The following is a 57,671-nucleotide window of genomic DNA, read 5'->3' as shown; positions in this document are numbered from 1 at the left end:
CCAGCCAGGGTAGCGGCAGCAGCAGTTCGAGCCTGACCAGTACTTCGAGCGGCATTCGCGATACCTACACCGCACAGGCCGGTGTGAGCTGGGAAGCGGATGTCTGGGGTAAATTGCGCCGAGGCCTCGAAGCCGACACGGCCAACGCCGAGGCCAGCTACGCCGATCTGGCGGCGATGCGCCTGAGCCAGCAGTCGGAACTGGTACAGAACTATCTGCAATTGCGGGTTATCGATGAGCAGAAGCGCCTGCTGGAAGCGACCGTCGAGGCCTACCGGCGCTCGCTGAAAATGACCGAGAACCAGTACCGTGCGGGTGTGTCCGGCAAAGATGCGGTGGCTCAGGCGCAGACCCAGCTCAAGAGTACCGAGGCGGACATGGTCGATCTGATCTGGCAACGCGCCCAGTTCGAAAACGCCATCGCCGTGCTGATCGGCCTGCCGCCGGCGCAATTCAAACTGGCTGAAACCCAGGATATTCCGGCGTTGCCCGAGGTGCCGCTGAGCCTGCCTTCGCAGTTGCTGGAGCGACGCCCGGACATTGCCTCCGCCGAGCGCTCGGTAATGGCCGCCAATGCCAACATCGGCGTGGCCAAGGCTGCTTACTACCCGGACCTGACCTTGAGTTTGAACGGCGGTTACAGCAGCAGTACCTCAAAGGACTTGTTCAGCGTGCCCAACCGTTTCTGGTCGGTGGGGCCGCAACTGGCCATGACCCTGTTCGACGGCGGCCAGCGTTCGGCGGAAGTGGATCGCAGCGAAGCGGCTTACGATGAAACCGTGGCCAAATACCGCCAGACCGTACTCGATGGTTTCCGCGAAGTAGAGGATTACCTGATTCAGCTCAAGGTTCTGGAGGACGAAGCCGTTGTGCGCCAGCAAGCCCTGGACGCGGCACGCGAATCCTTGCGCCTGACCCAGAATCAGTACAAGGCCGGCGTGATTGCCTACCTGGATGTGGTGGTGGTTCAGGCGGCGGCATTGAACAACGAGCGCAGTGCGCTGAATCTGTTGCAGAGCCGGTTGATTTCCAGCGTGCAGTTGATTGCGGCGCTGGGTGGTGGCTGGGACGGGCAGCTCGAACGACCCGACTGAACTGTAGGAGCGAGCTTGCTCGCGATGGTCGTTAACGATAACGCGGGCTAGCTGGATGCCCGCGGTGCCTGGGCCCTCATCGCGAGCAATCGAGCGTCGACCGGCTGCTCCTACAGGGATTATGCAGTGTTTGGAGTGGGCTTCAGCGGGTTGCAGAGTCCCTCAAACAAGCGTTTCATCGGTCTGATGGCTAAATGATTACTTTTTCAGTGCGTTCAACGGCGGAATCAGTACAATCGCCCGATTTGCCCCACCGAGAAGGGAAGCAGTACGGGGGGCGGTGGCGAGACGTCTTATGCTCATCGGTAGTTATTCCCCCTCGCTGGTTATCATCTCGCTCTGTGTCGCGATTCTCGCTTCATACACGGCGCTCGACCTGACCGGGCGTATCGCCACCGCCAAGGGGCGTGCCGTGCATTTATGGACGGCGGGCGGCGCTTTCGCCATGGGCGTCGGCGTGTGGTCGATGCATTTTATCGGCATGCTCGCGTTCAGACTGCCAATCGACCTGGGTTACGACGTCTCCCTTACGCTGCTGTCGCTGCTGATTGGTATCCTATCCTGCGGCTTCGCCCTGTGGCTGGTCAGTCAGCCGCAATTGCCAGCCTCGCAACTGGCGTTCGGCGCACTGGCCATGGGCGCGGGCATCAGCGCCATGCATTACACCGGCATGGCCGCCATGCGCATGCAGCCGGGGATCGATTACGATCCGACGCTCTTCAGCGCCTCATTGCTGATTGCGGTCGGCGCGTCCGGGGCGGCGTTATGGATCGCGTTTCATCTGCGCCAGCACACGCCCCATGTGCGCCTGATCCGTGGCGGCGCGGCGGTGATCATGGGGATTGCCATCGTCGGCATGCACTACACCGGCATGGCGGCGGCGCGCTTTCCCGATGGCAGTTTTTGCGGCGCGGCCAGCAACGGTCTGAACGGCAACGGCCTGGATAACCTGGTGCTGATCACCACGTTGGCGGTGCTGAGCATCGCCTTGCTGACTTCGATCCTTGATGCGCGCCTGGAAGCCCGCACCGCCAGCCTGGCCCTGTCACTGACCGAAGCCAACCGCGAATTGACCCAACTGGCCCTGCACGACACCCTGACCGGCCTGCCGAATCGCGTGTTGCTGGCTGACCGCATCGATCAGGCGATGTCCCGTGTGGACGCCGAGGGTGGCTGTTTTGCGTTGATGTTCATCGATCTGGATGGCTTCAAACCGGTCAACGACGCCTTCGGCCATCACATGGGCGACCAGCTGTTGCGGGAAGTCAGTCTGCGGTTGCGCGAGGATTTGCGCAGTCAGGACACCCTGGCGCGTATCGGCGGCGACGAGTTCGTGCTGCTGGTGCAATTGAGCGAACAGAATGACGCGATGAACCTGGCGGCGCATCAGGTCGGGTTGATCGCGCGTTCGTTCCGCGTCGCCGAACACGATCTGCAAATCTCCGCCAGCGTCGGCATTGCGCTCTATCCGGGTAACGGTCAGAGCGCCCATGAATTGCTGATGAATGCTGACGCCGCGATGTACCACGCCAAGGGCGCGGGCAAAAACGGCTACAGCTTCTTCGACGCCTCGATGAACGGCAACGCGCGCAAGCAGTTGCAACTGCTGCAAGACCTGCGCAACGCTGTCGAACAACAACAGTTCAGCCTCTATTACCAGCCCAAGTTCGACGCCAATAACGGTAAGCCCGTCGGTGCCGAAGCGTTGCTGCGCTGGGAGCACCCGACCCAGGGCATGTTGCTGCCGGACAAGTTCATTGAACTGGCGGAGAAGACCGGGCTGATCATCCCGATCGGCGACTGGGTACTCAACGAAGCGTGCCGGCAGATGCGCGAGTGGTACGTCCTCGGCTACACCGACTGGCGCATTGCGGTGAACCTCTCGGCCTTGCAGTTTTGCCACACGGGGTTGGTGCAGAGCGTGGCCAAAGCGCTGGCTACGCACCACTTGCCGGCCAACAGTTTGACCCTGGAAATCACTGAAACCACCGCGATGAGCGATGCCGATGCGAGCATGACGGTGCTGCAGGAGCTGTCGGAAATGGGTGTCGATCTGTCCATCGATGATTTCGGTACCGGTTATTCGAGCTTGATGTACCTCAAGCGCCTGCCGGCCAATGAGCTGAAGATCGACCGCGGATTCGTGCGTGACCTGGAGCGTGACAGTGACGATGCCGCCATCGTTTCCGCCATCGTCGCCCTCGGTCAGGCGCTGGGCCTGCGTATCGTCGCTGAAGGCGTGGAGACCGGCGTGCAGCAGGACTTCCTGACTCAACTCGGTTGCGATTCGTTGCAGGGCTATCTGCTCGGGCATCCGCTGCCGGCAGAACGGTTCATGAAGGAGATTCACCGTTCGGAGCAGTTGGCGCTGGCCTGATCGACCGCGTTATCGTTCATCGCGGGCAAACACCACCGAAGCCATGCAAAAACCGAAAAGGCCGGTTATTCTTCCCCCGACCGCATACGCTTGAAACGGGGAAAGCTTGCATGGAAAAAGTCATCGTCATCACCGGCGGCAGTCGCGGCATTGGCGCCGCCACAGCCCTGTTGGCCGCCGAGCAAGGCTATCGGATCTGCATCAACTATCAGTCTGACGAAGAGGCGGCGCAAGGTGTGCTGGAGCAAGTCCGTGCCTTGGGTGCGCAAGCCATTGCAGTGCGCGCCGATGTCAGCATAGAAGATGAAGTGATCGCGCTGTTCCATCGCGTGGACAACGAACTGGGGCGGGTCACGGCGCTGGTGAACAACGCCGGCACCGTGGGGCACAAGTCCCGGGTCGACGAAATGTCCGAATTCCGCATTCTGAAAATCCTCAAGACCAATGTGCTGGCGCCGGTGCTGTGCGCCAAGCACGCGATCCTGCGCATGTCGCCCAAGCACGGCGGGCAGGGCGGCAGCATCGTCAACGTTTCATCGGTCGCCGCACGGCTGGGCTCCCCCAACGAGTACGTCGACTATGCTGCCTCCAAAGGCGCGCTCGACACCTTTACCATCGGCCTGTCCAAGGAGGTGGCGGGTGAGGGGATTCGCGTCAACGCGGTGCGACCGGGTTACATCTACACCGATTTCCATGCGCTGAGCGGCGATCCGGATCGAGTCAGCAAACTCGAATCGGCGATCCCGATGGCCCGGGGCGGGCGGCCGGATGAAGTGGCCGAGGCGATTGTCTGGTTGTTGTCGGACAAGGCGTCTTATGCGACCGGGACTTTTGTTGATCTGGGTGGTGGGCGTTAATCCCTGAGATTAGTGTCGTTAGAGCTGGCCCCTTCGCGGGCTTGCCCGCGAAGAGGCCGGAACTGGCGATGCACAGCTGTCAGAACGACCGCACAATCCGCCCCAACGTCTCCATCGCCTTTTCCGCGTCTTCCGTCCACGGGCTGCCGTAATTCAACCGAATACAATTCCTGAACCGTTGGGCCGGCGAAAAAATCGGCCCCGGGGCGATGCTGATGCCTTGTGCCAGTGCCATCTGGAACAACTTCAACGAATCCATCTGTGCCGGCAGTTCCAGCCACAGGAAATAGCCGCCGGCCGGTTGGCTGACGCGGGTATCGGCCGGGAAATAGCGGGCAATGGCCGACAGCATGGCGCTTTGCTGTTCCTCCAGGGCGTAACGCAGTTTGCGCAGGTGCCGGTCATAGCCGCCGTGTTGCAGGTAATCGGCAATGGCGGCCTGGGCCGGCATCGAGGCGCACAGCGAAGTCATGAGTTTCAGGCGTTCGATTTTCTGCGCATAGCGCCCGGCGGCGACCCAGCCCACCCGGTATCCCGGGGCCAGGCTCTTGGCGAAGGAGCCGCAGTGCATGACCAGCCCTTCGGTGTCGAAGGCTTTAGCCGGTTTCGGCGCTTGTTGTCCGTAATACAACTCGGCGTAGACATCGTCTTCGATCAGCGGCACTTGATGGTTGCGCAACAGCTCAACCAGCTCCTGCTTCTTCGCCTCGGGCATGGTCGCGCCCATGGGGTTCTGGAAGCTGGTCATGCACCAGCAAGCCTTGATCGGGTGGCGTTCCAGGGTTTGCGCCAGGACGCCGAGGTCGATGCCGTCGCGCGGGTGCACCGGGATTTCCACGGCTTTGAGCTTCAGCCTCTCCAGGATCTGCAGGCAGGCATAGAAGGCCGGGGCCTCGATGGCCACCAGGTCGCCAGGTTGGGTCACGGCTTGCAGACACAGGTTCAGCGCTTCCAGGGCGCCGTTGGTGATCAGCAGTTCTTCCATCGGTAGCATCAGTCCGCCGACCATGTAGCGCAGGGCGATTTGCCGACGCAGTTGCGGGTTGCCCGGCGACATGTCGGTGACCACCATGCGCGGGTCCATCTCGCGGCTGGCGCTGGCCAGCGAGCGCGACAGCCGTTGCAGCGGAAACAGGGTCGGGCTGGGGAATGCCGAGCCGAAGGGCACGGTGTTCGGGTCCTTGATCGAGTCGAGGACCGAGAACACCAGTTCGCTGACGTCGACTTCGGTGGATTCGTTGACCTGGCTGCTGATGACCGGCTCGGAAAACGGCCGTGGCGCATGGGCGTTGACGAAGTAGCCGGAGCGCGGCCGGGCGCGGATCAGGCCACGACGTTCGAGCAGGTAATAGGCCTGGAACACTGTGGACGGGCTGACACCGTAGGTCTGGCTGGCGTAACGCACCGACGGCACGCGTTGGCCAGGGCCGAGGACGCCGGAGCGGATCAGTTCAGCGATGTCGTCGGCGAATTTTTCGTAGCGTTTCATCTTTGGTCCGGATTGGTTTCATTCTGAAAGACCGTGTCGCCTTCATTCGCGAGCAGGCTCGCTCCCACACCCCTGTGAGAGCGAGCCTGCTCGCGAATGGCGCACCGCAGTCTAAAGCCTTAACGGTTCAGCGGCGCAACAAACCGGCTCTTGGCCACGCTGTAGATGCCGGGCTCATCGCTGTCGACGATCTTGAAGCTGATGCTCTGCGAGCTGCTGGCTGGCCGTTGCGTGGTCATCGCCACCGATACCGGCACATCGACGATCTCGCCGGGCGCCAGGCTCAATTCGGACTTGCCTTGCAACTGGAAGCCATCGCCGTCGACCAGGGTCAGGTGGTAATCCTGGCGCAACTGGGTCTTGTTGATGACCTTCAAGCTGTAGATGTTTTCGATCTGCCCCTGACTGTTCTCGCGGAACAGGCCCCGGTCCTTGCTCACGTCCAGCGACACCATCGGCCGTTCCATCAACGCGACCACCAGCGCGGCGATCATCACCAGCAGCACGGCGGTGTAGCCGATCAAGCGTGGCCGCAGCAGGTGAGTCTTGCCGCCCTGCAACTGATGCTCCGAGGTGTAGCTGATCAACCCGCGTTCGTAGCCCATCTTGTCCATGATCGAATCGCAGGCGTCGATGCACGCCGCGCAACCGATGCATTCCATCTGCAAGCCGTCGCGGATGTCGATGCCGGTGGGGCAGACCTGGACGCAGACCTGGCAATCGATGCAATCGCCCAGACCGACTTCCGCCGGTTTGATCTCGCGTTTGCGCGGGCCACGGTTTTCGCCGCGGGCGACGTCGTAGGAAATGGTCAGTGTGTCTTTGTCGAACATCACGCTCTGGAACCGCGCATAGGGGCACATGTGCATGCACACCGCTTCACGCAGCCAACCGGCATTGATGTAGGTGGCACCGGTGAAGAACAGCACCCAGAACAGGCTGACGCCACCCATCTGCAAGGTCAGCAGCTCTTCGGCCAGCGGGCGGATCGGGGTGAAGTAACCAACGAAGGTCAGGCCGGTCAGCAGGCTGATCGCCAGCCACAAAGTGTGCTTGGCCGAGCGGCGCATCAACTTGTTCAGGCCCCAGGGCGCGGCTTGCAACTTGATGCGCTGGTTGCGTTCGCCTTCGGTGATTTTCTCGCACCACATGAAGATCCAGGTCCAGGAGCTCTGTGGGCAGGTGTAGCCGCACCAGACCCGTCCGGCAAATACGGTGATCGCAAACAGACCGAATGCGGCGATGATCAGCAGCGCCGAAAGCAGGATGAAATCCTGCGGCCAGAACGTCGCGCCAAAGATGTGGAATTTGCTTTCGGAAAGGTCCCAGAGCACCGCCTGGCGGCCGCCCCAGTTCAACCACACCGTGCCGAAGAACAGCAGGAACAGGAAGCCCGCGCCGCTGATGCGCAGGTTACGGAACAGGCCGGTGAAGCTGCGGGTGTGGATCAGGTTGTCACTGGTCTTGACCTTCATCTTTGGGCGTGAAGGTTCATGAATCTTGACTGGCGTGGTGCTTTCTACGGTTCGGACGGGGATTAGCTCGCTCATGGTCTTTCGCTCATCAGCCTCCATCAGGCATGAGCACTATGAGCGGCGATCTGTTTGCATAACAGACTCAGGTATTGCAATAAAAACCGGATCAGATGGTTTCTGAAGGCTGGCATGCGACAAGTTGAAGCACCCGTCGTGGCGGGACGCAAACGCCTATATCAGGCGCTTGCGGGGGGTGTTGATGCGGATCAGTCAAATCACCGAATCACTGTCCGTAGCCTTTAAATGCCGGCGTCCGTCGACGGCGCCTGCTACGGTCAATGCGTCGGCTTCTGCTTCGGTGATGTAGATGCGCTGGCCGTTGAGGTCTACCGCTGACATGGCTTTGTCACTGTCAGTGATGATGGTCACATCGGGGCACAGGCGAATTTCCTCGCCATTTTCAGTAGTAAAGAAACAGGTCTGGTTCTGGATGCGTACGGACATGACGTGATCCTTTTTGCGACGGGTTACACGTTAGGGCATTGGCACCGACCATCGTTCTGTGCAACCGATTAATGGTCGGCGCGGTCCATCTTCCATAGCCCTTCACAAGGACAGCGCCATGAACGCTTGGTGGCATGAAGTCTGGGTGACCCTGCAAGCGGAATTCGCCGACATCGGCGATGCCTCGCAACTGACCCGCATCACCGTGCGCCTGCTGATGGCAGCGGTGCTGGGCGGGATTCTTGGTTTTGAACGCGAACACAAGGGCAAGGCCGCGGGCGTGCGTACCCACATGCTGGTTGCACTCGGCGCGGCGCTGTTCGTGCTGGTGCCGCAGATGTCCGGCTCCCAGGCGGATGCCATGAGCCGGGTGGTGCAGGGTGTGATCGCCGGGATCGGTTTTCTCGGTGCCGGGACCATACTGAAGAATCAGGACGGAGATGAAGGCCACGTCAAAGGCCTGACCACTGCCGCCGGACTATGGATGACCGCCGCCATCGGCGTCTCTGCCGGATTGGGCCGGGAGGCGACGGCGGTGTTCAGTACATTTTTGGCATTACTGATCCTCGGCGTAATGCCGATGATTGTGAACAGGTTCGAAAAGGACCGTGACTCCTCGTAGGCGTTCATTTCCTGTGGGAGCGAGCCTGCTCGCGAAGAGGCCGGGACATCCGCCGCATTTTCCATGGTAGGAATACCGTCTTCGCGAGCAGGCTCGCTCCCACAGGGGATGTGTGGAATTTCAGGAATTGACGATCACCGGCGGCATGGTCGTCGGCGGTTCTTCCCGGGGTGGCGGGATGCTGCCTGGCGGCTCCTGCTCGAGCACTGGCTGCGGGTCGGTCGGCGGGATCACCGGATCGTCGATGTTCGGGTCGGGTGTTTCGGCCGGGAATGGATTGGTCATCGTTCAAGCCTCCAGTGGCACATGGCGCGAGTCGTGCTTAAGTGGGTTGACCGCCGTGCGAGGGATTTGATTCCAGTCAATTGCCGATGAACTTTTGCAGGCGCCAGTTGCTCGGAACCTAAGTGAGTTCATTCGGCGAGGGATCTACCGATGTGGATAACGACCAGACACAAGAGCGTCCTTGGGGCGTAAAGGAGAGATGCTCGATGACTGCTGAAAAACCGACTGAGTTGAGCTACAACCCGCACATTCCGCTGTCTCAGGCGTTGCTGTTGCCGCGAATCGTGATCGAGAACACCATGCCGACCCTCGAGGGCGGGCAGTTCGCCGTCAAGGCCATTGTGGGCCAGGACGTGGTGGTGACCAGCAAGGTGTTTGCCGACGGTCACGACAAGCTCGCCGTGCGCGTGCGCTGGCGTGCCGATGGCGAGGAGGTCTGGCACAGCGAAGTCATGGCCGATCTGGGCAATAACGGCTGGCAAGGCGCGTTCCGCGTCGAGGAGCAGGGCCGTTATGTGTTCTGTATCGAAGCCTGGATCGATCAGTTCGCCAGCTTCCGCTATGAATTGGAAAAAAAGCACCTGGCCGCCGTGCCCGTCAGCCTGGAACTGCAGGAAGGTCGCCTTCAGGTTCAACAAGCCGCCGATCGGGCGGAAGGACCGCTGAGCGAACAACTGGCCGCGTTGCACCATGAACTGTCCGGGCTGCTGGAAACCGAGCAGGTCGCCCTGTTTCTGCACCAACGTAGCGCCGACCTGATGGCCCAGGCCGATCTGCGCGCTTACCTGAGCCTGAGTCCAGAATTCCCGGTGGATGTCGAGCGTACACTGGCGCAGTTTGCCAGTTGGTATGAGTTGTTTCCGCGTTCGATTACCGACGATCCGGCGCGGCACGGTACGTTCAACGATGTGCATTCGCGGTTGCCGATGATTCGGGACATGGGTTTTGACGTCCTGTACTTTCCGCCGATCCACCCGATTGGCCGCAGCTATCGCAAAGGCCCGAACAATTCCCTGGCCGCAGGTCCCGATGACCCCGGCAGCCCTTATGCCATCGGCAGCGAGGAGGGCGGGCACGAGGCGATTCATTCGGAACTGGGCACCCGCGAAGACTTCCGTCGGCTGGTGGCGGCGGCCGCCGAGCACGGTCTGGAAATCGCCCTCGATTTCGCCATCCAGTGCTCCCAGGACCATCCCTGGTTGCAGCAGCATCCTGGCTGGTTCAACTGGCGGCCTGACGGCACGATCAAATACGCGGAGAACCCGCCCAAGAAATACCAGGACATCGTCAACGTCGACTTCTATGCCGTCGAAGCGATTCCCAGTCTGTGGGTCGAACTGCGGGACATCGTCGTCGGTTGGGTTCTTGAAGGCGTGAAGCTGTTTCGCGTCGACAATCCGCACACCAAGCCGCTGCCGTTCTGGCAATGGCTGATTGCCGACGTGCGGGCGCTGTACCCCGACGTGATCTTCCTCGCGGAGGCCTTCACCACGCCGGCGATGATGGCGCGACTGGGCAAGGTTGGTTACTCCCAGAGCTACACCTACTTCACCTGGCGCAACACCAAACAGGAGTTGGCGACCTATTTCACCGAGCTCAACGAATCGCCGTGGCGCGAGTGTTACCGGCCGAACTTCTTCGTCAATACGCCGGACATCAACCCGGCCTTCCTGCATGAATCCGGACGCCCGGGGTTTCTGATCCGCGCTGCGCTGGCGACCATGGGCTCCGGCTTGTGGGGCATGTATTCCGGGTTTGAACTGTGCGAAGCGGCACCGATACCGGGCAAGGAGGAATACCTCAACTCGGAGAAGTACGAGATCCGCCCGCGGGACTTCACCGCGCCGGGCAATATCATCGCCGAGATCGCCCAGCTCAACCGCATCCGCCGACAAAACCCGGCGCTGCACACGCACCTGGGGCTGAAAATCTACAACGCCTGGAATGACAACATCCTGTACTTCGGCAAACGCACCGCCGACGGCAGCAACTTCATTCTGGTGGCGGTCAGCCTCGACCCGCATGACGTTCAGGAGGCGAATTTCGAATTGCCGCTGTGGGAAATGGGTCTGCCCGATGATGCCAGCACCCACGGTGAAGACTTGATGAATGGCCATCGCTGGACCTGGCACGGCAAGTACCAGTTCATGCGGATCGACCCGGAGTATCAGCCGTTCGGGATTTGGCGGATTACTGCCTGAACGCAGATCCCCTGTGGGAGCGGCATATTCGAATTCAACGGGAGTTTCACATGGCGAAGAAACCCAAGGCAGCCACGTTCATCAAGGACCCGCTCTGGTACAAGGACGCGGTGATATACCAAGTTCACGTCAAATCCTATTTCGACTCCAATAATGACGGTATCGGCGACTTTCCCGGCCTGATCGCCAAACTCGATTACATCGCCGATCTGGGCGTCAATACCATCTGGCTCTTGCCGTTCTACCCCTCGCCACGCCGCGACGACGGTTACGACATTGCCGAATATCGCGGCGTGCACAGCGACTACGGCACCATGGCCGATGCCAAGCGCTTTATCGCCGAAGCGCACAAGCGTGGTTTGCGGGTGATTACCGAGCTGGTCATCAACCACACCTCCGATCAGCACGCCTGGTTCCAGCGCGCGCGCAAGGCCAAGAAAGGGTCGGCGGCGCGGGATTTCTATGTGTGGTCCGATGATGACCAAAAATACGACGGCACCCGTATCATTTTCCTCGACACCGAGAAATCCAACTGGACCTGGGATCCGGTGGCCGGCCAGTACTTCTGGCACCGCTTTTATTCGCACCAGCCGGACCTGAATTTCGATAACCCGCAGGTCATGAAAGCCGTGCTGTCGGTGATGCGCTACTGGCTCGACATGGGCATCGACGGTTTGCGTCTGGACGCGATTCCGTACCTGATCGAACGCGACGGCACCAACAACGAGAACCTGCCGGAGACCCACGACGTCCTCAAGCAGATCCGCGCCGAGATCGACGCGAACTATCCTGACCGCATGCTGTTGGCCGAGGCCAATCAATGGCCGGAAGACACGCAGCTGTATTTCGGTGACGCCGACAAAAAAGGCCTCAACGGCGACGAATGCCACATGGCCTTCCACTTTCCGCTGATGCCGCGCATGTACATGGCACTGGCCCAGGAAGACCGCTTCCCGATCACCGACATCCTGCGCCAGACCCCGGAGATCCCGGCCAATTGCCAGTGGGCGATCTTCCTGCGCAACCACGATGAACTGACCCTGGAAATGGTCACCGACAAGGAGCGCGATTACCTGTGGAATTACTACGCGGCCGACCGTCGGGCGCGGATCAACCTCGGCATTCGCCGGCGCCTGGCACCGTTGATGGAACGCGACCGCCGCCGTGTTGAATTGCTCAACAGTTTGCTGCTGTCGATGCCCGGCACGCCGACCCTGTACTACGGCGATGAAATCGGCATGGGCGATAACATCTACCTCGGCGACCGTGATGGGGTACGTACGCCAATGCAATGGTCCATCGACCGCAACGGCGGTTTTTCCCGCGCCGATCCCGCCAGCCTGGTGCTGCCGCCGATCATGGACCCGCAATACGGTTACCTGTCGGTTAACGTCGAGACCCAGGCCGGCGACCCGCATTCATTGCTCAACTGGACCCGGCGCATGCTCGCGGTGCGCAAGCAATCCAAGGCCTTCGGTCGTGGCACCTTGAAGATGCTGTCGCCGACCAATCGCCGGGTATTGGCGTATACCCGCGAGTACACCGCTGCCGATGGCAAGCACGAAATCATTCTGTGCGTGGCCAACGTTTCGCGCAGCGCACAAGCCGTGGAGCTGGACCTGGCGGCGTACGTCGGCATGGTGCCGGTGGAGATGCTCGGCGGTAATGCCTTCCCGCCCATCGGCCAGTTGAATTTTCTCCTGACCCTGGCGCCTTACGGTTTCTATTGGTTTGGCCTCGCCGCCGAGAACCAGATGCCGAGCTGGCACGTGGAGCCGGCGCAAAGCCTGCCGGACTTCACCACGCTGGTGCTGAAAAAACGCATGGAGGAATTGCTCGAGGCACCGTCGCGCCACACCCTGGAGCAGGGCATCCTGCCGAACTGGTTGCAAAACCGTCGCTGGTTCGCCGGCAAGGACGCCGCCATCGAACAGGTCAACCTGGCCTACGGTGTGCGTTTCGGTGATGCGCAACACCCGGTGTTGTTGAGTGAGATCGAAGTGACCAGCGCCGGCCAGACCAGCCGCTATCAACTGCCGTTCGGTTTCATTGCCGAAGATCAGGTCGGTACCGCGTTGCCGCAGCAGCTTGCTCTTTCAAGGGTGCGCCGCGGCCCTCAGGTTGGTTTGATCACCGATGCGTTCAGCCTGGAAAACTTTATCCGCGCGGTGTTGCAGGGCATGCACAACAACACCGTGTTGCCTTCCGATGGCGGCGAGATCCGTTTCGAACCCACCGCCGAGCTGGCCAAGCTGGGCCTGACGGCGGAGTCGGAGGTGCGTTATCTGTCGGCCGAGCAATCCAACAGCTCGGTGGTGGTCGGCAACAGCCTGGTGCTGAAACTGATCCGCAAGGTCGCGTCGGGCGTGCACCCGGAACTGGAAATGAGTGCGTACCTGACGAGCGCCGGTTTCCGCCATATTTCTCCGCTGCTGGGCTCAGTGGTACGTCGCGACGGGGGTGGCGAAGACAACCTGCTGATGATCGCCCAGGGCTACCTGAGCAATCAGGGCGACGCCTGGGAGTGGACGCAGAACAACCTCGAACGGGCATTGCGCGACGAGTTGGCAGATGCCATGTCCGAGCAGGAACAGCACTACAACGCGCTGGGCGAGTTGAGGGATTTCGCCGGCATGCTCGGCCAGCGCCTGGGGGAAATGCATCAAGTGCTGGCGGCGCCGAGCGACAATCCGGACTTCGACCCGAAAATCACCACGCAAAAGGACGCGCTGGCGACCGCCAAGGATGTGGCAGCGCAGATCGAGTACGCGTTGAAGTTGCTTAAACAGCATCAAAACGAACTGAATTCGGCGGACAAAACCCTGGTCAGCAAAATACTGGACAACAAAAAAGCCATCCTCAGTCATGTGCAGGCCTTGGCGAAACAGACGGCGGGAGGCTTGCGCATTCGTGTGCACGGCGATTTGCATTTGGGCCAGGTGCTGGTGATCAAGGGCGATGCCTACCTGATCGACTTCGAAGGGGAACCGGCGCGCCCCTTACACGAACGACGGGGCAAACACAGCCCGTACAAAGATGTCAGCGGTGTGCTGCGTTCCTTCGACTATGCGGCGGCGATGGCGATCAATGTGCACAACGTCGACAACACCGAAGGCGCACAAGCCGCTCGCCTGCGCGTTGCCGATCGATATTTAAATGAAGCAAAACATGCATTTGTGGTCGCTTATCGGCAATCGGCAGCTACGCTTGGCCATGCATGGCAAGATCCTGAGGGCGAGGACGCCGCGCTGGCGTTGTTCGGCCTGGAGAAGGCAGCGTATGAAGTAGCCTATGAGGCAGAGAATCGCCCCACCTGGCTCACCGTGCCGTTGCACGGTCTGTACGGGTTATTGAGTGGGCTCAAACCCTTTTCCGATCTTGGTGGAGAGTAGTCATGAGTTTCTCGAACAAGGAACAGGGTCATCATCACAAAGAAGCGCTGTTGCCCAGAGCAAGGGATATCGATGCCCTGGTGCGCGCCGAGCATCACGACCCCTTTGCAATACTCGGCCCCCATGGCGATGGCGCCGGCGGGCAATACATTCGGGCTTACCTGCCGGACGCCTTGAGCGTACAGGTGGTGGCGAGGGACTCCGGGGAAGAACTCGGCAACCTTGAAGTCACCCAGACACCGGGATTGTTCGTCGGTCACTTCGACCGGGCGCAGTCCTATCAGCTGCGCACCCGTTGGGCCGGTGGCGAACAGTTGTCCGAAGACCCCTACAGTTTTGGCCCGCTGCTCGGCGAGATGGACTTGTATCTGTTTGCCGAAGGCAATCACCGGGACCTGAGCAGTTGCCTCGGCGCGCAACTGAAAACGGTCGACGGTGTCGACGGCGTGCGTTTCGCCGTATGGGCGCCAAATGCGAGAAGGGTGTCGGTGGTCGGTGACTTCAACAACTGGGACGGTCGCCGGCATCCCATGCGCCTGCGTCATCCCACCGGGGTCTGGGAAATATTCATTCCCCGCCTGCAGGCCGGGGAGGCCTATAAGTACGAAATCCTCGGGGCCCATGGCATTCTGCCACTCAAGGCCGACCCGATGGCGCTGGCCACTTCACTGCCGCCGGACACCGCCTCGAAAGTCGCCTCACCGCTGAAGATCGACTGGCAGGACCAGGACTGGATGCAGTCCCGTGGTGAACGGCAACGTCCGACGGCGCCACTGTCGATATACGAGCTGCATGCCGGATCCTGGCAATGCGAACTGGACGATCTGGGTGAAGTGGCCCGCCAGTACACCTGGCCTGAACTGGCCGAGCGGCTGATTCCGTATGTGAAGGAACTGGGTTTCACCCACATCGAACTGATGCCGATCATGGAACACCCGTTTGGTGGTTCGTGGGGTTATCAACTGCTGTCGCAATTCGCCACCAGCGCGCGCTATGGCAGCGGGGGTGAGTTTGCGGCCTTCGTCAATGCCTGCCACCAGGCTGAAATCGGCGTGATTCTCGACTGGGTACCGGCGCATTTTCCGACCGATATCCATGGATTGGCCCAGTTCGACGGTACCGCGCTGTACGAGTACGGCAACCCCCAGGAAGGCTTTCATCAGGACTGGGACACGCTGATCTATAACCTGGGGCGCACCGAGGTGCACGGCTACATGCTGGCCTCGGCGCTGCACTGGCTCAAGCATTTTCACGTCGACGGCCTGCGGGTGGATGCGGTGGCGTCGATGCTGTACCGCGATTACTCGCGCAAGGCCGGCGAATGGGTACCAAACCGCTACGGCGGCCGGGAGAACCTCGAGGCCATCGACTTCCTGCGTCATCTGAACGACGTGGTGGCCCTGGAGGCGCCGGGTGCGCTGGTGATCGCCGAGGAATCCACGGCGTGGCCGGGCGTCAGCCAGAGTACGCAGCAGGGTGGGCTGGGCTTCGCCTACAAATGGAACATGGGCTGGATGCATGATTCGCTGCATTACATCCAGCAGGACCCGGTGTACCGCGCCCATCACCACAACGAACTGAGTTTCGGCCTGGTGTACGCCTGGTCCGAGCGTTTTATCTTGCCGATCTCCCACGACGAAGTGGTGCACGGCAAGCATTCGCTGATCGACAAGATGCCCGGCGACCGCTGGCAGAAGTTCGCCAACCTGCGGGCCTACCTGTGCTTCATGTGGGCACATCCGGGCAAGAAACTGTTGTTCATGGGGTGCGAGTTCGGCCAGTGGCGCGAGTGGAACCACGACCAGCAACTGGACTGGTACCTGCTGCAATACTCGGAACACAAAGGCGTGCAGAAACTGGTGGGCGACCTCAACCGGTTGTATCGCGAAGAACCGGCGCTGCACGAACAGGACGACGTACCGCAAGGCTTCCAGTGGCTGATTGGCGACGATGCAATCAACAGCGTCTACGCCTGGTTGCGCTGGAGCAAGGAAGGTCGGCCGGTGCTGGTGGTGGCCAACTTCACCCCGGTGCCCCGTGAAGCGTATCGGGTTGGCGTGCCGTATGCCGGGCGCTGGACCGAGTTGCTCAACAGCGATTCGTCGACCTATGCCGGTTCCAACTATGGCAATAGCGGCGGGGTGTCGACCGAGGAAGCGCCGAGCCATGGGCAGGCGTTGTCGCTGGTGCTGAATCTGCCGCCGTTGGCGGTGTTGATGCTCAGTCCAGAGGGTTGATCCGAAACCTCATCGCTTCCTTCGCGAGCAGGCTCGCTCCCACAGGGATCCACTGAACCTGTGGGAGCGAGCCTGCTCGCGAAAGCGTCAGTGTGTGTTCCATCAAAAATCCAGTCTCAGCCCGAACGTCGCCCTGCGTCCATCCAACGCATTGCTGTCCAGCTGGGTATCGTATCCAGCCTCGCCATACAGGCTCAAAGCCTTCGACACTTGCACGGTCATGCCCATGCTCAGGTCCAGGGTCGTGGACTTCTGCTGCGTGTCGATCGCCGTGACGTTGTTGAACATCACCCGGTCAGTGCCGGACAAGGTATGCCAGGCATTGGTTCGTACGTAGGGCAGCAGGGGCATGCCGGCCACCTGATAAGTGCCGCGCAGTCGGGCACCGAGACGAGCCGTTACGCTGTTGTCAGAATCAAAATCGATATCGGCGATGCCGTCATTCTTGCCGTCCAGCGTGCGGTGCTGACTGATCAGTTGTACCTGCGGTTCCAGGAACCAGCCTTGGGAGACCTGCAACGGGTAACCGGCTTCCAGCGACAGCGTCATGGCATGGCCCTGGGTATTGAGCTTGATCCCGCGATTGGACTCGCTGTTGACGTCCAGGCCCGTCCACATCAGCACGCTGTCGATGTACCAACCGTAGGGATCGACGAGTGTCCAGTACAGGCCCACGCTATCGCCGCGCACTGTACTCTTGCCGGCGTCGCGATGCTGGAAGCCGCCGGTGAAGCCGTCGACGTCGCCTTTCAACCGACTGTGACCGACGAGTACGCCCACCTTCTGGGTCTGCCCATCATCGGTGGTCCATCCGTAGAGGTCGCTGCCGACCTGGTAACCCGAACCCGAACCGTCCAAACGTGGGTTGACTGTGCCGGCAATGCTCTGGCGGCTGTTACCTGCGTAAACCCGGCCCCAGCCCGCCGGGAGGGCGCCGTCCTGATGCTGTTGGTTCTGATCGCCCTGACGCTCGTGGAAGGTACCAAGTGCGGCCAGAACCATCTGGTTGACGGCAGGCAGTAGCGCCGAATACACCGCGACTTCCTGACGATAGAGCGGGATCGGCGGTTTGCCCGGTTCGATTGTGGGTAATTCCGGAATGATCGGCAGGATCGCTCCGCCGGGATCCTCGATGATTCCCGGCAGTGGAACGGGTGGGTCTTCCACGCCTGGCAATGGTACGGCTGGGTCCTCCACTCCGGGCAGTTCAGTGATCGGCCCTGGCAGGGGAGGTGCCACGACAGCGGAGCGCAAGTACCAGTTCTGGGCTGTGCCCGGTGTCACGCCACCCTTGAACAGATAATATTCAACGGCCCCGGCGGAGACAGGCCCGGTGGATTTGAACGCCAGGTCGCTGCCCGTGGCCCCATTGCGTGCTTCGACCACCAGGATGCCGTTCTGGTGGGTCACGTCGCCGGGGCCGGCCAGGTTGACGATGCTGATGGTGGTGGAGCCTTGCAGGGTTCCCCGATCCACCACCAGTTTGTCGCTGGCGGCACCATCACTGGCCAGCACGCTATTGAGGTGCAGTTGGCCATTGTCGCCAATGTAATTGCCTGTGACCGCGAGTTGGTTGCTTGCGCTGGCGGCACCGCTGCCGCGGGTCATGTCGATCAGGCCCTTGTTATTCAAGGTGGCGAGTTGACCGGCGCTGAAAGGGGTGATGCTGCCTTGGTCGACCAACAAGACACTACCGCCGTGAACGTTGAACTCACCGGTAGCGGAAACGCTGTCGCCCAGGATGAAGTCGCCGTTCAGGTTAAAGTGCGACCCGTTGTCCAGGTTTACGGTTTCCCAATGGAGGTAGCGACCCGGGTTGGCGGACTGAGTGTTGTCGAACGTCAGTGTGTCGTTGCCCTGGCCGCCATCGATGCTGGGGGAGGATGATAGGTTGCTTTCCGTGAGGTTGAGCAGCAGCGCTTGATCGTCGCCGCCACCCATCAGGATGGCCGACCGAGTAAGCCCTCCGGTGTCCCACCTGAACACATCGCTACCCGTACCGCCCCGGACCTGGCCAGCGATCTCGCCCCCGCTGACCGTGATGAAGTTACCACCGCCACTGACAATAATATTGCCGCCGACAGTGCCGCCCTTGATGGTGACAACGTTGTTGTCCGTGCCGGCATCCAGATCGCCGACGATCCCCCCGCCAAGCATTTCGAAGGTGTTACTGTCCAGGTTCATCGCGACCCGGCCAATCGAACCTTCGCTCATCAGTGCCTGCTCACCGTTTTCAAAGACTTCGGTGATGGTGCCTTCGCTCATATTAAAAGTGTCAACGCCATCCCCTTGGTCCAGGGACCTGAGGGATCCGGCACTTATTGTGAAACTGTCATTGCCGGCACCCTGTGTGAAGGTTGTGGCGAGGACACCGCTGAGTTGTGCAATGTCGTTGCCGTCGCCTTGGCGGAACGAGCCGCTAATGACGCCAACAAAGAGTTGCGCGGTATTTGGGCCGTCGCCCATGTCCACTGAGCCAGTGATGGTGCCCGAGCTCATTTGCAACAGATCGATTCCGGCGCCAAAGGTGACATCGCCATTGATGATCCCGGTGCCGGCGACGGCAAAGGACAGATTGTTGTTGCCGCCAGGGTCAGTGAGACCGGAGCTGGTGCCGCTGTCGCACGTGTAGGTGTCATCACCGGCCGTGGGGACGAGTGTGCAGGCAGCGAGAGTGGTGAGCGGCCAGTGGATCAGGGTCAACAACGACACGGCAGCAAAGCTCAAGTGCTTGAGAGTCGAAACGGGTGTGTTCATGATCCATCCTCACTCGATAGGACGCGCCGGCCCCGCACCTGCGGGACGGACCATGGCAACGTCAAGAGCGATACGGATCAGGGACTACGGTTTCCTGCGTCGGAAAACATCGGGCAATGCAACTTGTTGGCATGGCTTTTTCGACTGTGCATCACACTGCACAGTGCTTTTTTCCACGGTATCAACAGGTTGGATGAGGCGCTACTGTCAGAAATAACAGGTGTTGAGGGATGATCAGCCAAGGGTTTGCAGGCGGACTGTTGATGTTGAGTCCGCAGGGTTGATCCGAAACCGCGTCGAGCCCATCGCGGGCAAGCCGCGCTCCCACAGGGATATGAGGTGCTCACAAAACCTGTGCGAGCGGGCTTGCCCGCGATGGCGTCTGCTCAGACAACATATTTCTTGAGGTCTTGACTCACCACCGCATCCGTACACCCAAGCTGCCAATCACCCCGTTCAAGTCATTGTCGTCCACATCACTGCTGTAGTCGGCACTGACATACAGGCTCACGGTCGGTGTCACCCGGGCCACCAGGCCCAAGCCGACTTCGACGGTCGAGGAGTATCGGCTGCTGCTGATCTTGTCGACCTGATCGAGGGTCACGGTATTGCCGGTGTATACCGTGTGCCACAAGTTGGTCCGCACATAGGGTTCGACGCCCAGGCCGTTGATGTCGTAACTACCTTTCAATTTGGCGCCGACCCGGCCGCTCCACGACGTCAGGTCGCTGGAGGAGGCGTTGCCTGACCCCGCGTAGGGCGTATCCAGGGTGATCCGCTGGTTGATCAATTGCGCCTGGGGTTCAACCACCCAGTTTTCGCTGATGCCAATCGGGAAGCCACCTTCCACCGACAGCGTTACCGCGCTGCCTTCGGCGGCCTGGCGGACGCCTTGTTCGTTGCGACTGAAGCCGTTGACGCGGCCACCGCTGGCCGACAGGTCGACGTGCCAGCCTTGCGGGCCGGACAGGCTGTAATAGGCGCCGAGGCTTTCGCCTTGCAGATTCAAGGTGTCGGTGTGCGGGTCGGACTGGCCGCGATTGGTCAGCAGGCCATGGCTGTTGCCTTGAATCTGGCTGGTGCCTCCAATCAGTCCGACCCGTTGGGTGTGGCCGCTGTTGCTGTGCAGGGTCAGGATCGCCGGGCCTTTGAGATCGCCGGAGCCGGCATTGGTGAACCCCTGGGACAGGGCGTCGGTTTGTGCCTGGCGTGAGGCTTGTCCATAAATCTGATCCCAAGCGTAAGGTGTCGCGTCTTCGGTGGTGAAGTGGGTACTTCGCATGTCGGGGGTGGGGCTGAAACGACCGGGGTACGTGGTGGCGAGAGCGGGCAGGGTGAGTACCGGGATGTCCTGGCGGTACCAGGGGGTTGTTTCTTCCTCGGCCGGTGAGGCCTGCACTTCCATGGAGGAGCACAGCAGGAGTGAACTCGAGACAGTGCAAAAAGTGATTTTGATCTCTTGTTGGGTGAGTGAGGTTTTCATGGCGGGCTACCTTGCAATCGCGTGCCGTACATGCCTTGGCGTCTCTCCTACCCCGAGCGAGGGGCGACCGAATGTAAGGAGGCAAGCCGGGGGCCGCCCGTGTTCTCGGGTGTCTTGGGGGCTTGCCCCTGATAGTGATTCCGGGGGTAGTACGATGAAGTCAAGAAGAGCCCAGTCACTGCGTCAAGAAAATGGCCGATAAGTGGTATGGGTATTTCAGGTCTTGTAAGTGACTGATTTACGACGCATCCCTAAGTTCTTGTTTAATGGTGGAAACGTCAAAAAAAGGTGCGGGCTAGAGCGGTTGCTCGGTATTACCAGCTCAAGCGGATGCCCACATTGCCAGTGGTTCCACGCTGCTGGTTGCTGTCTATATTGCTGCTGTAGTCGACATTGGCGTACACGCTGAGGTCTTTGGCGAGCGACAGGGTGGCACCGACGCCCACCTGCGCCCACGAAGACCGCTGCTGGGTGTCGATATCGGTGGTGTCGGCAAAAGTGACTGTATCTGTGCCTGAAAAGGTGTGCCATAGGTTGGCTCGTAGCCAGGGCTCCAGCGACCGGCCCGCGACGTCGTAACGCCCATTGAGTCGCACGCCGAGGCGACCGGTTTGGGTGGAGTCGGCATCGAAAGACACTCGGGAAATACCGTCGTCCTGGCTGTCGAGCTCAACCTTTTGGTAGATGATTTGCACCTGGGGTTCGATTCTCCAGTTACCTGCGAGCGGGTACGGATACCCGGCCTCTGCCGACAAGCTAAGGACGTGACCGTTGCTATCGAGCTTGAGGCCGCGGTCGGAATGGCTGTCGCCGTCCAACCAGGTGTACATCGCCACCGTGTCGAAATACCAGCCCATTGGGTCTGTCAGCGTCCAGTACAAGCCGAGGCTGTCGCCTTCGATCTCGACTTTACCGGCGCGTTTATCCTGGTAACCCTGGTTGAAACCGTCGACATCACCCTTCAAACGATTGTGACCGATGAAGAAGCCTGTTCGCTGGGTTTGTCCTCCCGATGTCTGTGAGCTGAATAGATCGTTGCCCACCTGAAACCCTTTGATTGAACCGCCGAGTCGTGGCGTAACGGTACCGGCCCAGGTCTGGTCGAAGTCCTTGCCGTAGACCCGGCCCCAGCCCGCGCCGAGAGCCCCGGTTTCTGTCAACAGGCGCTGATTGCCCTGACGATCATGGAAGGTGCCGAGTGCGGTGCGGGTCAGTTGTGCAGCGGCGGGTGGCAATACCGACCAGACGGGCACTTCCAGGCGGTACAACGGGATTGGCGCAGCACCGGGTTGGGGCGTTGGCAAGGGTGGGCTTCCGGGAGCGGCCACCGGAGCCGCGACCAGAGGCACCAGAATCGGCGGCAAGGTTGGATCGGGGTTGGGGACCGAGACCAGTGGGGCGGCCACGACCGAGGAGCGCAGGTACCAGCTGTTTTCGCTGCCGGGGGTGACGCCGCCCTTGTACAAGACGTATTGGAAGGCGCCTTCCTCTACCGGGGCCTTGAGCGTAAAGGCGTCGTTGTTGCTGGTCGCCGTGCCTTGGGCATCAACCACCTGAATGCCGTTTTCCTTCGTTTGCGCACCAGCGCCATCCACATTGCTGACGCTGATCGAAGTGGTACCGGTCAACGTCCCGTCGATGACCACCAGCTTGTCACTGGGCGAACTATCACCACCCAGTTTGGTTTGCACAAACAGCTGACCGCCTTTGCCCACGTAATCGCCACGAACTGTCAGCATGTCGTTGGTGCGGGTATTGCCGCTGCTCAGGTCGATGGTCCCTGCGTTGTTCAGCGTGGAGCGCAGGCCGGCGGTGAAGGGCGAGATGCTGCCTTGGGTCGACGTCACGGTGCTGCTGCCATCGACATTGAGTACACCCGTGCCGCTGATGCGGTCACCCAGGATGAGGTTGCCATCAAGGTCGAACCGGGCACCGTTTGTCAAATTGGCCGTTTCCCAATTGGAGTAACGGGCGGCCCCTGAGGTTGTGGTCTGATCGAGGTTCAATACATCTTTGCCGTCGCCTCCATTGAGGCTCGGGGTCTGGGCGAGGATAATTTCGTCGAGATTGCGCAGGGTCGCCGTGTCATCGCCCCCCTCCATCAGGATTGCCGATCGGAGAATGCCACCGTTTTCCCACAAGAAGGTGTCGTTACCGAGGCTGGTGCGGATCTCGCCGACGACCTCGCCGCCGCTCACCGTGATGCTATCGTTGCCACCACTGACGCTGATGTTGCCACCGATCTTGCCGCCGGAAATGATGATAGTGTCGGTACCGAAACCTGTGACCAGATTGCCATCGATCTCTCCGCCGGACAGGTCGAACAGGTTGTTATCGAGCTTCATGTCAACCCGTCCGATCCTTCCCCCAGTCATTCTGGCGGTATCGCCGTCCTCGTAAGCGCCAATGATCCGGCCCCCGATCATCATAAAAAAGTCACGACTGTCGCCCTGGGCCAGGGACTGGATCGTACCGCCTCTCATGGTGAAGTTATCGATGCCATTGCCCTGCTGGACCGCTCCGGTGATCTGCCCGGCGTTGATGGTGAGCGTGTCGGCCCCATCACCTTGGTCAAGCACCCCGACGATGCTGCCGGAATTCATGTCGACGTTGTCGCTGCCACTACCGAACGTGACATTGCCATTGATCACCCCCGAGCCATTGGCGGAGAAGGTCAAGCTGTTGTTGCCTGTCAGGTCGCTCAACGGCCCGCTGCCGGCGCTGTCACAGATGTGATTGTCATTGCCGGCGGTGGGCGTGAGGGTACAGGCCGCTAACACCGGTTGCGGAGAACCGATGCATAACCAGATTGAAACGGCGCAGGCGCTGAAACGGTATTTGGGCAAATGGCTGGAAAAATTCATGCTCGTCTCCGCTTGGGATTCGGCGACTGAGTTGCCACATGTCAAAAATGGCAAGGCTTCAGACACCCTCGGCAGCGCGGGTTGCGAGACGGCATCGGGACAACAATTACCCGTGATAGTGAATCTTCGGCAACGACGGCCACTGTAAGTCGCATGCCCGAGCGCTCAGGCGTACGGTCGATTGCAACGTAGCAATAGTTTTTTGGCGTCGCTACTGTCAGAAGTAACAGGTTTAACGATTAAGCTGCCGGTCCTGGCGGGTTTGGTGGCATGACCGGCATGGATTCAAAGGTGTACTTCAACCGCCAGTGGCAAATGATCCGACAAGTGCGTCCAGGGTTTGGCCCCGAGAATCTGCGGCTCGTGGCTGCTGGCATTGCGCAGATAAATACGATCCAGACGCAGCAGCGGAAACCGCGCCGGGTAGGTTTTTGCCGGGCGGCCGTGGTGGCGTTCGAAGGCTTCGTGCAGATAATCACGACGGGCGAGGGCGGCGTTGCCTTGCAGCTGCCAGTCGTTGAAGTCGCCGGCGATGATCACCGGTGCCTGGTCGGGCAGGGATTCGAGCAGTTGGCAGAGCAACTGCAATTGAAGTTGGCGATGGCTTTCCAGCAGGCTCAAATGCACGCAGATCGCATGGACCTCGGCGTGACCCGGTACGTCCAGAACGCAATGCAGCAGCCCGCGTCGTTCGGGGCCGGTGATGGACACGTCGAGGTTGCGGTATTCGCGGATCGGGTATTTCGACAGCAGCGCGTTGCCGTGGTGACCGTCCGGGTAGACCGCATTGCGGCCGTAGGCGAAGTCGCTCCACATGCTGTCCGCCAGGAATTCGTATTGCGAAGTCGAAGGCCAATCGTTGTAGCGCGAGGAGTGACGATCGTGTTCGCCCACCACTTCCTGCAAAAACACCAGATCCGCCGAGGTGCTGCGCACCGCTTCGCGCAATTCCGGCAGGATGAAACGTCGGTTGAGGGCGGTGAAGCCCTTGTGGGTGTTGACGGTCAGCACACGCAGTCGATGAATGGCCGGAGTTTGGTTCAACGTCGCTGACTGGACCGTCTTCGGCTTGGAGGTACTGGTCACTTTCACTCCTTTGAATCAAGGCGGGCTTATGCATGCGACTGATGTGGAGGCTGGCAGTTCAGTTTGGATGATTTCGGCGCCGCATCGATTAAATGTGGGAGCGAGCGGGCTCGCTCCCACAGTTCAGACGAAGACGATTTCATAAGGCAACCGCATCCGCTCCAGCAGCACCCGTGGCAGCAGCGGGGCGATGCCGATGGCCGGTTCGCCGTCCAATTGACTGGCGTAGGCATGGGTCGCATGGCTTTTACGCGCCACCGTCCAGGTGTCCAGGCGTACCTTGCGGGCGCGGTGCCAGGGGATCAGGCCATGATCGCGCGTCGGCCAGTGCCAGGCCCAGACCGGTACTTCATTGAAGTCGGCACCGGCGATGGCCGCGGCGTTGGCACTGGCACGGCCGACGGCGTCGTGATCGCTGTTGCCGTCTTCGGACCAAGTGCTGAACACCACATCGCCGGGCCGCAGATAGCGTGCAATGAACCGCGTCAATTGCTGTTCGTGCTCGGCCAGGGCGTTGTCGGTGAAGCCGCCGCGTATCCACTTCAGGCTGTGCATCGGCAACCCGAGCCGGCGCAAGGCTTCGACGCTTTCCTGGGCACGGAACACGCTGAGGCGTTTCTCCGACCACTGCTGCGACCCCGGATGGCTGGCGCTGCCGTCCGTGATCGAGATCAGTTGCAGGGGATGCCCCATGCTGCTGAGCAGCTGCAGCAGGCCGCCGCAGGTCACCACTTCATCGCCGGGATGCGGGGCAATCACCACGGCGCGGGCGCCGGGCGGGACCAGGGTTTGCGTGTTGATGACCGGGACGTTGTCCAGTTGCGGGGCACTGTTCCAAATCTGTGCCGACTGGCTGTTTTCGAGGAGAGAGACCGGTTTCATGGCTACGTCCTTGTTCTCGTTGATAGCAATTGGCCGCGCTCCGAACCCTGGAATCGCCGCGAGCAGAGTATTGCTCATGTAGCGCTATTCGTCGCCTCGATGTTCCAGACGGTACGTTTTTTTATCCGCGCTCTCTCTGTAGATACTCTGTTCACTCCTCTTCCTCATGCTGCAATTCGAAGAGCAGTAACGAACGGCCCGTGACCGAGTATTCGTGGCCGAACTCGAAGCGTTCCTGGCCGCGGATCGACGGTTGATTAGTGTCTATCATGCAGGTCCAGAAACCACCGTCGGGCACTTCCGGCAGCAGGAAGTTGACGATGTCGTGGTATGCATTTACCACTAGCAACAGCGTGGCGTCGGCCCCCTTGCGGCGGATGCCGGTTTCCTGGGCGCGGCCGTCGAGCAGCATGCCCAGGCAGCGATTGTGTGCATCGTGCCAATGCTCGGTGGTCATCTCGCTGCCGTCCGCGGCCAGCCAGGTGACGTCCTTGACGCCGATGTCCTCGTTGTAATTGCCCACCAGGAAGCGCCCGCGGCGCAGGATCGGGTAGGCCAGGCGCAACTTGATCAGGCGTTTGACGAACTTGAGCAGGGCCTTGCCGTCTTCGCTGAGGTCCCAGTTGACCCAGCCGATCTCGCTGTCCTGGCAATAGGCATTGTTGTTGCCGTCCTGGGTGCGGGCGAATTCATCGCCGGCCACCAGCATCGGCGTGCCCTGGGCCAGCAACAGGGTGGCGAAGAAGTTGCGCATCTGCCGCAAGCGCAACTCATTGATTTGCGGATCGTCGGTGGGGCCTTCGACACCGTGGTTCCATGACAGGTTGTTGTTGCTGCCGTCCTGGTTGTTTTCGTCGTTGGCTTCGTTGTGCTTATCGTTGTACGACACCAGGTCGTTGAGGGTGAAACCATCATGGGCGGTGATGAAGTTCACCGAGCAATAGGGGCGTCGGCCGCGCTGATTGAACATCTCGCCCGAAGCGGTCATGCGGCTGGCGAAGTCCGCCAGTTGCCCGTCGTCGCCTTTCCAGAAGGCGCGCACGGTGTCGCGGAACTTGTCGTTCCATTCCACCCAGCCGGGCGGAAACTTTCCGACTTGATAGCCACCGGGGCCGCAGTCCCAGGGCTCGGCGATCAGCTTGACCTGACGCAGCACCGGGTCCTGGCGGCAGGCCACAAGGAAACTGTGGCGCTCGTCGAAGCCGTCGTGATAACGCCCCAGGATGGTCGCCAGGTCGAAACGGAATCCGTCCACGTGCATTTCCGAGGCCCAATAGCGCAGCGAGTCGGTGACCATTTGCAGCACGCAGGGGTGGCTCAGGTCCAAAGTATTGCCGGTGCCGGAATCGTTGATATAGAAGCGCTTGTCATCGGGCATCAGGCGATAGTATGAGGCGTTGTCGATGCCGCGCATGGACAGGGTCGGGCCCTGTTCGTTGCCCTCGGCGGTGTGGTTGTAGACCACGTCGAGGATCACTTCCAGGTTGGCTTCGTGCAGGTGCGCGACCATTTCCTTGAACTCGGCGATCTTGCCGCTGGCCAGGTAACGCGGGTCGGGGGCGAAGAAGGCGATGCTGTTGTAGCCCCAGTAATTGGTCATGCCTTTGTGCAGCAGGTGCTGGTCATTGACGAAGGCATGGATCGGCAACAACTCCACGGTGGACACGCCGAGCTTGCGGATGTGCTCCAGCACGTCGTCGACCATCAGCCCGGCGAAAGTACCTCGCACGTTCTCGGGGACGGCGGGGTGACGCATGCTGAAGCCGCGCACGTGGGTCTCGTAAATGATCGTCTTGTCCCACGGCACGCTGACCCGGTGGTCGTGGCCCCAGGTGTGTGCCGGGTCGATGACCTTGCATTTGGGCACGAAGGGCGCGCTGTCTCGCTCGTCGAAACTCAGATCGGCGTCGGGATGGCCAATGGTGTAGCCGAACAGTGCCTCGGACCATTTCAGCTTGCCCACCAGTTGTTTGGCGTAGGGATCGATCAGCAGTTTATTGGGATTGAAGCGATGACCGTTGGCCGGGTCGTACGGGCCGTACACGCGGTAGCCGTAGATCAGCCCCGGATGGGCATCGGGCAAGTAGCCGTGGTAGATCTCGTCGGTGTACTCCGGCAGTTCGATGCGTTCGAGTTCCACTTCGCCGGCATCGTCGAAAATGCACAGTTCGACACGGGTGGCATTGGCGGAAAACAGGGCAAAATTGACCCCAAGACCGTCCCAGGTCGCACCCAATGGAAAGGGCAGGCCTTCTCGGATGCGCGATGGCTCTTGAGGGGCTGGCGTGTCTTTCTTTGGACGGGTCATAAATGCTCCTGCAAAGGGGGACATGTGGAGTCTTTGTGGGAGCGAGCTTGCTCGCGATGACGGTTCCACATTCAACACATGGGTTGCCTGACAGGACGCCATCGCGAGCAAGCTCGCTCCCACAGGTTTTTCGAAGGCGAATAGGCCCAAGTGGCGAGAACGCTCGCCACACAGTTGTTCAGGTCAGTCGCGTGAAGCCTCAGACCGCCGGCGGTTTACGCGCGGCGCGAGGTTTTTTTTCTGCGGCTTTCTCGCCCGGTGGAATCACCTTGGAGGCAGCAACAGGTTTCGCCTTGGCTTTGGTTTTTGGCTCAGCCTTGCCATTGAGCGCTTTGCCGGCAGCAGGCTTGCTGGCCGCTGTTTTGCCACCGGTCGCCTTGGGTGATTTTTTCGGCGCCAGGGCTTCGGCTTCGGCCAGTTTGCGCGCCATTTCCCAGTGCCGGGCTTCCTGGCCCTCGGGTTTACCTTCCGACTCCCAGATCTGATAGGCAAACTCGCGGATGCGTTTATCGTCGGTACTCATCGCAATGCTCCTGATTCAACTCAAGTGTGGGTAGTTTGAATAATGAGATTGACCGGGAAGTCCCCCAGCGCGGCGCTGATCGCCAGCTCCCTGTGTTTTGTGACTACGACGCTTGAAAAAAGTCCCTTGAGATTTTCCCCGGCGGTAGCAAACGGTAAATGGACCCGTGTATCGCCCCACAGCAGCGCGCTCACCTGCGGTTCGGCACTGTTTTCCAGCAGCGACGCGCAGCGTATCGGCACGATCACGATGGCCCGTTTACCGCCTAGTTCTCGAACAAATCCCAGCACGCGATGCGCCTGGTTGCCGAGTACTTCGAGGGGGTGGTAGGTGCCCCGTCGAAACAATTCCGGGTACTCGGCACGCAGGCTCAACGTGTGCGCAATCAAGGTCTGCTTGATGCGCCCGTCACGCCAGTTCGCCAGCAGATCAGCAAGCTCCACGGATTGCTGCAAGGCCTGCTGGCGACTGGGGTAATTCACCGGCCGACGGTTGTCCGGATCGACCAGGGAAAAGTCCCAGAAGTCATTGCCCTGATAGAGGTCCGGCACCCCTGGCACGGTCATGCGCAGCAAGGTTTGCGCCAAACCGTTGAGTGCGCCGGGGACGGCGATGGCTTGCGCGGCTTTGCCCAGGGCCGAGCGCGGCAGCTCGCCTTCCGGCGTCAGCAGCAGGCCCTGGACAAACGCCTGGGTCGCTTGCTCGTAGGGGTCGTTTGGCGCGCTCCAGCTGCTCTGCAACTTGGCTTCGCGCAGGGCTTTGCGTTGCCACTGCCAGAGGCGCGTGGCGTAGTCCTCCAGGGCCGGTTGATCATCGCTGCGCAAATCCAGCGGCCAGCTGCCGAGGATCGCTTGATACACGATCAACTCATCGGCCGGAGACGGCGATTGCTCATCAAAGCGCAGGGGCCGGGCAAGGGCACGCCACAGGCCGATCTGGTCGGCGTACCAGCTGCTGCGTTCGCTCAAAACCGCCAGGCGCGCGCGGGTGTCTTCGCCGCGTTTGTGATCGTGGGTGGCGGTGGCCAGCAGGTTGTCCGGGAACTCGGCCAGGCGTTGGGCGCACGCGGTATGAAAGTCGGCGATCGGTGCACTGAACTGTTCGGTGCTGAAGCCGACGTCATTGCGCGACAGCAGCACGGCCGAGCGATAGAACGCGGTGTCTTCCACCGCTTTGGCCGCCGCCGGTGAGGTCAATTGCTGAAAGCGTACGCAGGCATGCTTGAGCCGCTTGCGCATCCGTCCTGCCGGGCGTTTGCGCCAAGGCTCGCCACCCAGCCACCCGGCCAGACAGTCGAGTACCGGCCAATCCGCCTCGCTCAGGGTTTGTCGGGCGCCGCTCATGGCGTGCTGGAAAAACACGTCGTCCCGGGCCGACCGGCCGAGGGGACTGATGTAGGTGCGGTACACCGGGAAATGCACGATCAGCGCCTGCAATGCGCGACGGATCGCGCCAAGGGTCAGGTCGCGGGTCATCAGGTCATCCCGGGCCACTTGCAGCAAGGCCTGGGCAACACTTTCGAAGTCCCCGGCCAGGGAACCGTTGAGAATCTGCTGGCGCGCCAGTTGCGCTTCCTGGCTGAAATCGGCCGGACGCTCGCTGTAGCTCTGCCAGAGTTCGCGCAAGGTCAGTTCACCCTCTGGAGCGTGTTGCAGCAGCGACAACTGGTTCATGAATTCGTAGCCGGTGGTGCCGTCCACCGACCAGTCGCGGTGCAGGGTTTCACCTTCACCGAGGATCTTCTCGACATAGATCGGCAGGTGCCGGCCCGGTGCCAGGCTGTCGACCCGGCGCCGCAGTTTGCGGCAGTAACCCCGAGGGTCGGCGAGGCCGTCGATGTGGTCGATGCGCAGGCCATCGATCAGGCCGTCCGCCACCAATTGGAAGATCTTCGCGTGGGTTGCCTCGAACACCGCCGGGCGTTCTACCCGCAGCCCACCCAGTTCGTTGATATCGAAAAAACGCCGCCAGTTGATGTCGTCCGCGGCGGTGCGCCAACTGGCGAGACGATAGCCCTGGCGTTCCAGCAGACTGTGCAGCTTTTGGAAGCCTTCAGGGGTCAGTGAGTCGTAGTGCTTCAGATTGTGTTCGATGGCCTGGCGTATTTGCGGATCGCTGGCCAGTTCGCGCAGTTCGTCTTTCAGGGGCATCGCCAGGCTGTGCGCGTCTATCCGATAGCTCAGCGTACTGAAACGGTCGGCCAGTGACTTGAGTGGTTCGGCATCGGTCTTGAGCAGTTCGCCGTAATGGCTGGGGAAGATCGGGAAGTGATGGTCGTAATGCTCGACATGAAAGGCGCCGCGCTGCGCATCGAAACGCAGGGGTAGGGTACCGTCCTGCAGCGCGATGCCGTAGTCGCTGCCCAGAAATGGCAACAGCAGTTGGCCTTCCATCAACGGGTCGGGCGAATGCCACTGAATGTCGAAGAATTCGCCATAGGGGCTCAGTCGCCCCCATTCGAGCAGGTCCAGCCACCAGGGGTTGTCGCTGCCCCCCACGGCCATGTGGTTGGAAACAATATCGAGGATCAGCCCCATGTGCTGGCTGCGCAACGCACTGACCAGGCGATGCAACGCCGCTTCGCCACCCAGCTCTGGATTGACCGTGGTCGGGTCCACCACATCATAGCCATGCATCGAACCGGCGCGGGCACTGAGCAACGGCGAGGCATACACATGACTGATACCGAGGCGAGCGAAGTACGGCACCAGTGGAACCGCGTCGTCGAGGGTAAAACCTTTATGGAACTGCAGGCGCAGGGTGGCCCGCAGCGGTTGCATTGGCTTTTGTGTCATTGGTCACGCTCGGCCGCCTGAAGCCTTGCGCAAGCAAGCAGTTCCAGGCGTCGGGCCGCGTCGGTGTCATCGAGCAGGGTTTCGCTATACCCCGGCAAGCGTCGAGACCAATTAGGGTGGGTGTCGATGGTCCCGGGAAGGTTGGCCTGTTGTTCGATACCCAAGGCATCTTCCAGCGGCAACAACACCAGCGGCGCGCGGGTATGGCCGAGGAAACGCACGCTGGCGTCGAGTACCTGGTCGGTCTCATGGGATTCTTCGCGGAAGTTTTGCGGGTCCTGGCTCAACGTCCGGCGCAGGCCTTCGCGTTCCCGTTCACGGTGGTGGCGCCACTCGATTTCAGTGTTGGCATCGATCAGGCCCAAGCGGGCATTCCAATCGATGTCACGGCCATGCCACCAGCCATTGAGGGTCGGCAAATCATGGGTGCTGGTGGTCGCCAGGGCGTTGTCCGGCCAGTCGAGGATCGGCTTGAAGTGGGTGTTGTCCTGTTCGAACAACAACACCCGCATGCCGAGCATCGAACGGGCAATGAGTTTTTCCCGCAGGCCGTCCGGCACGGTGCCCAGGTCTTCGCCGAGAACGATGGCCTGGTGGCGATGGGACTCGAGGGTCAGCAGGCGCAGCAGGTCGTCCACCGGGTAATAGAGGTAAGCGCCATCGGCGGGCGGTGCACCATTGGGGATCACCCACAAGCGTTGCAGTCCCATGACGTGATCGATGCGCAGGCCACCGGCGTGGGCAAAATTGGCGCGCAGCATTTCGATGAAGGCGCGGAAGCCGTTGCGCACCAGGCCTTCGGGGGAAAACGCGGAAATCCCCCAGCCCTGGCCGCTGCGGTTGAGAATGTCCGGTGGCGCGCCAACGGTGAGGGACGCGAGCAATTCGTCCTGACGGCTCCAGGCCTGGCTGCCGCCGCCATCGGCACCGACGGCCAGGTCGGCAATCAGGCCGATGCTCATGCCACTGCTGCGTGCAGCGGCTTGCGCGCGTTCCAGACAACGGCTGATCAGCCACTGGCAGAACGCGAAGAAGCCGATGCGTCCGGCATTTTCTTCGGCAAATTCGGCCAGGGCCATACTGCGCGGGTTACGCCATTGTTCGGGCCAGTGACGCCAGTCTAGATCTTCACCCTTGGCGGCGCGCGCCTCTTGAATGGCTTCGAACCGGCAGTGGTTTTCCAGGGCTTCGCCTCCGGCGTGGCGGAAGCTGCCGAAGTCGGCGTGCAACGGGTGTTCGCCCTGCACGAAGCCGTCATACAGCGCTTCCAACAGCCGATGCTTGGCTTCGGCGGCGGCCGGCCAGTCGATCAGGGGCAGATTTTCCAGATGCCGCAGTTCGTCAGCCAGGCCGGCGGCGTCGATGGCGGCGCGCAATGCTCGTTCGCCAAGGATCGCACCGGGCGCGCAATACAGGCTGTTGAGGAACAAACGACTGGACGGTGAATAGGGGCTGTAACGTTGGCCGTCGCTGGCGAACATGGCGTGCAGCGGACTGATCGCCAGCGCTTCGGCACCGCGTTCACCCGCTACCCTGGCCAAGTCTTCCAGGGCCTGGGTATCGCCGAACCCGCCATCGCCGGCGCGGCGCAAGGCATACAGCTGCGCGCTCAGACCCCAGGCGCGAGGCGTCGGGTTTTCAACGGCATCGCCCACGCTGTAGCAGCGCTCAGGCGCCACGGCCAGGGTGAAGGTTTGCCCGTCGATGCTGACCTGCTGGTAACCGACAGGAATGAGCCCCGGCAGCGTTGCCTCGGCGTCCAGTTTGAGTGTGAGTACCGAACCGTCTTCGAGGTGAATCTCGCACGGCGTTTGCGGCTCGAAGTAATGCGCCAGGCTGAGCCCGACACCGACGTCGGCGGTGAGCAACGGCGGCAGGTGACGGGTCTGTTGCACCAATTGCAATTCGAGCAGGCTGGCGTCGATTTCCTGTGCGCTGCCGGCCGGGTGGCCGAGCCCGGTCAGGACATTGCGCAACACCGAGGGGTCGACTTTTTGCGGGCGACCATTGGCGTCGATCCAGTCAACTGCCAAACCGGCATGGCTGGCGAGAATTTCTAGTTGCGCATCGCTCATTGACGCTCTCCATCAGGGGGTGGCAAAGGGGCTGCGGCCTTGAGGGTGACTAGCGCGCAATACGGGGCAAGCGAGCCCTGATCCAACTGGGCGAAGGCGTTTGGAGGATGCTCGAACAACAGCATCGCATCGGCCTGTGGGGTGTGGACTACCGGCGTGCCGCTAAGGTTCAGGTCAATGCGCAGCAGGCTGCCATCGCCCAGCAGCCAGCGCGCCGATACCGCGCCGTCGGCCAGTACCTCGGCATTCAAGGCCTGGGCACCGGGTAGGTGCGGGATGATCTGTTGATGGCGAATCAGCAACAGTTGGCGATACAGGTCGTGGGTGGCCGCAGCGCCGCTGGCATTCAGTAAGGGCCGGGACGCCTCGAAGGTTTCTGGCGCGTTTGGATCGGGAATCTGTTCGCGTTTGTGTGGATCGGCAAATGCACTGAACGCGGCAAACTCGTTACGCCGTCCTTCGCGCACTAGTCGCGCCAGCTCGCCGTGGTGGCTGGTGAAAAACAGGAACGGCTGCTCGGCGGCATACTCGTCACCCATGAACAGCAGCGGGATCATCGGCGACAGCAGCAACAATACGGTGGCGGCTTGCAGAGCTTGCGGATGCGCCAGTTGATGCAGGCGATCACCAAAGGCGCGGTTGCCGATCTGGTCGTGGTTCTGCAAAAACAGAATGAAGGCACTGGGCGGCAAGTGCCCGCTGGATTCGCCGCGGGGTTTGCCATGGCGATTGATATGACCTTGAAACACGAAACCCTGGCTCAGGCAGCGGGCCAGTTGTTCGGTGGGGTAGTGCGCATAATCGGCGTAGTAGGCGTCGGTTTCGCCGGTCAATAGTACGTGCAGGGCGTTATGGCCATCGTCATTCCACTGCGCGTCGTAACCTTGCTCCAGCAGACTGGCCTGATTGTGTTCGTTTTCCAGCATCAGCCAGACGTGACGCGGCGGGTCGACCTGCTGGCGTACCCGTTGCGCCAGTTCCTGGAGAAAGTCCGGGTCTTCGATGGCATGCACGGCGTCCAGGCGCAAGCCGTCAAAGCGGTACTCCAACAACCACATCAGTGCATTGTCGATGAAGAAATCACGCACCTCGCGCCGGCGGAAGTCGATGGCCGCTCCCCAAGGTGTGTGTTTGTCTTCATTGAAGAACCCCTTGGCGTAGCGATGCAGGTAGTTGCCGTCCGGCCCAAAGTGGTTGTAGACCACGTCGAGAATCACCGCCAGGCCGTGGCCATGGGCGGTATCAATCAGATGCTTGAGCTGTTCGGGCGAACCGTAGGATGCCTGCGGCGCGTAGGGCAGGACCCCGTCGTAGCCCCAATTGCGCTCCCCGGGGAATTGCGCCACGGGCATCAGTTCGATCGCGGTGATGCCCAGCTCAACGAGGCGCGCCAGATGCTGCTCGACGGCCTGGAAGCCGCCGAGCACTCCGACGTGCAACTCGTATATCACCGCCTCGTTCCACGGGCGGCCCAGCCAGGTGCTGTGTTGCCATCGGTAGGCATGGGGATCGACCACCACGCTGCGCTGGTCGATATCCCCGGCCTGGGCGCGGGAGGCCGGGTCCGGCACCTCCAGTTCGCCATCGATGTTGTAGCGGTAACCCGTGCCTGCCGGGCAACGGGTGTTGATCACGAACCAGCCGTCAGCCTGAGGCAGCAACGGCAAGGACTGTCCATTTTCCAGTTCGACACTGACGTAGAACGCATCTGGCGCCCACAACGCAAATTGCGTGTACTCAGCGTCCAGCATGATTGCGCCGTGGGGCCAGGTCTCAAGGGTCCGTAACGGCATCTTGAAAGCCTCTTACTGTTTGTTCGATTTCCCCAAGGCTTTAGCCACAAGCTGTTCATAGAGTTCGGCGTAGGGTTCGACCGCCTGGCACCAGTTGAAAGGCTGGGTCATGGCCCGGCAGCGCATGGCGTTCAGCAGCTCGGGGAAGGCAAACACATGGAACGCGCGGCTCAGGGCTTCCTGATAACTCTCCACCGTGGATTCGTCGAACAGGAACCCGGTCACGCCGTTTTCGATGGTGTCGGCCAGACCGCCGGTATTGCGCGCCACCGGCAACGAACCGAAACGCTGGGCGTACATCTGGCTCAGGCCGCAAGGTTCATAGCGCGAAGGCATCAACAGGAAGTCGCTGCCGGCAAACATGCGGCGGGCGTCGGTTTCATTGAAGCCGATGCGTACACCGATCTGCCCGGGGAAGCGCAGGGCCAGTTCGCGCATGGCTTGTTCTTCTTCCGGCTCTCCGCGCCCGATGATCGCGATCTGCCCACCGGATTTGACGATGTATTCGGAAACCGCTTCGGTCAGGTCCAGACCTTTCTGATAGACCAGTCGCGAGACCACGGCAAACAGCGGGCCTTCAGAGTCATCGAGGCCGAACAACTGACGCACGTGGGCGGCATTGACCGCCTTGCCTTCCCAGTCGCCGATGCTGAAGGGACGGAACAGGTGCATATCAGTGGCGGCGTCCCAGCTTTCGTCGATGCCGTTGGGAATGCCGCTGAGCAGGCCTTGCTGGGTCTTGGCGGCAAGAAACCCGTCGAGACCGCAGCCGAAGGCCGGGGTGGTGATTTCCTGGGCGTAGGTTGCGCTGACCGTAGTGATGTGGCTGGAATAGGCCATGCCGGCCTTAAGGAACGACATCTTGCCGTAGAACTCCATGCCTTCCTGTTGCAGCGCGTGATGGGGGATACCCAGTTCGGGGCACGAACCCAGGCTGGTCACACCCTGATAGGCCAGGTTATGGATGGTGAACAGGGTCGGGGTGCGCTGTCCACGCCAGTGCATGTAGGCGGGCGCCAGACCGGCAGGCCAGTCGTGGGCGTGCACCAGGTCCGGGCACCAGTGAATCTGGGCCAGGTTGGCGGCGATATCGGCTGCGGCCAGGCCCAGGCGGGCGAAGCGAATATGGTTGTCCGGCCAGTCGCGGCCATTGTTGGCACCGTAGGGCGAACCTTCACGCTCGTAGAGTTCAGGGCAGATCAACACGTAAATGACCAGGCCGTCGGGCATGTCCATGCGGCCGATCTTGCAGGGTGGCAGCGCGGCATGCCCGCCCAGCTCACCAATGATATGAATCGGATTTTCGCTGTGCATCACCTGCGGGTAACCGGGAATCAACACCCGTACGTCGTGCAGATGGGTCATGGCCCGCGGCAAGGCGGCGGAAACGTCACCCAGCCCTCCGGTTTTCACCAGGTCGGCAATCTCCGACGTGACGAACAACACTTTTTTGCGATTGGGATTCTGTTTCGCCACCGGAGCCAGGGTTCTGGTGCCGGTAACGTTGATCGACTGGGCAGTGGGAACACTAACGGCGCTCGATTCGCCGACATGCTGATGAGCACGTTCTCCCTGTACATCTAAAACCGCACTGATCATATGAATCTCCCGTGTTGTTGATCTAATTCTTAGCTCTGGCAAACGGTCTTTCATTGGCCAAACATCCTGTGGCCGGGCGCAAAAGCGCTGCACATCGGTGAGCAAGCGCTGCCCAATGCGCTGAAGCAGTTTGGGTGGAGTAGCCATTGCAAGGATTGCACCAGTCGCAACGCACCTTCCTTTCAGTCGACCGATCACGAACGGCAAAAGTTTCGATTATTCTTCCGCTTTGTGACCGACCGGTCTTGCCCCGCGAAAGTGAGCCTAGACCAGAACTTAGAGCGGTAAAGCCCAGATGGCAAAATTGTTCGACAATCGGTTTAAAGAGGTACGGACGTGCCGGATTACAAGGCTTGCGCACCGACGAAGGGCAGGTTTTTTTGTGAAATCGGATGAAAATGAAGCAGAACTGTCACATCGGTGTGCGTGGGTGAACAGTGGGTTCGCACCATTGCGGTGCATTATTTTGGCTTCTGCGGTGTATGGGCTGGCCTAATCGCTGGCAAGCCAGCTCCCACAAGGTCCATGGTTGGACGCAGATTTGCGACCCGCCGAGATCAGTGTGGGAGCGGGCTTGCTCCGGGCGGCGTTCCGACGATGAACGATGACTCGGTATTAGTTCAGCAACCGAATCGGCTCCCCCACGGACCACGCCCGAATATCCTCGATCATTTGCGAGAAAAACAGCTGGTAGTTCTGCCGGCTGACATACCCCACATGCGGCGTCGCCAGCACATTTTCCAGGGTCCGGAACGGATGATGAGCCGGCAACGGCTCAATATCGAACACATCCAGCGCCGCACCCGCCAGGCGCCGTTTCTGCAAGGCCTTGATCAGCGCTGCCTCATCGACAATCGGCCCGCGCGCGGTATTGACCAGCAGTGCCGTGGGTTTCATCCAGCCCAATGCCTCGGCATCCACCAGCCCTCGGGAGCGGTCGCTGAGGACCAGATGCACCGACAATACGTCAGCCTGTTCGAACAACGCCTGTTTGCTGACATAAGTCACGCCCACTTGCGCGGCTCGCTCCGCGGTGAGGTTTTCACTCCAGGCGATCACACGCATGCCGAAAACCTGACCGAACTGTGCCACCCGCTGACCGATGCTGCCCAGGCCGAGGATCGCCAGGGTTTTGCCATGCAGGTCGCCACCCAGGCCTTGCTGCCACTTGCCGTCGCGCAACGCGTTGGCCTCGGCCACGAGGTTGCGGGTCGCGGCCATGATCAAGGCCCAGGTCAGTTCGGGCGCTGCGTGTTTGTAGCTGTCCGTGCCGCACACCTGAATACCCAGGGCGGCAGCGGCCTTGAAGTCGAGCGCAGCGTTGCGCATGCCGCCGGTTACCAGCAGCTTGAGGTTCGGCAAGCGGCGCAACAGGTCTTCATCAAACCGGGTGCGTTCACGCATCACGCAGATCACTTCAAAGGCTTCCAGGCGCGTCGCCAGTGTTTCATTGTCGGTCGGGTAGTCGTGGATAAAATTCACCTGGCCGATGTCTTCCAGCAAGGACCAATCGACCACTTTTCGGGCCACATCCTGCCAATCGTCAATCACTGCAATCTGCACCGCCATCAGCCTTACCTCATTAACGCACGGGGTTGGTTTTGTTCAGCCAGTCAAGCAACGCCTTGTGAAACTCCGCCGGCTCTTCCATCTGTGGTGCGTGGCCCATGCCGGGGAATTCCACCAGGGTCGACTGGGGAATGAGTTTGGCCACTTGCTTGCCCAGAACCTCGTAGTGGCCGATCTTCGCCTTGACCTCCGGTGGGGCGATATCACTGCCGATGGCCGTAGTATCGGACGTACCGATCAGCAACAGCGTCGGCATCTTCAGGTTCTGGAATTCGTAGTACACCGGCTGGGTGAAGATCATGTCGTAGATCAGGGCCGAATTCCACGCGACTTGCGTATGCCCCGGGCCTTTGTTCAGGCCGGCAAGCATGTCCACCCAGCGATCGAATTCCGGCTTCCAGCGCCCGCCGTAATAGGTGTTGCGTTCGTAGTTGCGGATGCCTTCGGCGGTGAGCTTCAGCTCGCGCTCGTACCATTGATCCACCGTGCGATAAGGCACGCCCAGGGCTTTCCAGTCCTCCAGGCCGATAGGGTTGACCAGAGCCAGTTGTTCGACCTGTTCGGGGTATTGCAAGGCATAGCGAGTGGCGAGCATGCCGCCGGTGGAATGGCCGAGCAGGGTGGCTTTCTGAATGCCGAGGGCCTTGAGCAATTGCTGGGTGTTGTTCGCCAGTTGCTGGAAGCTGTATTGATAGTTGTCCGGCTTGCTGGAGGTGCAGAAACCGATCTGGTCAGGGGCAATGACCCGGTAACCGGCGTCGCTCAGGGCCTTGATCGAGGTGTCCCAGGTCGCACCGCAAAAGTTCTTGCCGTGCATCAGCACCACGCTGCGCCCGTTGGCCTTGCCGTGGGCAGCGACGTCCATGTAACCCATCTGCAGGGATTTACCTTGGGACTCGAAGGCGAAATGCTTGACCGTGTAGGGGTATTCGAAACCTTGCAGTTCAGGGCCATATGCCGGGGGCTCGGCGTGAGCGATGACGGGCAGGGCGGCGGTCAGCAGCAGACCGGGTAGCCAGCGGGTGAGGGGCAAACGCATGGGTGAACTCCATAGGAAATCCGCCGATGCTGGATCGGCTTGATTAGGGCGACATTAAACAGGCAATGGCCGCGCCGGTTGGTTCAACCCATCCAGCCCAGAGTGGCCAGGGCCAGCACGCCATAACGGGCACCTTTGGCGAGGGTCACGATCAGCAGGAAGCGCCCCAGCGGTTCGCGCATCACCCCGGCAACCAGGGTCAGCGGATCACCGATCACCGGCAGCCAACTGAGCAACAATGACCAATGACCATAGCGCTGATAATGAATTCGGGCTTTTTCCAGATGGGCAGGGCTGACCGGAAACCAGCGCCGGTCGCGGAAGCGCTCGATGGCACGCCCCAGCCACCAGTTCACCAGCGAGCCGAGGACATTGCCCAGTGTTGCTACCGCCAGCAGTGACCACAACCAATACCGGTCGCTGAGCAACAGGCCGACCAGCAAGGCTTCGGATTGCAGGGGCAGCAGCGTGGCGGCACCGAAGGCCGCCAGAAACAAGCCAATGTAGGCGCTGAAGATCAATGGGCGGGGTAGTCCGCCACGATGACATCCGTGCCGTCCTTTTTCAGGCCGATCACCTGATAGGCATCGCTCATGCCGTCCATTTCCATGCCCGGTGAGCCCATGGGCATGCCGGGTGCGGCCACGCCCAGAAGGTCATCGCGCTTGCTCAGGGCCAATACCTGATCGGCCGGGACATGGCCTTCGACGAATTTGCCGTTGATCAAACCGGTGTGGCACGACGCCAGGCGCGGTGGCACGCCATGCGCTTGCTTGAATTGGCTCATGTTGGCTTCGACATGATCCTCGACCTTGAAGCCGTTGGCCTCCAGGTGACTGATCCATTTCTTGCAGCAGCCGCAATTGGCGTCGCGGTGAACTTCGATCGGAATCAGGTCGGCGGCCTGGGCCAGGGAGGAAATGAACAGGGCGCTCAAGGCAGCCAGACGCAGAGAGGTTCGCATGTCGTGACGGGTCTCGGATTGCGGGCGAAAAAACGCATTCTGACCGGTTTTTCCGGCCACACCTTCAAGGTTTGTTTCGAATTACTACAAGCTGGGCAGCTTCATGATCGTAGACCACAGCTGTCAGGGAGATGAGGGCGAGATTACAGATTTGTCAGTTTCTGTTCGAGGCATCGCCTCTGTGGAAGCGAGCCCGTTCGCGAAAAACGTTCGGGCAACGCGATCATTCGGGTAGCCCGCGTGATCGTTGACGTCCATCGCGAGCAAGCTCAGCTCCTGCAGAAGGTCGGGGTTGTTAGCGATGCGGGTAATAACCCGGTTCGCTCCGGTCATCGTAATGACGGTCATGATGCCAGCCACCGTGGGGGAAGACGATACAGCCGCTCAGGGATAGCAGGGCCAGCAGGGGAATCAGCAGTGTGATTCGACGCAACATTTGAAAATCCTCATGGTTATCGCCGCAATGAAGCCAAAACGCTTCATCGGCTGTAACATGAGACCCTGTTTGCTGCGCCTCATCCCCGGAAAACGGTAGGGGCTTGGCATGCATGCGGATACAAAGCGGATACATTTTTTTCAGTTTCAGGAAATGGCCAATGACCCAGTCGCAACGTTTGAAATATTCCCTTCTGATCGCCCTGGCCGTGCTGGGGATCATGTTTGGCCTGACTTACTTGCAGAACACCGGGGTTATCAGCGAAAAACTGTTCCAGTACATCGCCATTGGCGTGGCGGTGGTTGTGGTGGTCATCAATGGTGTGATGCGGCGCAAGGTCAAGCCCTGAGCCGTCTCCCACAGGTAAGGCGTTATCAGTGGTGCTGCAAAACGGCAGCAGCCCGCGGGTCCAGGCTGTAGCTTTTGTCTTCGTTGAGCACGATCACGCCTTCGCTGCACAGGCGTTTCAACACTTCGCGCACGCTCAGGAAAGACAACGGGATATCCAGCTCCAGCAAGTGACTGTGCACCCCGCGCACACCCAGGCTGCGGTCGTTTTCGGCGGCCGTCAGCAGGGCGTCGATGACTTTGAGACGAATCAGACTGGTTCGCAGGCCAAAGCTTTTGAGCAGGAAGCGAATCCGCTCGTTGCCGTGGCGCTCGGTACGCTGGTCGAAGACTCCGACCCCGATGGAAGTACTCTTTGGTGCGTTGCTACCGTCCGTTGGCAGTTGCGAGTTGTACATTGCAAAAACTCCTTTTCAGAGCCTGATCAGGAAAAATGGGCGCTCTTACCTAACAAGACGTATGAGCCACGCAAATCATGAAGACTTAAATGTAGAAATTTCGTCATCATGGCGTTACCGGTCGGTCAGGTGCCGCAGGATCGCGGTCCTCTCTCCTAAATTTTTGCCGTTTGCTTCGTCCCTGAAAGGATGCGCAGTGCGTGTCAGTACGCAGAACTGTGACCATCGTTTTTCGATCAGGAGCGAGTGTGATTATTTCCAGCCAGTTAACCAGGTTGAGCCTGGCAGGTGTATTTCTGGGGCTGAGTCTTGCGGCAAATGCCCGCAGCCAGCCTGAGCAGGCCAGTGCCGATATCCGCCGGACCAGTTTCGGCGTGCCACATATTCGGGCCGAGAACGAGCGGGGGCTCGGTTACGGAATCGGCTATGCCTATGCTCAGGATAACCTGTGTTTGCTGGCCAATGAGATCGTCACGGTGAACGGTCAACGTTCGCGATTTTTCGGTCCGGATCAGCTCACAGTCGAAGAGCGCGAGAACCGGGTCAGCGATCTGTTTTTCACTTGGCTGAACACGCCCCGGGCCGTTGCCGGGTTTTGGCAGGCGCAACCCCCGGAGGTGCGCGCGCTGGTCGAGGGATATGTGGCCGGTTATAACCGGTCCCTGACAGAGCGTCGGGCCCGGGGGCTACCGCAGCAGTGCCAGGGCGCGTGGGTGAGGGACATCACCGCCGAAGATCTGGTCAAATTGACCCGTCGCCTGCTGGTGGAAGGTGGCGTAGGCCAGTTTGCCGAAGCACTGGCCGGCGCCACGCCACCGGCTGCAGTCGCCAGTTATGCCGGTAAAACCACAGCGTTTCAGCTGGCCGATTCACGCATGCAGCGTTTTGCCCTGGATCGCGGCAGTAACGCTGTGGCCGTAGGTGCCGAGCGCTCCTTCAACGGACGCGGCATGTTGCTGGCCAATCCGCACTTCCCGTGGGTCGGCGGCATGCGCTTTTATCAGATGCACCTGACCATTCCCGGCAAACTGGACGTGATGGGCGCGGCGTTGCCCGGTCTGCCGATGATCAACATCGGTTTCAATCAGCATCTGGCCTGGACCCACACCGTGGATTCGTCCAAGCATTTCACCCTGTACCGCCTGCAACTGGACCCCAAGGATTCGACCCGGTACCTGCTCGACGGCAAATCCCTGCCCATGCAGAAACAGACGCTGACGATCGACGTGAAACAGCCGGATGGTTCGGTCAAGGCGGTTTCCCGTGTGGTCTACAGCTCGCAATTCGGCCCGATTGTGCAGTGGCCTGGAAAACTGGACTGGGACAACCAGTTTGCATACAGCTTGCGTGACGCCAACCTGGATAACGACCGCGTATTGCAGCAGTGGTACGCCATGAATCGTGCCGATAACCTCAAGGAGTTTCAGGATTCGGTACACAAGATCCAGGGTATCCCGTGGGTCAACACCCTGGCGGCGGACGATCTGGGGCAAACGCTGTACATGAACCTGTCGGTGGTGCCGAACGTCAGCGCCGAGAAGCTGGCACAGTGCAGCGATCCGCGCATTGGCCTGCAGATGATCGTCCTCGACGGCTCCAACAGCGCCTGTGCCTGGGACATTGACCCGCAAGCCGCGCAAAAGGGCATTTATGCCTCGGACAAGTTGCCGCAACTGTTGCGCAAGGACTTCGTGCAGCACTCCAACGACTCTGCGTGGATGGCCAACCCGGCGCAGCCGCTGACCGGTTTTTCGCCATTGATCAGCCAGGACAGCCAGCCCTTGGGCTTGCGCTCGCGATTTGCCCTGGATCGCCTGAGTACACTGGCCAAGGCCGGCCCGCTCAAGGCTATGGATCTGCAACACATGGTGATGGATGATCAGGTGTATCAGGCCGCGCAAGTCATGCCGGACCTGCTGCAATTCTGCGCGGCCGATCTGGGCGCCGATGGAAAAAAACTGGCGCCGCTGTGTGCCAGCCTCAAGGCCTGGGACCGCAAGGCGAACCTCGACAGTGGCCTGGGCTTCGTGCATTTCCAAAATGTCATGGAGCCTCTGGAACAGGCCCCGGATGTCTGGCGTGTGGCATTCGATCCAAAAGACCCGGAACACACGCCGCGCGGCTTGGCGGTCGACCGGCCTGAAGTGGCGCAGGCGCTGCGCCAGGCAATGCTGGCGTCGGTCGAACAGGTCAATGCGTCAGGGCTCAAGCCGGACAGCCGTTGGGGTGATATCCAGGTGGTGAGCAGTGGCGGCCGGCAAACACCGATCCACGGTGGGCCGGGGGCGCTGGGGGTTTACAACGCGATTCAGAGCGTGTCCCGCACCGACGGCAAACGCGAAGTCGTCAGCGGCACAAGCTACTTGCAAGTCGTGACCTTCGACGAAAAGGGGCCGCAGGCCCGCGGACTGCTGGCGTTCTCGCTCTCCAGTGATCCGGCGTCGAAACACGCCAATGACCAGACCCTGGCGTTTTCGAAGAAGCAGTTGAGTGTGTTGCCGTTTACCGAGCAGCAGATCACGTCCGATCCGCACTATCAGGCACAGACTATCCGTGAACAGGACGAAAAGGCCGGGAAGGTGGTTGCGCAGTAAAGTGACAGGTGTTTGAACGCTGGATGAAGGCCGCTCCCGGCAAGGGTGGCGGCCTTCAGCTTTTCGGGGTGCGTTGCGGAATAGAGTTGAGGACCGGGTTGCCGTCCTTGTTACGGGTCAGGTAGACAGGCAGCACCTTGGGCAGGGTCGCCACCAGGGTGTCGAGTTCCTTGATGTTGTAGATGCCGCCGATGCGGATCGCACCGGTGCTGTTGTCGGCAACTGCTAAAGGGGTTTCCAGGTAACGATTGATCAGTGGCAGCGCTTCGTTGAGTGCCAGATTGTCGAGGACCAGTTTGCCGCTGCGCCAGGCCAGCGAGTTGTCGTTGTCATAGGTCTGGCTGATCCGCGGAATGAAATCGCCATGGCCATAACTCGCCTGCATCGATGGGCCGAGCCTCAAGCCGTCCCCCGGCAGGTCATCGTTGCTGCTGACCAGCACCGAGCCTTCAATCAGGTTCACTTTCACCTGGTCTTCATACATCCAGACGTTGAACTGGGTCCCGGTGACCCTGATTTTCCCTTCGGCTGCCTTCACGACGAACGGGTGACCGGTGTCGTGGGCGACGCTGAAAAAGGCTTCGCCTTTTTTCAGGGTGACCTGGCGATGGTCCTTGTAGTTGCTGTAGGTCAGCTCGGTGCCCAGGTTCAGTTCGACCTGACTGCCATCCTTCAAAGTGACCTGACGCACATTGTCAGTACTCTCGAAATGCTGGTACGAATCCGGTAGCCAACCGAGGTTCCAGCCGCTGTAAGCCGCCAAAGGCACAGCCAGGGCGCAAACGGCGGCGGCCATGCCAAAGGTGCGCCATGGGGTTTGCGGTTTCACTTGAACCATCGGCACGACGACAGGCTCCGGGCGCGGCAGATCGCCCGCGACTTCCCAGATTTCCAGCATGGCCTCGTACTCGAAGGCGTGCAGCGGATGAGCATCCCGCCACTGCTCGAACGCCAGGCGTTCCTGCGCAGTGCAATCATTGGCGTGCAAGCGCATGCACCAGTGCGCAGCGGCATCGGTGATGGCATCGTATTCGGCTTGTGAGAAAGGGCTGTCGGTCATTGACTCATCCTGATTTGCGCCATTCTAACCTTGAGGGCAGCCTGCGAGAACATCGATCATGGCGATTAAACATCAAAGTGCAGATTTTTTCGCCTGTGTGGGCGCAAAGGCACGCCCATGAGCAGCAGTATGATTAAACAACGTGAAAAAATGATCAAAACGATCCGTAGGAGCGAGCTCTGCTCGCGAAAAACGTCAACAATAACGCAGGGCGCCTGATAACTCGCGTTGCTCCGGCGTACATCGTCGGAACGCCGCCCGGAGCCGAGTTCGCTCCTACAGGGGGCGTTCCGGTACCGGGTCCAATTGTCGGCCTATCTCACAGATCAGCAGCGCTATCGAGTCGGCATTATGCAAAATGATGTTGATTCGATGTTCGGCGTTATGCCTGTTCAAGAAGGCGTCTCTGGCCCGATCTATCGTTGAGCAGCCGGTAATTTTGAGGATGGCGTGGGACTCTTCATAGGCATGCGGCAGTGAGTCGAAGCTGATCCATGACTTGAGACCGTCGCTCCAGCGGGCAAACAATTCCTCCCTCGGTGTGCGCAACGAAAGCGCTTCGCGCTGAAGTTCGACCTGGGATGCTTTCATTGCCCGGCCCTCACCGGTGATGGTCTCCACAAGATCGCTGAATGGACGCCTCGCTTCCACGTAGACAATGTCCACTGCATTTTTTTTCTGATGGGCCTTTTCGTGGATCAACCCGGCAGCCATGGCATGGACGTCGACATCGAAGGGTTCGGTCAACGACGATTTATACCAATCAAGCTGTGGTCGGAAAAAATGCTCCGAGAGGTGCACGCGCCTGTCTGGATCGTTCACATTGACGAACGCGACCACATCGGATGACTGGTATCTACAGGAACCCACAACCAATTGATTGCCATTGAGCATATCGTCCTCGGTATCCACCAACGCCTGACAGACAGGGACGATGGCCTCTTTGATTTTGTCCAGCAAGCTGTTGTCGACTGTGCTGACATCAAAGAACTCTTTAAGAAATGTTTCCAGTCGTGTACCCGGGACCAGCGCTCTGAGCAGCGAAAGGTTATGCAGGCTGTTGAATGCATAATAGCGAGCCATATCGAGGGCACTCACGATCAAGGCGGCCCTATCTGGGTACATGGCCCGAATCTGCGCCATGCCTCGGGCTTCGATGTTCAATATCTGTCGGGCTTCGTGGCTGGCGACGAATCTGTTGTGCATTGTCGACAAGGCTTTTCCGTAGCGGACGGCATGGATGTCCGGATCAATGACCAGCTGCTTGTCGCGGGTGGCCAGCAGAGCAGGACCTTCCTGCTTGTCCTTGATCATCTGCCAGGCCGCCACCCCGTTTTTTTTCACCGGATAAACCTTTCCCGCAACGGGGGCATACTCAAGGGTGCCGGCGGCGTCCTGGTACGTTCCGGTGACACTGTCTTTTTCCAGATCCTTCAATTGGACGGCCGTGGTTTCGAAAGGCTGCAGCATGGTGCGCTGTGGCGAAGTGGATTTCAGCTGCGACCATGTCTGCGCGACCACGTTCGTCGCGACCTGCGAGGTGTCGGGCGGGGTGGGCAATGCTGTTTCGACCTGGGCTTCCAGGGACAATCTGCCCAGTGTCAGCATTTGCACGGTGCCGTCGATGAAATCGCGCAGTGATTGTTTCCAGTGGTGATCCTGCAACCCCTCGGCCGAGTCTTCATAGTCCTTGAAGGCTTGCCACAGAAATTTCCCGTAGGCGAGCTTGCCGGGCAACAAACCGGAAATCAGGTTGATGCCGGCACTGAACAACTGCTTGACCGTTTCCCAGTCCGCGGCCCCATCGGTTTGCGATCGGCTGGCGAGCATCCGTGGCAGCAGGGCGGTGTTGTCGTTGAACAGGTGAGTCAGCAAGTTGCCGCCGATCACGTTGGACCCGAGTGTTATTTCACTCATTTGCCCCGCCGTTGCCTTGAACAGGTTGCGAAATCCCGCGCGCTCATGGTCCGGCAGGCGCCGCAGCAAAAAATCCTGGAGCGGCCCGGGTGTATTGAACGCCGCGACAAGGCTCGAATCGTCGTCAAACTCGGTAAATACCTCACCGCTGTAATAGGGCGCGTATAGGACGTGCGTACCTTTCCGTCCGGTCCCGGGGCTGATCAAATACAGTCCCTGGGCCGCGACAGCACTGGCGCCAGCCGTCTTGATCAGTTGTAGCGGTCGAACGATGGCATGGGCGCCACTGACGGCAGCGCGGGCCACCGCGTCCGGCATATCCAGCACTTGTCGAATCAGGTCAAAGGCGTCGTCGGATAAACGTCGCTGCAACTTCAACGCGTGGGCCTGGTGCAGAAGTTGCCAAGGCACTTGCCGGATAAAACGTTGCCAACGCGGAACCGCCTGAGTGCTGTCAGTCATTAATTTTTCGGTCACCTGTCTGGCGTAGGCGCCCTCAATGTCCAGTGACAGCAACAGTTGCCTGACCGCGGCCTGGTCCAGGTTTGCTGGCAAGAGTCTGGTGGTTTTCGAAGCAACGTTGAAACCCGTGCCTTGGGCCACGTTGACGTGGTTAAGGGCAAACTCGGTCAAGGATTGAGCCGAACCCGCGAGGGCCAGGTTGGGGGTGATCTCGATATCGTCGGGGTTCAGCAATGCATCGGTAAACCGGCTGGCGAGCAGGGTTTTCAACGTTTCATGGACATAGGTTGCCAGTGGTTTTATGCCGTGCAGATAGTCTTTGTCATCGTGAACATTGTTGAGGTATTGCTGGAGCAGTTCGGCATGCAGTTGCTGTTCCTCCACGGGCGCCATGCCCAGCCAGGCGGGAAAGGACTGCTGGAGGGTGATCGCCTGGGCGATCGCAGTGGCTCTTCGCAGATTGGTATCAATGCTGGTTTGCACAAGCCGTTTGAGCATCTCGGTCTGTTTGGCGGTGGTCAGATTCCAGGCATGAACCTGCTCGCAGCGTGCCAGGAAGAGATCGATGCCGGACTGCGCGAGGTGCTGCAAAAGATTGCCCTCGATCAGTCGAAACGAATTGAGCGAGTAGCGCCGGTGGAATCTGTACCGGGCCGGGGAGAGGTTTTCCAGCAGAACCAGGCGCCTGCCGGCGTCGAGCAGGCGCAGATTCAGCTGTTGCCGTGCGCTGCCAACGGTCTCGAAGACTTCCAGCCCCGCCGCCGGCGTCCATAGGATCGCACGCCCGGAATGATGCACATCCAGGCCACCACGCTCGGTCAACAGGACGCAATTGGCCAAGGGCAGAACGTCAGCTTCGCCGGAGCATTCAAGGACCAGTGAAAAAGCATCCGGGTGAAACCCCCAGACGGCCGCGCGGGTTTTACGGTCTGGCTTGTCTGGATTGAAGACTGTATCGACAAGATGCCAATCGGCGTTTCGCAGCTTGCCGGCCAGCTCCCGCAGGCTGGCCTCACCCCGCACGCCGACGGAAAGGGCGTGGGCCAGTCGCGGTTTCATGAGTTCCAGATACGTCCGTTGTTGCGCCAGGGTGTCCACCGGTTGGGCCACAAATTCCGTGAGCAGCGCTGATTCGATCGTATTGAAGGTCTTGACGAATCCCGCCGCCGTGTCTTCAAGTACCATGGACGGCTGAGCGCCGGACAAGACGGGCCGGGTACTCCATCGTTCCTGGGTGTGCAGCGTCGGCAATCGCGCGTTGATCATGGAGCGCATATCCAGTGCCTTGTCGAAAAACGCCTGGATATTCACCGCGCCGTCGCTGTGCCGGAAAACCTCAAAGGCGTATTCCAGGTTTCTCTGCTGTTTGCTGATGATCGCTTCGAAAAGTGCCGCGAATACCGAGCCACTGACGATGTTGCCAGACACCTGTGGTTCATCGAAGCCAATGAAGCGCTGGCGCTCTTCCAGGCTCATGAGGTCATAGAGTTCATCGTCGTGGCCGGCCACCATGGATTTTTTGCGCAGGGTGGCTTTCAGGTGCGAATAATCCTTCAAAACCTCAAACCCGTTGGCGGGGGTGTAAAGAAAGGCATTGGAACTGTCCTGACTGATCATCAGGGAACCCGCGAGTTCCACATAGTTGGGCGGGTACTCCCACAGGCGCACGGTTTCGAGGGTCAGTGAGGAGGACGCTTGCAGGGTCGACTGTATCAGTCGTCGCAAGGCACGGCTTTGCTCCGGGCTGATGACCTCGGCTTCGCGCTTGAGCAGCAGATCTGCCCGCGCCTGTTCGACGACGGCCCGCGAAAAGAATGCCCGGCGCGTGGCGCCGTCGACGCTCGCCTCATTCCAGTAACGTTGCAGTAGCGCGGACAGCTTGCCGACCAGGCCATCGGCCGCGTGTTTGATCGCCGTTTCCCAGCGTTGCTGATCGGCCGCTTGCGCTGACTTTTGCGGATGAGAGAACTCAGTACGCTGCCCGGTCGGCCAGCTCTGATGGCGGTAATACAACAACAGCGCTTCACGCAAGGACAGGGAGTGGTTCCAGCGTCGGAACCTTGTGCTTGGCGAACCCTCGGCGGTGCCGGCTGTTTCGGCGTAAAAATCGACTTGGGTGCGGCGCTGGTCCAGTCCCGGAAAGTCCGCTTTGAGCAGCTCCTCAAGCACGGTGTCGAGCAACGCGTCGAGCGATGGCAACTTTTGCAGTTCGTCGATCATGGCCTGATCGTTATTGCGCAGGTTGCTTTCGATAAGGGTGCGTTGATCGTCGAATATGTCCCCGTCGATCGTCTGGAAGGTGACCTTTATGTCGGTGGCTTCCGTCAGGGTTTTGCGTGCGGACAACGACAGGAACGCCAGCAAGTCATCGTCTTCGTTTGCGCTGTCCAGTCGGCGCTTGAGTTGCCCGGACAGGGACGTGCGGCTGGCGAATTTCCTTATGCCTGCGTACGGCGTGTAGAGAATCTCGCCTTGGTCGCCGGGCGTGGTACTCAACACGAAGCAGCCCGCCAGGGTGACGGACCGCTCGCCCGTGCTGACCAGAATGGTCTCGGCGAGCATCGGAGGGGTCTGTTGGCTGCGTAAAGCATGAGTGGACCATTGCACATGGCGGATCCACTCGAAGTCCTTTTGCGTCAGCCCGTGAATTTCGCCAAGTTCGGTCCATTGATCTTGAGAATGCCGGGCTTGTGGGAAATACAGTGGAGGGTTCGGTGCAGGCATTGTCGAATCTCATGCAGGGCGCAATGTGCAGCGCCGTTGGGTTGAGACTCGAGACTAAAAACCTCAGCCATGCCAAAGGTGGTAGATAGTTAACGCCACGGCAACCGATGTTCATGCAAGCAGGCGCTATCGAAGGGTTGACAGGTCGCTCGCCGCGCGTTGTTAATCGGCGGTCTACCTACGCTGTTGTTCCCTCCAATAATTAGTCTGGAGCTTCAGATGTCTGCACCACTCGATCATGTGTCTGCTGTTGTCTCGCAAAACCTGTCGCTCGCTGAGTTGACGGCATTGCTTGAGAAGATATTCCTGCGTCACGGCACCTCTGCCGATGTCGCCCGGGTGCTGGCTGAAAACTGCGCGGGCGCCGAACGCGATGGTGCCCACAGTCACGGGGTGTTCCGCATGCCCGGTTATGTGTCGACGTTGCAGAGCGGTTGGGTGAACGGCAAGGCCGTTCCGCTGGTCGAGGATGTGGCTTCGGGGTTTGTGCGGGTCGATGCCGGCAACGGCTTTGCGCAACCGGCGCTCGCGGCGGCGCGGGCCTTGTTGGTGGAAAAGGCCCGCTGCGCCGGCATCGCGGTACTCGCTATTCGCAACTCTCACCATTTTGCTGCGCTGTGGCCAGACGTCGAGCCGTTCGCCTATGAAGGGCTGGTGGCGCTCAGTGTGGTCAATAGCATGACCTGTGTGGTGCCCCATGGCGCCGACCGGCCGTTGTTCGGCACCAACCCCATCGCCTTTGCCGCGCCTCGTGCCGATGGCGAGCCGATTGTGTTCGATCTGGCCACCAGCGCCATTGCCCATGGCGATGTGCAGATTGCCGCACGCAAGGGCGAGCGCTTGCCACCGGGCATGGGTGTGGACGGCCTTGGTCAGCCGACCCAGGACCCGAAAGCGATTCTCGAAGGCGGCGCGTTGCTGCCGTTCGGCGGGCACAAGGGCTCGGCGTTGTCGATGATGGTCGAGCTGTTGGCCGCAGCATTGACCGGGGGCAATTTTTCTTTCGAGTTCGACTGGAAAAATCACCCCGGTGCCAAGACGCCGTGGACCGGTCAATTGCTGATCGTCATCGACCCGAGCAAAGCCGCCGGGCAGAGCTTTGCCGAGCGCAGCCAGGAGCTGGTGCGGCAGATGCACGGCGTGGGATTGAAGCGATTACCGGGGGATCGGCGCCATTATCAACGTGCCAAATCGCAGGACAATGGCATTGCGCTGGATGCGCAGACGCTGGCGAATCTGCGGGAACTGGCCGGCATTTGACACAATGTGGGAGCGGGCTTGCCCGCGAAGACGGCGTGTCAGGCAACGATGTGTCGGCTGATGTACCCGATTCGCGGGCAAGCCCGCTCCCACAGGTTTTGTGCATTGACTGAAACCGGTTTTTTTTAGCGAGGTTTACCGGCGGGCCAGCAGCAACCCCACCACCAGACCAAAACCGGCGGAAACCGCCACGGTTTGCCAGGGATGACCGCCGATGTAGGTTTCGGTGGCTTCGACCGCGGGCCGTGTCCGGTTACGCACGCTGGTCACCGAGTCCCGGGCCTGCTGGAGTTTCAGGGCGATTTGCCCTCGCAGTGTCTCCGCTTCCTCACCCACCAGTGAGGCGCTGCTTTTGAGCAGTTTTTCCGACTCTTCGATCAGAGCCTGAAGCTCGCTGAAGGCTTGATCCTTGATTTGGTCTTCGGCGGCTTGGGCGGCGGTTTTGCGGGCCATTGAAGTACTCCTTGCAGGTGAGTGGACAGTGAACAATGGAGTGCGCCGCGATTGGAAAAGTTGCAGCGACTTTGCGCGCAGACTCGATCCGGATGCAAATCCTGCTCAGGACGATTCTTCCTACAGTGTAAGATGTCGCCTATTTTACGCAGCAGGAAATTCCCATGAGCTTCAATCTGGCCGACAAATCCCTTGCCGAGCGCGCTGCGCTTGAAGATGAAAAATCCCGTCTGTTCGAACTCTGGCAAAACAACCTGGGCAAAGCCAAGGGCGAAGCCGCGCGGTTGTTTGGTGAGCGCGCCAAACGCAAAGGCAAATGGGCCGAGTGGGTCCGCGCCGAACTCGACGGCATGTCTCCACCGGAGTTCTCGAACATGGTGCGCAGCGAAGTCAATCGCCTGATGGCCGCCAACAAGTAACGCCTACGTAAAGCTCGCGACAATCGCCTCGCGCACCTTGAACACCACCGGATCGAGCTGGGCACTGGTGCGCCAGCCCAGTTCGATCGGGTAGCGAGGCAACGCAAGGGGGCAGGGCAGCAGTGCCAGTCCGCTGAGCGCCGCGATGCTTTGGGCCGCGTGGGCCGGAATGGTGGCCACCGCCTGACTGCCTTTGAGCAGGTGCGGCAATGCCGCAAAATGGGTGGTCGAGGCACAGACGCGCCGACTCATGCCCAACGCCGCCAGCCCCTCGTCGGTGATGCCGATGAAGCCTCCCGACGACACCAGGATGTGTTCGCGGGCAACGAACTCCTCAAGGCTGATGTTTTGCTGGCCTGCGCCCAGGCTCAGCGCATCCACCAGACACGCGTAACCCCCTTCACCCAACACCTGTCGACTGAGCATGCGTTCGGCAAACCCGCCGGCGGTGATCGCCAGGTCGATGCTGCGCTCCATCAAGGCCTGGGCAACGATCTGGCTGTGGGTCTGGCGAAAGATCAGGCGCAGCTTCGGCGCGCGGCGGGCGACTTCTTCGATCAAAATCCGACCGTAGGCAATCTCGAAATCATCCGACATGCCCACGGTCACGGAGCGTCCGTCGTAATGGCTGGCGCCGGGGTCGACCATGGCCAGGCTCTGGCGGCATTTGTTCAGGGCGTCGCTGACCACCGGCTTGAGTTGATTGGCCTTGAGCGTTGGCGACAGGCCACGACCGGTGCGTACGAACAGTTGATCGCCATACACCTCGCGCAACCGGCGTAACGCCGCGCTGACGGCCGATTGCGTCACGCCCAGGCGCAGTGCGGCGCGGCTGGCGCTGGATTCCTCGTGCAACGCCTCGAAGACTTTGAGCAGGTTGAGATCGATGTTGGTGATATTCATTGGGTTCATATCATTAAGCAGTGAGTGGAGCACTGTTCATGATATGTGGAAGTCACTCGGATAGGGGAACCACCAGGGTAAGCCAGGCGTTCCAGCCCTCCGGCCGGTTCTTCGCATCGAACTCGTAGTAGCCCTTGAGGTTGGTGTACCAGAGTGCTTTACCCACCTTGAAGAAGTGTCCGGCCTGGGGGCCGATAGCACTCACTTTGGACTTGAAATCACCCAACACGGCACCGCTTCCGCTGTCGCCCGTGACCTGATGGAACACGTAGCCGACGAGGCCCAGGTGGGTCTGGTCGGTAATGAAGTGCGAGGCACTCAAATCCAGGTGTGCATCGATACCGTTCTGATAGTCGGTGTCGGTGTTTTCCCAGTTGTAGGTAATGCCCGCTACGGCGGAGAACTCGTTCTTCTTGTCAAACCAGGTGTATCCGCCACCCGCATCCAGAGACGCATGACCCAGGCCAATATTGACCAGCCTGTCCGGGTCGTAGGCACCGACCGGAATATTGCCCATGCTGTAGACCATGAAATTGTGAACGCCCTGGTTCCATTTCAAGGTGCCCAATAAATAGAGATCGCTGGCTCCCTTCAAACTGTCGTCCGTGCCGCCGGAAAAGTTGCGCCCCCGTGGCCCGGTCAGCGTTGCATCGACATTGGCCTCGGAGCGAGCGACCGCGGCGCCCAACGCGATGGCTGCCTGGGCTCCGAGCAATGGTTCGGCAAAGGTATAGGTCGGGAAGGCGAACAACAGGTCTGCTTTGGCATCAAGACCAAAGGTGGTCCGTCCACCGCGTGGAATGCCTTTGTTAGCGTCATCTTCGGCACTGAGGTGATAGTAAATCAGCGGCAGGCTCCAACCGGGTTCGGTAGGCGCCGCGGCCAGCGCACCGAATTGGCCTGGCAGCCAGAAACTGATACCGCCGTCATCGGCCTGGGCAAGGACGGCTGGCAGTAAGGTCGCCAGGCCCAGCAGGTGTCTTTTGGTTTTATTCATCCTGATCCTCGAGTCCAGATCCCACTGTGTTTTGCCGCAGCGATGTAAAGAGTAGCCGGTGTTCAAAGAACCATTTACCAGGTGGCCCGTTTCTCACCGAGTCGTTGATATTCATTTGGTTCATATCATTCAGCAGCAAGTTGGGCTTTATTCATGGTCGGTGGCGATTGAAAATGAGCAACACCAGACGCCAACGGAGCTTCCGCGATGCCCAAGTCAATAGTTGCCGCCCTGCAAATCGGAGCCTTGCCCGGTGGCAAGGCACAGACCCTGGAACAGATCCTGTCCTATGAAAATGCGATGATCGAATCCGGTGCCGCCTTGGTGGTGATGCCCGAGGCGCTGCTCGGTGGCTACCCGAAAGGCGAGGGCTTCGGCACGCAGCTGGGATATCGGTTGCCGGAAGGACGCGAGGCGTTTGCCCGTTATTTTGCCAATGCCATCGACGTACCTGGCGCAGAAACCGAAGCGCTGGCTGGCCTGGCTGCACGTACGGGGGCGAATCTGGTCATCGGCGTCATCGAACGGGCGGGGAGTACGTTGTATTGCACCGCGTTGTACTTCGACCCGCAGGCGGGGTTGGTGGGCAAACATCGCAAGCTGATGCCGACCGGCACGGAGCGGCTGATCTGGGGCAAGGGCGATGGCTCGACCTTGCCGGTGATCGACAGCCAGGTCGGGCGGATCGGCGCGGTGGTGTGCTGGGAAAACATGATGCCGCTGCTACGCACCGCGATGTATGCCAAAGGTGTGGAGGTTTGGTGTGCGCCCACGGTGGACGAGCGGGAGATGTGGCAGGTCAGCATGCGCCATATCGCCCACGAAGGCCGCTGCTTCGTGGTCAGCGCCTGTCAGGTTCAGGACTCGCCGCAGGCCTTGGGTATTGAAGTGGCGAACTGGCCGGCGGATCGACCGTTGATTGCCGGGGGCAGTGTGATCGTAGGTCCCATGGGCGACATCCTGGCCGGGCCATTGCGTGGCCAGGCCGGTTTGCTCACGGCGCAAATCGACACCGATGACTTGATCCGTGCCCGTTACGACTACGACGTGGTCGGGCATTACGCGCGCCCGGATGTGTTTGAGTTGAGCGTGGATGAACGGGCCAGACCCGGCGTGAAATTCACCGCATAACCCCTTGTAGGAGCGAGCTTGCTCGCGAAAAACCTGAGAGCACCGAGGTTATTCAGGTCTCCCGCGTCTTCGTTGACGACCATCGCGAGCGAGCTCGCTCCTACAAAGGGCATTCAGCGTTGTCGCAGCCATTGCTCGCGGGTGATTTCCCAGTTCTCTTTGGCAAATCGCCCGCCGACGAAATCGCCTTCATCGGTGCCGATCAAGCGCATACCGGTGCGCTCCGAGAGTTTGCGCGAGCCAGTGTTCGATGCCGCTTTCGGTACCCGCAGCACGTCTCGTCCCAGGGTTTCGAACCAGTAGGCAGTGACCGCCTCACTGGCTTCGGTCATCAAGCCCTGACCCTGCCACTTTGGAGCAAGCCAGAAGCCTCGGTTGTTGTCCTGTTCGTTCATCAGGCTGATGTTGCCGATCAACTGCCCGGGTGCCGATTTCAGGCGAATCGTCCAGTGCCATTCCTCGCCACGGGCAATTGCCGGCAGGGCATTGTCGCGCAGGTAGGTGAGCGCACCGTCGGCGGGATAGGGCCACGGCACAAGGGCGTTGAGGTAACGCACCACTTCCCAATGCGGGAACTGTTGCTGGATGGCCTCGGCATCGGCCAGCTCCAGCGGGCGCAGGATCAAGCGTTCGGTGTAAAGGGTAGGTGTGGCGTCCATGTTCTTCGCAGCTCCCTGGTTCAGATGTAGCGGTTACCGGCTTGCTACTGTCCACCAATCACATCGTGCCGAACAAGCCCCCGCGTGGACGCGGCGCATGGATGTGCTCTCAGAAGAAGGGGCTGAACCGCCAGTGGCTCAGCCCTCGAGCATTTATCTAACTGTTCAACCTTGCGACAACCGCGGCTGTAGCGGGTTCACCCTTGGCCGGGACATCCGGGTTCTCCATGACCTGCAGGATCGAGGCTTCCGGATCGAAATCGTCCTCTTCCAGCTCGATGAATTCCTCGGGCAGGAAGATATTCAAAAGGATCGCGCACAGCGCACCCACCGTGATCGGCGATTCGAAGATGTTGTGCAACGCTTTGGGCAGCTCGCGCAAGACTTCCGGCACGGCCGCCACACCCAGGCCCATGCCGATGGAAATCGCCACGATCAGCATATTGCGTCGATGCAGGCCCGCTTCGGCGAGGATCTTGATGCCGGCCACGGCCACGGTGCCGAACATCACCAGTTCGGCGCCACCGAGTACCGGTTTGGGCATCAGTTGCAGCACCGCGCCGATCATCGGGAACAGCCCCAGCACCACCAGCAGCCCGGCGATGAAAAACGCCACGTAACGACTGGCTACGCCGGTCAACTGAATCACGCCGTTGTTCTGGGCGAAAGTCACCATCGGCATGCTGTTGAACACGGCGGCCATGGCCGAGTTGAGACCGTCGGCCAACAGCCCGGACTTGATCCGGCGGATGTAGAGCGGGCCTTTGACCGGCTGCCGGGAGATCATCGAGTTGGCGGTCAGGTCGCCGGCCGCTTCGAGTGGCGACACCAGGAAAATCACCGCCACCGGCACGAACGCCACCCAATCGAAGGAGAAACCGTACTTGAACGGCACCGGTACGCTCATCAGCGGTACGGCGGGCAGGCTGGCGAAATCGACGTGGCCCAGGAGCCAGGCGACGACATAGCCGAGGGTCAGGCCGATGACAATCGCCCCCAGGCGCAGGAAGGGTACGTCCACCCGGTTCAACACCACGATGGTCCCGAGTACCAGCGCCGCCAGGCCCAGGTGGCTCGCCGCGCCGAGATCGGGGGCGCCGAAACCGCCGGCAATATCGGTCATGGCGACCTTGATCAGCGACAATCCCATCAGCGTGATGATTGTGCCGGTCACCACCGGGGTGATCAGCATGCGCAATTTGCCGATGAACTGGCTCAACACCACTTCGATGAACGCGGCGAAGAAGCACACGCCGAAGATCGTCGAGAGGATTTCATCGGTGCCGCCACCCCGGGCCTTGACCATGAAACCGGCACTGAGGATCACGCTGATGAACGAGAAACTGGTGCCTTGCAGGCACAGCAGGCCGGAACCGATCGGACCGAAGCGTCGCGCCTGCACGAAAGTGCCCAGGCCCGAGACGAACAGCGCCATGCTGATCAGGTAGGGAATCTCACTTTGCAGGCCCAGGGCGCTACCCATGATCAGCGTCGGCGTGATGATGCCGACGAAACTGGCGAGTACGTGTTGCAGGGCGGCGAACACGGTGGCGGTCAGGTGCGGGCGGTCGTCGAGGCCGTAGATCAGGTCATTGTGGCGTGGGGCAGGGGGTTTTTCAGAGGCGTTCATGGTCCAGGGG

Annotated in this window: 40 protein-coding genes (1 of these 40 running past the window's edge); 12 read left to right on the top strand and 28 right to left on the bottom strand. The window is 60.4% G+C overall.

Features of this window, described 5'->3' with window-relative positions; translation table 11 throughout:
- The 3 genes from FFS64_RS11770 to FFS64_RS11760 all read left to right on the top strand — a co-directional run.
- Nucleotides 1-1,094, top strand: the 3' portion of a protein-coding gene (locus FFS64_RS11770) for an efflux transporter outer membrane subunit (protein WP_137805517.1). It extends 394 nt beyond the left edge of the window; 1,094 of the gene's 1,488 nt are visible here — the last part of the coding sequence; its start codon lies beyond the left edge, outside the window; it ends in the stop codon at nt 1,092-1,094.
- 295 nt (nt 1,095-1,389) lie between these two features.
- Entirely contained in the window at nt 1,390-3,471 is a 2,082-nt protein-coding gene (locus tag FFS64_RS11765) for a bifunctional diguanylate cyclase/phosphodiesterase (RefSeq protein WP_137805516.1), read from the top strand.
- A 110-nt stretch (nt 3,472-3,581) separates the two neighbouring features.
- The gene (locus FFS64_RS11760; protein ID WP_095194113.1) at nt 3,582-4,328 is read left to right on the top strand and encodes an SDR family oxidoreductase; all 747 of its coding nucleotides are present in this window, start codon (nt 3,582-3,584) and stop codon (nt 4,326-4,328) included.
- A gap of 79 nt (nt 4,329-4,407) precedes the next feature.
- On the opposite strand, the gene mapR is transcribed toward FFS64_RS11760, so the two are convergent.
- From mapR to FFS64_RS11745, 3 genes are all read right to left on the bottom strand, one after another.
- Nucleotides 4,408-5,817 (bottom strand): GntR family transcriptional regulator MpaR, encoded by a 1,410-nt coding sequence (gene mapR / locus FFS64_RS11755; RefSeq protein WP_137805515.1) that lies wholly within the window; start codon nt 5,815-5,817, stop codon nt 4,408-4,410.
- A gap of 119 nt (nt 5,818-5,936) precedes the next feature.
- The gene (gene ccoG, locus FFS64_RS11750; protein ID WP_137805514.1) at nt 5,937-7,367 is read right to left on the bottom strand and encodes a cytochrome c oxidase accessory protein CcoG; all 1,431 of its coding nucleotides are present in this window, start codon (nt 7,365-7,367) and stop codon (nt 5,937-5,939) included.
- A gap of 195 nt (nt 7,368-7,562) precedes the next feature.
- Entirely contained in the window at nt 7,563-7,796 is a 234-nt protein-coding gene (locus FFS64_RS11745; RefSeq protein WP_095194116.1) for a DUF3203 family protein, read from the bottom strand.
- A 118-nt stretch (nt 7,797-7,914) separates the two neighbouring features.
- Between FFS64_RS11745 and FFS64_RS11740 the strand changes: the two genes are divergently transcribed.
- Nucleotides 7,915-8,418, top strand: a complete 504-nt coding sequence (locus FFS64_RS11740; protein WP_137805513.1) for an MgtC/SapB family protein — start codon at nt 7,915-7,917, stop codon at nt 8,416-8,418.
- Between the two features lie 120 nt (nt 8,419-8,538).
- On the opposite strand, the gene FFS64_RS31270 is transcribed toward FFS64_RS11740, so the two are convergent.
- On the bottom strand, nt 8,539-8,703 hold the full coding sequence (locus tag FFS64_RS31270) for a hypothetical protein (protein WP_171017080.1): 165 nt from the start codon (nt 8,701-8,703) through the stop codon (nt 8,539-8,541).
- Between the two features lie 206 nt (nt 8,704-8,909).
- Here FFS64_RS31270 and FFS64_RS11735 point away from each other — a divergent pair, with 206 nt between their 5' ends.
- The 3 genes from FFS64_RS11735 to glgB are packed head-to-tail and all read left to right on the top strand — an operon-like array spanning nt 8,910 to nt 16,533.
- Nucleotides 8,910-10,904 (top strand): alpha-1,4-glucan--maltose-1-phosphate maltosyltransferase, encoded by a 1,995-nt coding sequence (locus tag FFS64_RS11735; protein WP_137805512.1) that lies wholly within the window; start codon nt 8,910-8,912, stop codon nt 10,902-10,904.
- A gap of 50 nt (nt 10,905-10,954) precedes the next feature.
- The gene (gene treS, locus FFS64_RS11730; protein WP_137805511.1) at nt 10,955-14,296 is read left to right on the top strand and encodes a maltose alpha-D-glucosyltransferase; all 3,342 of its coding nucleotides are present in this window, start codon (nt 10,955-10,957) and stop codon (nt 14,294-14,296) included.
- Between the two features lie 2 nt (nt 14,297-14,298).
- Entirely contained in the window at nt 14,299-16,533 is a 2,235-nt protein-coding gene (gene glgB, locus FFS64_RS11725) for a 1,4-alpha-glucan branching protein GlgB (protein WP_137805510.1), read from the top strand.
- A gap of 102 nt (nt 16,534-16,635) precedes the next feature.
- Here glgB and FFS64_RS11720 read toward each other — a convergent pair whose 3' ends face one another.
- The 16 genes from FFS64_RS11720 to FFS64_RS31265 all read right to left on the bottom strand — a co-directional run bounded on the left by FFS64_RS11720 (nt 16,636) and on the right by FFS64_RS31265 (nt 40,706).
- Nucleotides 16,636-19,290, bottom strand: a complete 2,655-nt coding sequence (locus FFS64_RS11720) for an autotransporter outer membrane beta-barrel domain-containing protein (RefSeq protein WP_137805509.1) — start codon at nt 19,288-19,290, stop codon at nt 16,636-16,638.
- Between the two features lie 415 nt (nt 19,291-19,705).
- Nucleotides 19,706-20,773: an autotransporter outer membrane beta-barrel domain-containing protein gene (locus tag FFS64_RS11715; protein ID WP_137805508.1), complete on the bottom strand. Its 1,068-nt coding sequence runs from the start codon at nt 20,771-20,773 to the stop codon at nt 19,706-19,708.
- 314 nt (nt 20,774-21,087) lie between these two features.
- Nucleotides 21,088-23,637, bottom strand: a complete 2,550-nt coding sequence (locus FFS64_RS11710; protein ID WP_137805507.1) for an autotransporter outer membrane beta-barrel domain-containing protein — start codon at nt 23,635-23,637, stop codon at nt 21,088-21,090.
- A gap of 285 nt (nt 23,638-23,922) precedes the next feature.
- Nucleotides 23,923-24,723, bottom strand: coding sequence for an endonuclease/exonuclease/phosphatase family protein (locus FFS64_RS11705; protein ID WP_137805506.1), 801 nt, complete (start codon nt 24,721-24,723; stop codon nt 23,923-23,925).
- A gap of 123 nt (nt 24,724-24,846) precedes the next feature.
- On the bottom strand, nt 24,847-25,605 hold the full coding sequence (locus tag FFS64_RS11700) for a PIG-L deacetylase family protein (protein ID WP_137805641.1): 759 nt from the start codon (nt 25,603-25,605) through the stop codon (nt 24,847-24,849).
- Between the two features lie 151 nt (nt 25,606-25,756).
- On the bottom strand, nt 25,757-27,913 hold the full coding sequence (gene glgX, locus FFS64_RS11695; protein WP_137805505.1) for a glycogen debranching protein GlgX: 2,157 nt from the start codon (nt 27,911-27,913) through the stop codon (nt 25,757-25,759).
- A 199-nt stretch (nt 27,914-28,112) separates the two neighbouring features.
- Nucleotides 28,113-28,436 (bottom strand): DUF2934 domain-containing protein, encoded by a 324-nt coding sequence (locus FFS64_RS11690; RefSeq protein ID WP_137805504.1) that lies wholly within the window; start codon nt 28,434-28,436, stop codon nt 28,113-28,115.
- Between the two features lie 20 nt (nt 28,437-28,456).
- The gene (locus tag FFS64_RS11685) at nt 28,457-31,231 is read right to left on the bottom strand and encodes a malto-oligosyltrehalose synthase (RefSeq protein ID WP_137805503.1); all 2,775 of its coding nucleotides are present in this window, start codon (nt 31,229-31,231) and stop codon (nt 28,457-28,459) included.
- Nucleotides 31,228-33,306: a 4-alpha-glucanotransferase gene (malQ, locus tag FFS64_RS11680; protein WP_137805502.1), complete on the bottom strand. Its 2,079-nt coding sequence runs from the start codon at nt 33,304-33,306 to the stop codon at nt 31,228-31,230. The genes FFS64_RS11685 and malQ overlap by 4 nt, the downstream gene beginning before the upstream one ends.
- Entirely contained in the window at nt 33,303-35,099 is a 1,797-nt protein-coding gene (gene treZ, locus FFS64_RS11675; protein ID WP_137805501.1) for a malto-oligosyltrehalose trehalohydrolase, read from the bottom strand. Before treZ ends, malQ begins: the two co-directional genes overlap by 4 nt.
- Before the next feature lie 12 nt (nt 35,100-35,111).
- Complete coding sequence (glgA, locus tag FFS64_RS11670) at nt 35,112-36,698, bottom strand: glycogen synthase GlgA (protein ID WP_137805500.1); 1,587 nt, start codon at nt 36,696-36,698, stop codon at nt 35,112-35,114.
- Between the two features lie 615 nt (nt 36,699-37,313).
- Nucleotides 37,314-38,267: a D-2-hydroxyacid dehydrogenase family protein gene (locus FFS64_RS11665; RefSeq protein WP_137805499.1), complete on the bottom strand. Its 954-nt coding sequence runs from the start codon at nt 38,265-38,267 to the stop codon at nt 37,314-37,316.
- A 13-nt stretch (nt 38,268-38,280) separates the two neighbouring features.
- Nucleotides 38,281-39,306, bottom strand: a complete 1,026-nt coding sequence (locus tag FFS64_RS11660; protein ID WP_137805498.1) for an alpha/beta fold hydrolase — start codon at nt 39,304-39,306, stop codon at nt 38,281-38,283.
- Between the two features lie 83 nt (nt 39,307-39,389).
- Nucleotides 39,390-39,824, bottom strand: coding sequence for a YqaA family protein (locus tag FFS64_RS11655; RefSeq protein ID WP_137805640.1), 435 nt, complete (start codon nt 39,822-39,824; stop codon nt 39,390-39,392).
- Entirely contained in the window at nt 39,824-40,270 is a 447-nt protein-coding gene (locus tag FFS64_RS11650) for a DUF411 domain-containing protein (RefSeq protein ID WP_137805497.1), read from the bottom strand. The genes FFS64_RS11655 and FFS64_RS11650 overlap by 1 nt, the downstream gene beginning before the upstream one ends.
- 295 nt (nt 40,271-40,565) lie before the next feature.
- A complete protein-coding gene (locus FFS64_RS31265) occupies nt 40,566-40,706 on the bottom strand; it encodes a hypothetical protein (protein ID WP_171017079.1) in 141 nt (46 codons plus the stop codon).
- 160 nt (nt 40,707-40,866) lie between these two features.
- Here FFS64_RS31265 and FFS64_RS11645 point away from each other — a divergent pair, with 160 nt between their 5' ends.
- Nucleotides 40,867-41,055: a hypothetical protein gene (locus FFS64_RS11645; RefSeq protein WP_095194134.1), complete on the top strand. Its 189-nt coding sequence runs from the start codon at nt 40,867-40,869 to the stop codon at nt 41,053-41,055.
- Nucleotides 41,056-41,080: 25 nt separating this feature from the next.
- On the opposite strand, the gene FFS64_RS11640 is transcribed toward FFS64_RS11645, so the two are convergent.
- Nucleotides 41,081-41,452 (bottom strand): fe2+ zn2+ uptake regulation protein, encoded by a 372-nt coding sequence (locus FFS64_RS11640; RefSeq protein WP_137805496.1) that lies wholly within the window; start codon nt 41,450-41,452, stop codon nt 41,081-41,083.
- Nucleotides 41,453-41,700: 248 nt separating this feature from the next.
- Between FFS64_RS11640 and FFS64_RS11635 the strand changes: the two genes are divergently transcribed.
- A complete protein-coding gene (locus FFS64_RS11635; protein WP_137805495.1) occupies nt 41,701-44,046 on the top strand; it encodes an acylase in 2,346 nt (781 codons plus the stop codon).
- 55 nt (nt 44,047-44,101) lie between these two features.
- Here the strand turns inward: FFS64_RS11635 and FFS64_RS11630 are convergent, their stop codons facing one another.
- Together FFS64_RS11630 and FFS64_RS11625 are read right to left on the bottom strand one after the other, a co-directional pair.
- Complete coding sequence (locus FFS64_RS11630) at nt 44,102-45,106, bottom strand: FecR family protein (RefSeq protein WP_137805494.1); 1,005 nt, start codon at nt 45,104-45,106, stop codon at nt 44,102-44,104.
- A 276-nt stretch (nt 45,107-45,382) separates the two neighbouring features.
- Nucleotides 45,383-50,209 (bottom strand): dermonecrotic toxin domain-containing protein, encoded by a 4,827-nt coding sequence (locus FFS64_RS11625; protein ID WP_137805493.1) that lies wholly within the window; start codon nt 50,207-50,209, stop codon nt 45,383-45,385.
- Nucleotides 50,210-50,428: 219 nt separating this feature from the next.
- Between FFS64_RS11625 and FFS64_RS11620 the strand changes: the two genes are divergently transcribed.
- Nucleotides 50,429-51,469, top strand: a complete 1,041-nt coding sequence (locus tag FFS64_RS11620) for an Ldh family oxidoreductase (RefSeq protein ID WP_137805492.1) — start codon at nt 50,429-50,431, stop codon at nt 51,467-51,469.
- A 135-nt stretch (nt 51,470-51,604) separates the two neighbouring features.
- Here FFS64_RS11620 and FFS64_RS11615 read toward each other — a convergent pair whose 3' ends face one another.
- Entirely contained in the window at nt 51,605-51,922 is a 318-nt protein-coding gene (locus FFS64_RS11615) for a YqjD family protein (RefSeq protein ID WP_137805491.1), read from the bottom strand.
- 164 nt (nt 51,923-52,086) lie between these two features.
- Between FFS64_RS11615 and FFS64_RS11610 the strand changes: the two genes are divergently transcribed.
- Nucleotides 52,087-52,341: a hypothetical protein gene (locus tag FFS64_RS11610; RefSeq protein ID WP_077044866.1), complete on the top strand. Its 255-nt coding sequence runs from the start codon at nt 52,087-52,089 to the stop codon at nt 52,339-52,341.
- A gap of 3 nt (nt 52,342-52,344) precedes the next feature.
- On the opposite strand, the gene FFS64_RS11605 is transcribed toward FFS64_RS11610, so the two are convergent.
- Nucleotides 52,345-53,253 (bottom strand): LysR family transcriptional regulator, encoded by a 909-nt coding sequence (locus FFS64_RS11605; protein ID WP_137805490.1) that lies wholly within the window; start codon nt 53,251-53,253, stop codon nt 52,345-52,347.
- Between the two features lie 43 nt (nt 53,254-53,296).
- Entirely contained in the window at nt 53,297-54,241 is a 945-nt protein-coding gene (locus FFS64_RS11600) for a transporter (protein WP_137805489.1), read from the bottom strand.
- 207 nt (nt 54,242-54,448) lie between these two features.
- Here FFS64_RS11600 and FFS64_RS11595 point away from each other — a divergent pair, with 207 nt between their 5' ends.
- Nucleotides 54,449-55,372, top strand: a complete 924-nt coding sequence (locus tag FFS64_RS11595; protein ID WP_137805488.1) for a carbon-nitrogen hydrolase family protein — start codon at nt 54,449-54,451, stop codon at nt 55,370-55,372.
- Between the two features lie 113 nt (nt 55,373-55,485).
- Here the strand turns inward: FFS64_RS11595 and FFS64_RS11585 are convergent, their stop codons facing one another.
- Together FFS64_RS11585 and FFS64_RS11580 are read right to left on the bottom strand one after the other, a co-directional pair.
- On the bottom strand, nt 55,486-56,031 hold the full coding sequence (locus FFS64_RS11585) for a GNAT family N-acetyltransferase (RefSeq protein ID WP_137805487.1): 546 nt from the start codon (nt 56,029-56,031) through the stop codon (nt 55,486-55,488).
- A gap of 157 nt (nt 56,032-56,188) precedes the next feature.
- Nucleotides 56,189-57,661 carry a nucleobase:cation symporter-2 family protein gene (locus FFS64_RS11580; protein WP_137805486.1) on the bottom strand — a complete coding sequence of 491 codons (1,473 nt, stop codon included), beginning with the start codon at nt 57,659-57,661 and terminating at the stop codon, nt 56,189-56,191.
- Nucleotides 57,662-57,671: the final 10 nt, after the last annotated feature.

It is taken from the genome of Pseudomonas sp. G(2018) (assembly GCF_005502415.1).
In the GTDB taxonomy this organism is placed as follows: domain Bacteria; phylum Pseudomonadota; class Gammaproteobacteria; order Pseudomonadales; family Pseudomonadaceae; genus Aquipseudomonas.
The sequence above is the reverse complement of the archived record's forward strand: the minus strand, read 5'-3'. Positions and strand labels throughout refer to the sequence as shown.

Bases quoted from the DNA above. Each gene is read 5' to 3' on its own strand.
- FFS64_RS11765 (WP_137805516.1), top strand. From the start codon at position 1,390: ATGCTCATCGGTAGTTATTCCCCCTCGCTGGTTATCATCTCGCTCTGT.
- glgA (WP_137805500.1), bottom strand. From the start codon at position 36,698: ATGATCAGTGCGGTTTTAGATGTACAGGGAGAACGTGCTCATCAGCAT.
- FFS64_RS11660 (WP_137805498.1), bottom strand. From the start codon at position 39,306: ATGCGTTTGCCCCTCACCCGCTGGCTACCCGGTCTGCTGCTGACCGCC.
- ccoG (WP_137805514.1), bottom strand. From the start codon at position 7,367: ATGAGCGAGCTAATCCCCGTCCGAACCGTAGAAAGCACCACGCCAGTC.
- FFS64_RS11665 (WP_137805499.1), bottom strand. From the start codon at position 38,267: ATGGCGGTGCAGATTGCAGTGATTGACGATTGGCAGGATGTGGCCCGA.
- glgX (WP_137805505.1), bottom strand. From the start codon at position 27,913: ATGACCCGTCCAAAGAAAGACACGCCAGCCCCTCAAGAGCCATCGCGC.
- FFS64_RS11710 (WP_137805507.1), bottom strand. From the start codon at position 23,637: ATGAATTTTTCCAGCCATTTGCCCAAATACCGTTTCAGCGCCTGCGCC.
- FFS64_RS11690 (WP_137805504.1), bottom strand. From the start codon at position 28,436: ATGAGTACCGACGATAAACGCATCCGCGAGTTTGCCTATCAGATCTGG.
- FFS64_RS11760 (WP_095194113.1), top strand. From the start codon at position 3,582: ATGGAAAAAGTCATCGTCATCACCGGCGGCAGTCGCGGCATTGGCGCC.
- mapR (WP_137805515.1), bottom strand. From the start codon at position 5,817: ATGAAACGCTACGAAAAATTCGCCGACGACATCGCTGAACTGATCCGC.
- FFS64_RS11600 (WP_137805489.1), bottom strand. From the start codon at position 54,241: ATGAATAAAACCAAAAGACACCTGCTGGGCCTGGCGACCTTACTGCCA.
- FFS64_RS11585 (WP_137805487.1), bottom strand. From the start codon at position 56,031: ATGGACGCCACACCTACCCTTTACACCGAACGCTTGATCCTGCGCCCG.
- treS (WP_137805511.1), top strand. From the start codon at position 10,955: ATGGCGAAGAAACCCAAGGCAGCCACGTTCATCAAGGACCCGCTCTGG.
- FFS64_RS11720 (WP_137805509.1), bottom strand. From the start codon at position 19,290: ATGAACACACCCGTTTCGACTCTCAAGCACTTGAGCTTTGCTGCCGTG.
- FFS64_RS11745 (WP_095194116.1), bottom strand. From the start codon at position 7,796: ATGTCCGTACGCATCCAGAACCAGACCTGTTTCTTTACTACTGAAAAT.
- treZ (WP_137805501.1), bottom strand. From the start codon at position 35,099: ATGCCGTTACGGACCCTTGAGACCTGGCCCCACGGCGCAATCATGCTG.
- FFS64_RS31270 (WP_171017080.1), bottom strand. From the start codon at position 8,703: ATGACCAATCCATTCCCGGCCGAAACACCCGACCCGAACATCGACGAT.
- FFS64_RS11620 (WP_137805492.1), top strand. From the start codon at position 50,429: ATGTCTGCACCACTCGATCATGTGTCTGCTGTTGTCTCGCAAAACCTG.
- malQ (WP_137805502.1), bottom strand. From the start codon at position 33,306: ATGAGCGATGCGCAACTAGAAATTCTCGCCAGCCATGCCGGTTTGGCA.
- FFS64_RS11685 (WP_137805503.1), bottom strand. From the start codon at position 31,231: ATGACACAAAAGCCAATGCAACCGCTGCGGGCCACCCTGCGCCTGCAG.
- FFS64_RS11715 (WP_137805508.1), bottom strand. From the start codon at position 20,773: ATGAAAACCTCACTCACCCAACAAGAGATCAAAATCACTTTTTGCACT.
- FFS64_RS11595 (WP_137805488.1), top strand. From the start codon at position 54,449: ATGCCCAAGTCAATAGTTGCCGCCCTGCAAATCGGAGCCTTGCCCGGT.
- FFS64_RS31265 (WP_171017079.1), bottom strand. From the start codon at position 40,706: ATGTTGCGTCGAATCACACTGCTGATTCCCCTGCTGGCCCTGCTATCC.
- FFS64_RS11625 (WP_137805493.1), bottom strand. From the start codon at position 50,209: ATGCCTGCACCGAACCCTCCACTGTATTTCCCACAAGCCCGGCATTCT.
- FFS64_RS11640 (WP_137805496.1), bottom strand. From the start codon at position 41,452: ATGTACAACTCGCAACTGCCAACGGACGGTAGCAACGCACCAAAGAGT.
- FFS64_RS11605 (WP_137805490.1), bottom strand. From the start codon at position 53,253: ATGAACCCAATGAATATCACCAACATCGATCTCAACCTGCTCAAAGTC.
- FFS64_RS11650 (WP_137805497.1), bottom strand. From the start codon at position 40,270: ATGCGAACCTCTCTGCGTCTGGCTGCCTTGAGCGCCCTGTTCATTTCC.
- FFS64_RS11735 (WP_137805512.1), top strand. From the start codon at position 8,910: ATGACTGCTGAAAAACCGACTGAGTTGAGCTACAACCCGCACATTCCG.
- FFS64_RS11580 (WP_137805486.1), bottom strand. From the start codon at position 57,661: ATGAACGCCTCTGAAAAACCCCCTGCCCCACGCCACAATGACCTGATC.
- FFS64_RS11630 (WP_137805494.1), bottom strand. From the start codon at position 45,106: ATGACCGACAGCCCTTTCTCACAAGCCGAATACGATGCCATCACCGAT.
- FFS64_RS11700 (WP_137805641.1), bottom strand. From the start codon at position 25,605: ATGAAACCGGTCTCTCTCCTCGAAAACAGCCAGTCGGCACAGATTTGG.
- glgB (WP_137805510.1), top strand. From the start codon at position 14,299: ATGAGTTTCTCGAACAAGGAACAGGGTCATCATCACAAAGAAGCGCTG.
- FFS64_RS11645 (WP_095194134.1), top strand. From the start codon at position 40,867: ATGACCCAGTCGCAACGTTTGAAATATTCCCTTCTGATCGCCCTGGCC.
- FFS64_RS11740 (WP_137805513.1), top strand. From the start codon at position 7,915: ATGAACGCTTGGTGGCATGAAGTCTGGGTGACCCTGCAAGCGGAATTC.
- FFS64_RS11615 (WP_137805491.1), bottom strand. From the start codon at position 51,922: ATGGCCCGCAAAACCGCCGCCCAAGCCGCCGAAGACCAAATCAAGGAT.
- FFS64_RS11610 (WP_077044866.1), top strand. From the start codon at position 52,087: ATGAGCTTCAATCTGGCCGACAAATCCCTTGCCGAGCGCGCTGCGCTT.